The organism is Paenibacillus sp. ICGEB2008, from assembly GCF_000307675.1.
GTDB classification, from domain to species: domain Bacteria; phylum Bacillota; class Bacilli; order Paenibacillales; family Paenibacillaceae; genus Paenibacillus; species Paenibacillus polymyxa.
The window spans coordinates 1-57,671 of record NZ_AMQU01000016.1 but is presented as its reverse complement, the minus strand read 5'-3'; the positions used below and the strand labels follow the sequence as shown (position 1 = coordinate 57,671).

At 44.8% G+C, this 57,671-nt stretch carries 50 protein-coding genes and 6 pseudogenes (1 of these 56 running past the window's edge); 11 read left to right on the top strand and 45 right to left on the bottom strand.

The genetic code is table 11. The features are described from left to right. Positions 1-462, bottom strand: partial view of a bifunctional acetaldehyde-CoA/alcohol dehydrogenase gene (gene adhE / locus C400_RS0115095; RefSeq protein ID WP_017427486.1) — the start only. 2,151 nt of this gene lie to the left of the window's left edge; only the first 462 of its 2,613 coding nucleotides appear in the window; its start codon is at positions 460-462; the stop codon falls past the left edge of the window. A gap of 259 nt (positions 463-721) precedes the next feature. Between adhE and C400_RS0115090 the strand changes: the two genes are divergently transcribed. Next, positions 722-1,438 carry a Crp/Fnr family transcriptional regulator gene (locus C400_RS0115090; protein ID WP_014599995.1) on the top strand — a complete coding sequence of 239 codons (717 nt, stop codon included), beginning with the start codon at positions 722-724 and terminating at the stop codon, positions 1,436-1,438. Positions 1,439-1,581: 143 nt separating this feature from the next. Here C400_RS0115090 and C400_RS0115085 read toward each other — a convergent pair whose 3' ends face one another. The 7 genes from C400_RS0115085 to C400_RS0115055 form a co-directional block, all read right to left on the bottom strand. Next, entirely contained in the window at positions 1,582-2,349 is a 768-nt protein-coding gene (locus C400_RS0115085; protein WP_017427485.1) for a dioxygenase family protein, read from the bottom strand. A 705-nt stretch (positions 2,350-3,054) separates the two neighbouring features. Beyond that, positions 3,055-3,399, bottom strand: a complete 345-nt coding sequence (locus C400_RS0115080; RefSeq protein WP_013371810.1) for a winged helix-turn-helix transcriptional regulator — start codon at positions 3,397-3,399, stop codon at positions 3,055-3,057. A gap of 243 nt (positions 3,400-3,642) precedes the next feature. Next, complete coding sequence (locus C400_RS0115075) at positions 3,643-4,374, bottom strand: ThuA domain-containing protein (RefSeq protein WP_017427484.1); 732 nt, start codon at positions 4,372-4,374, stop codon at positions 3,643-3,645. A gap of 19 nt (positions 4,375-4,393) precedes the next feature. Beyond that, complete coding sequence (locus C400_RS0115070; protein WP_016822316.1) at positions 4,394-5,362, bottom strand: sugar phosphate isomerase/epimerase family protein; 969 nt, start codon at positions 5,360-5,362, stop codon at positions 4,394-4,396. Between the two features lie 77 nt (positions 5,363-5,439). Beyond that, positions 5,440-6,522: a Gfo/Idh/MocA family protein gene (locus C400_RS0115065; protein ID WP_016822317.1), complete on the bottom strand. Its 1,083-nt coding sequence runs from the start codon at positions 6,520-6,522 to the stop codon at positions 5,440-5,442. Next, entirely contained in the window at positions 6,515-7,282 is a 768-nt protein-coding gene (locus C400_RS0115060) for a sugar phosphate isomerase/epimerase family protein (protein ID WP_017427483.1), read from the bottom strand. Before C400_RS0115060 ends, C400_RS0115065 begins: the two co-directional genes overlap by 8 nt. 33 nt (positions 7,283-7,315) lie before the next feature. Further along, the gene (locus C400_RS0115055; RefSeq protein ID WP_143069143.1) at positions 7,316-7,642 is read right to left on the bottom strand and encodes a hypothetical protein; all 327 of its coding nucleotides are present in this window, start codon (positions 7,640-7,642) and stop codon (positions 7,316-7,318) included. Between the two features lie 127 nt (positions 7,643-7,769). On the opposite strand from C400_RS0115055, the gene C400_RS0115050 reads away from it, so the two are divergent. Beyond that, the gene (locus tag C400_RS0115050; protein ID WP_017427481.1) at positions 7,770-8,588 is read left to right on the top strand and encodes an AraC family transcriptional regulator; all 819 of its coding nucleotides are present in this window, start codon (positions 7,770-7,772) and stop codon (positions 8,586-8,588) included. Positions 8,589-8,669: 81 nt separating this feature from the next. Here C400_RS0115050 and C400_RS0115045 read toward each other — a convergent pair whose 3' ends face one another. The 5 genes from C400_RS0115045 to C400_RS0115025 form a co-directional block, all read right to left on the bottom strand. After that, complete coding sequence (locus C400_RS0115045; RefSeq protein ID WP_017427480.1) at positions 8,670-10,154, bottom strand: alpha-N-arabinofuranosidase; 1,485 nt, start codon at positions 10,152-10,154, stop codon at positions 8,670-8,672. 324 nt (positions 10,155-10,478) lie between these two features. After that, a complete protein-coding gene (locus C400_RS0115040) occupies positions 10,479-10,757 on the bottom strand; it encodes a hypothetical protein (protein ID WP_017427479.1) in 279 nt (92 codons plus the stop codon). A gap of 98 nt (positions 10,758-10,855) precedes the next feature. Further along, a complete protein-coding gene (locus tag C400_RS0115035; RefSeq protein WP_017427478.1) occupies positions 10,856-11,176 on the bottom strand; it encodes a hypothetical protein in 321 nt (106 codons plus the stop codon). A 55-nt stretch (positions 11,177-11,231) separates the two neighbouring features. Next, positions 11,232-12,176 (bottom strand): Gfo/Idh/MocA family protein, encoded by a 945-nt coding sequence (locus C400_RS0115030; RefSeq protein WP_017427477.1) that lies wholly within the window; start codon positions 12,174-12,176, stop codon positions 11,232-11,234. A 162-nt stretch (positions 12,177-12,338) separates the two neighbouring features. Continuing rightward, positions 12,339-13,028: a TerC family protein gene (locus tag C400_RS0115025; protein WP_017427476.1), complete on the bottom strand. Its 690-nt coding sequence runs from the start codon at positions 13,026-13,028 to the stop codon at positions 12,339-12,341. A 355-nt stretch (positions 13,029-13,383) separates the two neighbouring features. On the opposite strand from C400_RS0115025, the gene C400_RS0115020 reads away from it, so the two are divergent. Both C400_RS0115020 and msrA read left to right on the top strand, forming a co-directional pair. Beyond that, on the top strand, positions 13,384-14,001 hold the full coding sequence (locus C400_RS0115020) for a TVP38/TMEM64 family protein (RefSeq protein WP_017427475.1): 618 nt from the start codon (positions 13,384-13,386) through the stop codon (positions 13,999-14,001). A gap of 181 nt (positions 14,002-14,182) precedes the next feature. Continuing rightward, a pseudogene (msrA, locus tag C400_RS0115015) lies at positions 14,183-15,155 on the top strand (peptide-methionine (S)-S-oxide reductase MsrA). A gap of 94 nt (positions 15,156-15,249) precedes the next feature. Here msrA and C400_RS0115010 read toward each other — a convergent pair. Beyond that, positions 15,250-16,053 carry a lipid II flippase Amj family protein gene (locus C400_RS0115010; RefSeq protein ID WP_017427474.1) on the bottom strand — a complete coding sequence of 268 codons (804 nt, stop codon included), beginning with the start codon at positions 16,051-16,053 and terminating at the stop codon, positions 15,250-15,252. Between the two features lie 152 nt (positions 16,054-16,205). Here C400_RS0115010 and C400_RS0115005 point away from each other — a divergent pair, with 152 nt between their 5' ends. Continuing rightward, positions 16,206-16,394 (top strand): hypothetical protein, encoded by a 189-nt coding sequence (locus C400_RS0115005; protein WP_017427473.1) that lies wholly within the window; start codon positions 16,206-16,208, stop codon positions 16,392-16,394. A gap of 188 nt (positions 16,395-16,582) precedes the next feature. Here C400_RS0115005 and C400_RS0115000 read toward each other — a convergent pair whose 3' ends face one another. Continuing rightward, positions 16,583-17,287 (bottom strand): YitT family protein, encoded by a 705-nt coding sequence (locus C400_RS0115000; protein ID WP_017427472.1) that lies wholly within the window; start codon positions 17,285-17,287, stop codon positions 16,583-16,585. A 445-nt stretch (positions 17,288-17,732) separates the two neighbouring features. Then, on the bottom strand, positions 17,733-18,635 hold the full coding sequence (locus C400_RS0114995; protein ID WP_017427471.1) for a DMT family transporter: 903 nt from the start codon (positions 18,633-18,635) through the stop codon (positions 17,733-17,735). A gap of 304 nt (positions 18,636-18,939) precedes the next feature. Between C400_RS0114995 and C400_RS0114990 the strand changes: the two genes are divergently transcribed. Both C400_RS0114990 and C400_RS27910 read left to right on the top strand, forming a co-directional pair. Further along, entirely contained in the window at positions 18,940-19,353 is a 414-nt protein-coding gene (locus tag C400_RS0114990) for a hypothetical protein (RefSeq protein WP_017427470.1), read from the top strand. Then, positions 19,340-19,696 carry a hypothetical protein gene (locus C400_RS27910; RefSeq protein WP_026065457.1) on the top strand — a complete coding sequence of 119 codons (357 nt, stop codon included), beginning with the start codon at positions 19,340-19,342 and terminating at the stop codon, positions 19,694-19,696. Before C400_RS0114990 ends, C400_RS27910 begins: the two co-directional genes overlap by 14 nt. Positions 19,697-19,833: 137 nt before the next feature. Here the strand turns inward: C400_RS27910 and C400_RS0114980 are convergent. Further along, a pseudogene (locus tag C400_RS0114980) lies at positions 19,834-22,360 on the bottom strand (transglycosylase domain-containing protein). Between the two features lie 192 nt (positions 22,361-22,552). Between C400_RS0114980 and C400_RS26870 the strand changes: the two are divergent. Then, a pseudogene (locus tag C400_RS26870) lies at positions 22,553-23,007 on the top strand (Y-family DNA polymerase); the annotation flags it as partial. Between the two features lie 204 nt (positions 23,008-23,211). Here the strand turns inward: C400_RS26870 and C400_RS0114965 are convergent. The 4 genes and pseudogenes from C400_RS0114965 to C400_RS26860 form a co-directional block, all read right to left on the bottom strand. Further along, positions 23,212-24,481 (bottom strand): annotated as a pseudogene (locus C400_RS0114965) (DNA polymerase IV). A 794-nt stretch (positions 24,482-25,275) separates the two neighbouring features. Next, positions 25,276-26,316, bottom strand: coding sequence for an NAD(P)-dependent alcohol dehydrogenase (locus C400_RS0114960; protein ID WP_017427469.1), 1,041 nt, complete (start codon positions 26,314-26,316; stop codon positions 25,276-25,278). A gap of 495 nt (positions 26,317-26,811) precedes the next feature. Next, positions 26,812-27,156, bottom strand: coding sequence for a hypothetical protein (locus C400_RS28730; RefSeq protein WP_081338578.1), 345 nt, complete (start codon positions 27,154-27,156; stop codon positions 26,812-26,814). Then, the gene (locus C400_RS26860) at positions 27,147-27,302 is read right to left on the bottom strand and encodes an SDR family NAD(P)-dependent oxidoreductase (protein WP_017427467.1); all 156 of its coding nucleotides are present in this window, start codon (positions 27,300-27,302) and stop codon (positions 27,147-27,149) included. The genes C400_RS28730 and C400_RS26860 overlap by 10 nt, the downstream gene beginning before the upstream one ends. A 225-nt stretch (positions 27,303-27,527) precedes the next feature. Between C400_RS26860 and C400_RS0114945 the strand changes: the two genes are divergently transcribed. Beyond that, entirely contained in the window at positions 27,528-28,190 is a 663-nt protein-coding gene (locus tag C400_RS0114945; RefSeq protein ID WP_017427466.1) for a helix-turn-helix domain-containing protein, read from the top strand. 648 nt (positions 28,191-28,838) lie between these two features. Here C400_RS0114945 and C400_RS0114935 read toward each other — a convergent pair. Together C400_RS0114935 and C400_RS0114930 are read right to left on the bottom strand one after the other, a co-directional pair. Continuing rightward, positions 28,839-29,696: a GRP family sugar transporter gene (locus C400_RS0114935; protein ID WP_017427464.1), complete on the bottom strand. Its 858-nt coding sequence runs from the start codon at positions 29,694-29,696 to the stop codon at positions 28,839-28,841. 136 nt (positions 29,697-29,832) lie between these two features. Next, positions 29,833-30,672 carry an AraC family transcriptional regulator gene (locus tag C400_RS0114930; protein WP_017427463.1) on the bottom strand — a complete coding sequence of 280 codons (840 nt, stop codon included), beginning with the start codon at positions 30,670-30,672 and terminating at the stop codon, positions 29,833-29,835. Between the two features lie 280 nt (positions 30,673-30,952). On the opposite strand from C400_RS0114930, the gene C400_RS0114925 reads away from it, so the two are divergent. Beyond that, positions 30,953-32,317: an MFS transporter gene (locus C400_RS0114925; protein WP_017427462.1), complete on the top strand. Its 1,365-nt coding sequence runs from the start codon at positions 30,953-30,955 to the stop codon at positions 32,315-32,317. Positions 32,318-32,634: 317 nt separating this feature from the next. Here C400_RS0114925 and C400_RS0114920 read toward each other — a convergent pair whose 3' ends face one another. The 4 genes and pseudogenes from C400_RS0114920 to C400_RS0114905 all read right to left on the bottom strand — a co-directional run bounded on the left by C400_RS0114920 (position 32,635) and on the right by C400_RS0114905 (position 37,784). Beyond that, positions 32,635-32,922, bottom strand: a complete 288-nt coding sequence (locus C400_RS0114920; RefSeq protein ID WP_016822341.1) for a stage VI sporulation protein F — start codon at positions 32,920-32,922, stop codon at positions 32,635-32,637. A gap of 111 nt (positions 32,923-33,033) precedes the next feature. Next, a complete protein-coding gene (gene recG / locus C400_RS0114915) occupies positions 33,034-35,082 on the bottom strand; it encodes an ATP-dependent DNA helicase RecG (RefSeq protein WP_017427461.1) in 2,049 nt (682 codons plus the stop codon). 1 nt (position 35,083) lies between these two features. Beyond that, positions 35,084-35,950, bottom strand: a complete 867-nt coding sequence (locus C400_RS0114910; protein WP_016822343.1) for a DegV family protein — start codon at positions 35,948-35,950, stop codon at positions 35,084-35,086. Positions 35,951-35,998: 48 nt separating this feature from the next. Then, a pseudogene (locus C400_RS0114905) lies at positions 35,999-37,784 on the bottom strand (DAK2 domain-containing protein). A 498-nt stretch (positions 37,785-38,282) separates the two neighbouring features. On the opposite strand from C400_RS0114905, the gene rpmB reads away from it, so the two are divergent. Continuing rightward, positions 38,283-38,471: a 50S ribosomal protein L28 gene (gene rpmB / locus C400_RS0114900; RefSeq protein ID WP_013310881.1), complete on the top strand. Its 189-nt coding sequence runs from the start codon at positions 38,283-38,285 to the stop codon at positions 38,469-38,471. 223 nt (positions 38,472-38,694) lie between these two features. Here rpmB and spoVM read toward each other — a convergent pair whose 3' ends face one another. The 18 genes and pseudogenes from spoVM to C400_RS0114815 form a co-directional block, all read right to left on the bottom strand. Further along, positions 38,695-38,775 (bottom strand): stage V sporulation protein SpoVM, encoded by an 81-nt coding sequence (gene spoVM / locus C400_RS26235; protein ID WP_010345573.1) that lies wholly within the window; start codon positions 38,773-38,775, stop codon positions 38,695-38,697. Positions 38,776-39,165: 390 nt separating this feature from the next. Continuing rightward, positions 39,166-39,834, bottom strand: a complete 669-nt coding sequence (gene rpe / locus C400_RS0114890) for a ribulose-phosphate 3-epimerase (protein ID WP_016822345.1) — start codon at positions 39,832-39,834, stop codon at positions 39,166-39,168. Between the two features lie 4 nt (positions 39,835-39,838). After that, the gene (rsgA, locus tag C400_RS0114885; protein WP_017427460.1) at positions 39,839-40,756 is read right to left on the bottom strand and encodes a ribosome small subunit-dependent GTPase A; all 918 of its coding nucleotides are present in this window, start codon (positions 40,754-40,756) and stop codon (positions 39,839-39,841) included. Positions 40,757-40,829: 73 nt separating this feature from the next. Further along, positions 40,830-43,109 carry a Stk1 family PASTA domain-containing Ser/Thr kinase gene (gene pknB / locus C400_RS0114880; protein WP_017427459.1) on the bottom strand — a complete coding sequence of 760 codons (2,280 nt, stop codon included), beginning with the start codon at positions 43,107-43,109 and terminating at the stop codon, positions 40,830-40,832. Beyond that, the gene (locus C400_RS0114875; RefSeq protein ID WP_017427458.1) at positions 43,106-43,882 is read right to left on the bottom strand and encodes a Stp1/IreP family PP2C-type Ser/Thr phosphatase; all 777 of its coding nucleotides are present in this window, start codon (positions 43,880-43,882) and stop codon (positions 43,106-43,108) included. The genes pknB and C400_RS0114875 overlap by 4 nt, the downstream gene beginning before the upstream one ends. Positions 43,883-43,888: 6 nt before the next feature. Next, positions 43,889-44,929 (bottom strand): 23S rRNA (adenine(2503)-C(2))-methyltransferase RlmN, encoded by a 1,041-nt coding sequence (rlmN, locus tag C400_RS0114870; protein WP_025365198.1) that lies wholly within the window; start codon positions 44,927-44,929, stop codon positions 43,889-43,891. A gap of 186 nt (positions 44,930-45,115) precedes the next feature. Further along, positions 45,116-46,531, bottom strand: coding sequence for a 16S rRNA (cytosine(967)-C(5))-methyltransferase RsmB (gene rsmB, locus C400_RS0114865; protein ID WP_026065454.1), 1,416 nt, complete (start codon positions 46,529-46,531; stop codon positions 45,116-45,118). Next, a pseudogene (gene fmt, locus C400_RS0114860) lies at positions 46,528-47,488 on the bottom strand (methionyl-tRNA formyltransferase). The gene rsmB and the pseudogene fmt overlap by 4 nt, the downstream one beginning before the upstream one ends. Before the next feature lie 6 nt (positions 47,489-47,494). Next, positions 47,495-47,992: a peptide deformylase gene (def, locus tag C400_RS0114855; RefSeq protein WP_016822352.1), complete on the bottom strand. Its 498-nt coding sequence runs from the start codon at positions 47,990-47,992 to the stop codon at positions 47,495-47,497. Positions 47,993-48,124: 132 nt separating this feature from the next. Then, positions 48,125-48,913 (bottom strand): helicase-related protein, encoded by a 789-nt coding sequence (locus tag C400_RS27905; RefSeq protein WP_232795389.1) that lies wholly within the window; start codon positions 48,911-48,913, stop codon positions 48,125-48,127. Beyond that, the gene (priA, locus tag C400_RS0114850; protein WP_232795377.1) at positions 48,795-50,702 is read right to left on the bottom strand and encodes a replication restart helicase PriA; all 1,908 of its coding nucleotides are present in this window, start codon (positions 50,700-50,702) and stop codon (positions 48,795-48,797) included. The genes C400_RS27905 and priA overlap by 119 nt, the downstream gene beginning before the upstream one ends. Next, a complete protein-coding gene (gene coaBC / locus C400_RS0114845) occupies positions 50,702-52,006 on the bottom strand; it encodes a bifunctional phosphopantothenoylcysteine decarboxylase/phosphopantothenate--cysteine ligase CoaBC (protein WP_017427455.1) in 1,305 nt (434 codons plus the stop codon). The genes priA and coaBC overlap by 1 nt, the downstream gene beginning before the upstream one ends. 90 nt (positions 52,007-52,096) lie before the next feature. Beyond that, positions 52,097-52,300, bottom strand: coding sequence for a DNA-directed RNA polymerase subunit omega (rpoZ, locus tag C400_RS0114840; RefSeq protein ID WP_013371850.1), 204 nt, complete (start codon positions 52,298-52,300; stop codon positions 52,097-52,099). 121 nt (positions 52,301-52,421) lie between these two features. Next, positions 52,422-52,994 carry a guanylate kinase gene (gmk, locus tag C400_RS0114835; RefSeq protein ID WP_013371851.1) on the bottom strand — a complete coding sequence of 191 codons (573 nt, stop codon included), beginning with the start codon at positions 52,992-52,994 and terminating at the stop codon, positions 52,422-52,424. Positions 52,995-53,008: 14 nt separating this feature from the next. Further along, positions 53,009-53,269, bottom strand: coding sequence for an extracellular matrix/biofilm regulator RemA (gene remA / locus C400_RS0114830; protein WP_005548256.1), 261 nt, complete (start codon positions 53,267-53,269; stop codon positions 53,009-53,011). Positions 53,270-53,325: 56 nt separating this feature from the next. After that, positions 53,326-54,213 carry a YicC/YloC family endoribonuclease gene (locus tag C400_RS0114825; RefSeq protein WP_017427454.1) on the bottom strand — a complete coding sequence of 296 codons (888 nt, stop codon included), beginning with the start codon at positions 54,211-54,213 and terminating at the stop codon, positions 53,326-53,328. A gap of 35 nt (positions 54,214-54,248) precedes the next feature. After that, on the bottom strand, positions 54,249-56,135 hold the full coding sequence (locus C400_RS0114820) for a bifunctional homocysteine S-methyltransferase/methylenetetrahydrofolate reductase (protein ID WP_017427453.1): 1,887 nt from the start codon (positions 56,133-56,135) through the stop codon (positions 54,249-54,251). 157 nt (positions 56,136-56,292) lie between these two features. Continuing rightward, positions 56,293-57,318 carry a hypothetical protein gene (locus C400_RS0114815; RefSeq protein WP_017427452.1) on the bottom strand — a complete coding sequence of 342 codons (1,026 nt, stop codon included), beginning with the start codon at positions 57,316-57,318 and terminating at the stop codon, positions 56,293-56,295. Positions 57,319-57,671: the final 353 nt, after the last annotated feature.

Below are 57,671 nucleotides of genomic sequence, written 5' to 3'. Positions count from 1 at the left end.
ACACGATTGAGCAGATGGATGGAAGCCGAAAATGATTGGGTTACGTGTTTTAATGGCAATTAACGCTTTGAACATCGTAGTCGAAGTTGGGTTTGTTACTGGAGTAATCCCCATGATAATACCGACTGGTTCAGCTATCTTTTGAAAACTATCAAAGTCATTGTCTTCAATGACACCGACGGTTTTCTCATTTTTGATGCTATGGTAGACATATTCTGTTGCAAACATGTTTTTGGTGATTTTGTCCTCGTACACACCACGTCCTGTTTCTTCAACAGCCAACTTCGCGAGGTGCATGTGCTTATCCATCCCTGCGAGTGCCATAGCTTGTACGATTTCGTCAATCTGTTCCTGATTCATACTCATGAAAGCTTGCTGTGCCCGGTTCGCCCGGTCAATCAGCGTTTGAATATACTGCTCTGCGCTTTGCTCTTTTTGGATAACCTCGTTTTTAACAGCCATTTCCCTCATCCTCCTGTTATCTCGTGTACTATCTCTTGTTCACGCACTGATCGTAACACAGCTTTCTAAGATATTTTGTGATTTTTTTCACAATCTATTTAAAATTTTATTTTATGAAGTGAATTAAATCACAAAGTTTGGAATTCTGCCACTTTTACCCCCTCATCTTGCCCCAAAAACGCATTGCACAGGTATATAATGAATTTGAATTGATCAAGTTGCAGATAAAATAACATAGGATACAAAGGGGAAATGGACGATGAGAAACCCTACAAATGTAATGGAAGCCCGCGGCAACACCTGTTGCTTCTCGGAGGCCAGCTTCAACCGGCTGCAAGTGATGATGAAAGATCGAGTCATGCCAGAAAGTTCGCATCTGTTCTGGGAAGGAGATACAGCGGATAAGCTGTTTTATATTAAGCGCGGACGCGTAAAAGTGACCAAAACAACGGATGAGGGTAAGGAACTTATTCTATATATGTATCAAAGCGGCGATCTTGTTGGTCAAGCTGATCCTTTCTTCGGCACTAAGCATTCCTTTTCTGCTGAGGTTCTGGAGGACAGTGATATTGGCGTAATCGATCATACAGATTTGGAGTTGCTTATTTGTCAGCATTGTGATTTTGCGATTGACTTTATGAAATGGATGGGATCGCATCACCGCATTACCCAGACCAAGTTCCGCGATTTGATGATGTACGGCAAGCCTGGCGCTCTATGTTCCACACTCATCCGACTATGCAACACCTATGGTGAGCCTCACGGCGACTATATTCTGATTCATAAAAAGATTACTCATACTGACTTATCAAATATGATCGGTGCTACCCGGGAAAGTGTAAATCGGATGCTCAGTGATCTGCGTAAGAAAAATGCAGTCGAATACGATAATGGTATGATTGTTGTCAAGGATTTGGAAATGCTGCAAGGTGTATGTCATTGTGAATTGTGCCCACGTGAGATTTGCCGGATATAATAAATTTTTTTTAATGTAAAAGGGAGTGCTGTAAGCCATTATTAGCTTATAACACTCCCTAATTTTATTCCACTCCCCATTTTTTAGAGAACGGACGGGACAGTAACAAAGCACATAACTCGACCTTCTTCTGCCTACCCACTTTAAAACTGCAAACATAGATAACTTAAATTTCCCATCTCATAGCTTCTATGGATGACCTTAGCTTTGTTTGCAGGGTCGCCACTACCCATTGCAATAAACAACGGTACAAAGTGTTCTGCTCTAGGTACAGCCTGACGAGCATACGGCGCTTCGCTTTCATAGTGATCTAAAGCTTCTATATCTCCGCTTTGCACTTTTTCGATAATCCAGTCATCAAAATCAATTGCCCAACGTTCCGTTTTCGTTTCTCCCCATTTGACAATACGCAGATTATGGACAGTCACGCCACTGCCAATGACCAGAATATCTTGTTCTCCCAACTCACGCAGCACTTCACCAATGGCAAATTGTACTTTGGGCGAGAGGTACGGATTTACGGAAATCTGAACTACCGGAATGTCTGCCTCAGGATACATACGATGCAACAATGTCCAGGAACCATGATCCAGTCCTCTCACATGATCAGTTTGTACCTCGATGCCGTTTTGTTCATATAACTTTTTCAACTTATTAGCTAGTTCAACAGAACCATGTGCTGGATATTTCACTTCGTACAGTTCCGGTGGGAAACCTCCAAAATCATAAATTGTATCGTATATGTCATCCATTGAACTAAGCGTTAACATTTGTGTCTCCCAGTGAGCTGTAAAGATAACAATCGCCTTAGGGTGAACGCTTTTCCCCAACTGCTCTAAAAATGCAGTATAGTCCGTCTGTTCAATAGCAAGCATAGGTGATCCGTGGGCTAAAAATAAAGATGGTATCATTAAAATCTCCTTATCGCATACAGTTTATTTTATTCATATAGTAACTTTATGTAAGTTATACTACATAAGTAATAGAGTAATGTCAATCTCGATGCCAGCATATACTCAAAGATCAGCAATTTCTTTAAATAAAGATTGATATAGGTATAAAGTCATAGTAATATGTAACTAATAAATTTTAAAATACTACTATATTCCGATACAAAGGACTGGTTTCTATGGAGATACATACTTCGAATTGCCCAAAATGCGGTTCCATTTTCCGTCAAAATCTTAGAAACCTGTGTAGCACTTGTATTCAAGAAGAAAATATATTCTTTGACCGCTGTTCTAACTATCTATGGAGGCATCCTTCTACTCATACCCGCCAACTCAGTGATGTGACTGGCACACCTATGGATTTGCTCACAGATTGGGTAAGAGCAGGCAAATTTCCCTCCACATACAGTCAGCTTGATTATCCTTGCGAGTCTTGCCGTTCTCCCATTTATGCAGGAAGACTTTGCCACTCGTGCTTAGGCACATTTCGTACAGCCGCACTGGATATTCAATCCCGTGTCCCCCGCCGTACAACAGCCGGAGTATTCTCAGTAGCAGGCCGTGCTAAAAGCTATTAAGCCGTACTGCCTATCACAAAATAAAAAAACAGCCTTTTTCCTAGGAAAAGGCTGTTTTGCTATGAAAAACACTTAATGAGTTTGGTGATCATCTAATCCATTCCTCAGCCCAAAATTGAATCTGCTCCATAACTGGCTGAAGTGCACGACCTTTGGTGGTTAGCTCATATTCAATGCGGACAGGAGTTTCCGGATATACATGGCGTGTAAGAATCCCTTCATTTTCCAGATCCTTCATCCGCTCTGATAACATTTTGTCACTCATTGTGGGAATCAGATTGGAAATATCCTTAAACCGCTTGGGACCGCTCATCATGGATTGAATAATCAATCCATTCCAGCGCTTACCCAGACATGAAAAGGCGGTTTCAAAACGCGGACACATTTTTGTAAATTGCGGTTGACTCTCCAAATTTTTCACCTTCTTTTGCATTTCGGTTTGATAAAGCTTTCCTTTTGTTAGTATATATCATTTTAGCATACTTTATCCCGAAAGAAAACACTTTCTTAAATTTAATTACCTGTGATGATAAAGTTGCCATGACCAAAACTGATTATACAACAAACCAATGCGGCAGGTATATGTCTAATTCGTTAAATACAAAAAGGCGGAATCCCAGAGGTTCCGCCTGTAAATCTGTTCTTTATAGAATTTATCATAATGTGATAATTGTAACTATACCAACACTCCACCAAGAGGCCTTACTGGTTCATTCCTACCATATATTGGTTTTTTATTACTTGTCGGAGAAGCCCAACGGATGCTGTTAGCAATGACCTTCAAAATATCAGGTTGGTAATAAGTTGGATAGGTTTCATGCCCTGGTCTGAAATAAAATATTTTACCACTGCCTCGATGGAAGGTGCATCCAGTTCTAAATACTTCGCCGCCTTCAAAGTTACTGATAAAGACCAGTTCATCCGGCGCAGGAATATCAAAGAACTCTCCATACATCTCTTCATGCTCTAAGAGAATTTTGGCGTCTATCCCTTCTGCAATGGGATGTGACGGATTTACTGACCAAATAATCTCCTGCTCTCCTGCAACTCTCCATTTTAAATCACAACTGGTGCCCATCAGAGCTTTAAATGGCTTAGAAAAATGGCCTGAGTGCAGTACGATGAGGCCCATCCCTTCCTGCACACGCTTGACGACACGCGCTGTAACTTCATCGCTCACCTGATCGTGGGCTTTATGTCCCCACCACAGCAGCACATCTGTGGAATTGAGGATTTCTTCTCCCAAACCATGCTCGGCATTATCACGCAGAGTAGCTGTTCGAATGGCAAAACCTTCATCTGCCAAGCCGTCAGCCAATGCCTGGTGTATGCCGTTAGGATAAATCCGTTTGGCTTCTTCATTTAACTTCTCGTTCAGAAATTCATTCCAAATGGTGACGTTAATCATCACAGTTCCCCCTATTAGGTTAGACCCACCACATCTCGCTAAGCGGTTCTTCAATCAGGACCTGGCGAAGATTATGGACAGCCTTAGTAAAGCCTTCTTCTACAGACATCAGACCGTCTTCATGCTCAATACTCACTACATAATCGTATCCCACCAGACGCAGAGCACTGATAATATCTGCCCAGGTTTTTACATCATGACCATAGCCCACAGTACGGAACTGCCATGCACGATCTAACATATTCGTATACTCCTGCATATCAGTAAGTCCGTATTTATTAACATTGATCGGATCAATCGTCGTATCCTTGGCATGGAAATGGTGGATGGCTCCCTCTCGGCCCAAAATTTGAACCGCCTGTACGGGGTCAATTCCCTGCCACCACATATGGCTCGGGTCCAAATTAGCACCAATGACCTCTCCTGCCGCTTCACGCAAACGAAGTAAGGTTGCTGGTGTATGCACGGAGAAGCCCCCGTGTAACTCCAGCCCTATTTTAACATGGTGATCTGCTGCAAATTTACCTGTCTCGGTCCAGTAAGGAATAATTTTATTTTCCCATTGCCACTTCAATACTTCTTGAAAATCATTAGGCCACGGAGCCACGGGCCAGTTTGGATACTTCGCGTCCTCGTGATCCCCCGGACAGCCTGAGAAAGTGTTCACGACAGGAACTTCCAGCTTTTCCGCCAAGCGGACGGTTTTCAAAAATGCATCATGATCAGCCTGTGCCAAATGCTTTTGCGGGTGAAGCGGATTGCCATGACAGCTAAGCGCGCTAATCGTTAGTCCGCGAGATTCTACTGCCTTTTTAAAATTTTTGAGCGCCGTATCGTTCTCCAGCAGCTCATCAGGCTTGCAATGCTTATCTCCCGGGTTTCCACCTGTTCCGATTTCTACAGCATCCAATCCCTGAGAAGCCACATAATCCAGCGCCTCCTCTAGCGAACGTCCACCAAACAACACCATAAATACTCCAAGTTTCAAAAGAAATCCCTCCCTGTATCATATGTGAAAAAAGCTGCTTTCATTATAATGATTGTCTATTCCGGATAATTATAGGCTTAGTCAAAGTAAACTGCTTTTCCCGTGCGGGCCGATTCATAGATGGCTTCCAAAATTTCAGTAACAACCAGTGCCTGCTCCGGCTTCACAAGAAGTTCTTTGTCGTCCAGAATAGATTCGATCCACAGACGGGCTTCACGGTCTGCTTCATTTTCCGTTTCACCGGAGTAAAAGGCAACTCCTCCTGCATTCAGATCTATTTTTGTATCAAACAAACGGCTATTCTTTTCTCCGTTAATGCGCAATCCATCCTGCATATCTGCTCCGCCTTCGGTACCGCATAACAACGTCTTGGCTTCACCAAACTCTACAACATTTAATGCCCAGCTGGATTCCAATACAATTGTAGCTCCATTTTGCATGGTGATGAATCCAAAAGCTGAGTCCTCTACTTTAAATTCATCAGGATTCCACGGTCCAAAAGCGTTTGCTGCATTTTTTCGGTCTCCCAGCTTATGGAAGGTTGAACCTAGTACGCTTTTAGGCTTGTAATTATCCATCAGCCAAAGTGTCAGGTCGAGTGCGTGTGTGCCGATATCAATAAGCGGGCCACCCCCCTGTTTCTCTTCATCCAAGAACACTCCCCAGGTTGGAACCGCACGGCGGCGTAGAGCAATGGCTTTACCCAGATAAATCTCACCAAGCTCTCCTTGCTCGACCAATTGCTTCAGATACAGACTGTCATCACGATAACGATTTTGATAAGCAATGGACAGCTTTTTGCCTGTACGGTTGGCCGCATCAAGCATTTCCCGTGCCTGCTCAGCAGTTTTAGCCATCGGCTTTTCACATAGTACATGCTTACCTGCCTCCAGCGCCGCTACTGTAATTTCTGAGTGCGAGTCGTTAGGGGTACATACATGTACAACTTCAATGTCTTTATTTTCTAGCAACTGACGGTAATCGCTATAAACTTGCGATCCTTCTGCACCATACTTTTCAGCAGCCTCTTCAGCACGTTCTGGTATAATGTCACAGAAAGCAATGATTTCTGCTCTCTTTTGCTTGGCAAGACTCGGCAAGTGTTTGCCGTTGGCAATGCCCCCACAACCGATAATCCCGATCTTGAGTGTTTTAGACATGAATATTTCCTCCTTGAGCTGCGTATTGTTGGAGCCACTTCATACTGGTTTCAATGCTTTCGATTGGAGGATTTGAGCTGAAATCCTGTTCCACGACAACCCAATCCACACCTGCTTCAATAGCGGCGTCTGTAATAGCCTGAAGCTGCACTTCTCCTTTGCCTAACTCTACAGTAATTGCTTTCTGCTGCTCGTCACGTGCCATATCCTTTAAGTGAATGATAGGTAGGCGTCCACGATATCGTCCGATGTATTCCACTGGATCATAGCCTCCATAGTATACCCAACAAGTATCCATTTCGACCTGTAACAAATCATCGGGAACCGCATCATATAGAGCATCGAATACCGGGCGATCATTGATTTTCTCTGTTAGTTCAAAATCATGATTGTGATAGGCGAGTATCAACCCATGCTCCTTTACTTTTTCACCAATACGATTCAGATTAACAAAAAGGTCATCCCACTCCCGCTCTTCTTCGGTTAAATAAGGAACAATGAGGTATTTATTGCCTAATTCTTTGTGATATGCAATTTCCTCATCCAAATGATGCAGCAAGCGGCTGTATTGTATATGGGTTCCGACAACCTCCAGATTCAGCTCATCCAAAAGCGCTCTGACATCCTTGGCACTACGTCCGAAAAAGTTATGAAACTCAACCCCTTTGTAGCCCAGCTCAGCTACCTTGCGCAATGTACCTTCAAAATCCTGTTCAAGCTCTTCCCTAACTGTGTATAATTGCAATCCTACTTTAGTCATTCTCCTTCACCTCTTTGTCAAGATGAATTTCCGTTATATCTGTTCCATTACACCTGCTTGCCCGCCTCTGGTATCGCACATCTGCAGTGCCTGGCAGCCAGGTACCGGCAGATAAAATGCAAGCTCCATCTCAGGCCGAAGCATCGATCCATCCACTTTGTATACGTTTTCAACACTCAATTTATCGACCCTCTCCTTGGCCCTTCCATTCAATAGATCACCAAAGGTCACTACTTCAAAGGGCGGGTTGGTTTGGAGAATTTTAAGATATACCGAGCTAGTGTTACCACAGCTGATAATCCCGGCCTTGATTCGTTTTACGTCTTCACACTCCTTGGCCTCTAACATGTACTTTCTCATCTAACATGTAAGCTTTACAGTTCACATGGTATTCTATTTTGCTTTCGTTTAAAATGAATAATATGATTAAAACATGAACAATCTGGTCAATATTTGAAACAGCCATATGCCCAAAGGAGTCATCATCATGTCTATCATTGAGCCTTGCCAGGTTCTTACCGCAGGCTATTCCTTCCACCGTAAGCCCTTTTATTCGAACCAGCCTGATGGAATCAAAAATTATTTATTCCGTCTGCAAACAGATGGACGCTGTCAAGCACGCATTGACGGGAAAATGATACGGATTGAGGCAGGTGATCTGCTGCTGTTCAATCCAACCGAGCCTTATGAACTGGATATTCACAGTGAGTTGAATCTCATGGGAGAACAGGTTGTTGAAAGTGGGGATTATCACATTTTTTTCGGTGGTCCGTGGGTAGATGAGTGGTGGAATCATCACAAACGTCCCAACCGAATTAAGGTTCAACTCACAGAAGCCCTGCTTGGTCTATTTCGTCAGCTCGTGTTGGAGCAGCGACGTATTTCTAATCCTTACCCGGAAATATCAAGCTATTACATACGCATTTTATGTTTGGAGTTTGACCGTATACTATCTGAGCAACCCATTGCTACTCATCATAACTATCTTGCTTATCAGATAAAAAATTATATTGAAGAAAATGCATCATCTAATTTTAAGCTGGATGATGTCTCTTCACACGTTGGAATCAGCGTATCACGAGCGGTACACCTTTTTAAAGAAACGTTCGATACGAGCATTATGCAGTACACACTGGACATCAGGCTCAACATGGCAAGGGAGCGTATCATTTTCAGTCCCATGTCACTGGAACAAGCCGCCGAATCGTCAGGATTTGCGAACTACACATACTTTCATCGTGTATTTCGTTCCCGCTTTGGTATGTCGCCCAAGGAATTCAGGTTGATTCACCGCGAGCAATTGTAGGAAAAAGAGAGAGCGTTCAGGAGAACGCTCTCTCTTTTTTATAACAATATATCGATACTACTCACATACCACAATCTGTTTTTACGGAGCAATCGTCAGCATCACAACTGACATTGGTGGCAGCGTAACATCCAAATGCTGTTCTTGCAGTTGATAAGATGTAAAAGCTTCCTTTTTCACCCGCTCTGGCTGATCAAATGTATTATGTGCCTGCATATCGTCACTGGCTAAGACAACACCATTGATCTCCTTAACCTCTTCGAGCCCTCTTAGCTCAAGGCTCAAATTTGCCGATTCACCTGGATGGACGTTGCATAAGCTTATATGAATAAAGCCATCTTGTGCCTTAGAGGCGGACACACTTACTTGTGGGATGGAATCTCCATCATACTCATAGTTGCCTACCTTCGCATGAATTGCCAGTGCTTGTGCATCCTGATGCACTTTGAACATTTCAAATACATGGTATGTCGGCGTCAACAGCATAGCAGGGCCTTCTGTCAAAACCATCGCTTGCAAAACGTTGACCATTTGAGCAATGTTGGTCATTTGCACACGATCATGATGATTATGGAATATGTGCAGGTGTAGTCCGGCTACCAGCGCATCCCGCATCGTATTTTGCTGATAAAGGAAGCCAGGATTGGTACCCGGCTCGGTCAGGAACCAAGTTCCCCATTCATCGACGATCAGCCCGACCCGTTTGTCACGATCATATTGGTCCATAATGGCAGAGTGACGAGTAATCAGTTCATCCATATGCAATGATTTTTTCATCGTCTCAAACCATTCTGCTTCATCAAAACCAACTGCGTGTCGTTTCCCTTCCCAACTCCCCGGAATTGTGTAGTTGTGTAGACTCAAACCGTCCATCAGATGCCCGGCTTCGCGCATCAGCACTTCGGTCCAACGGTAATCATCCACATTCGCCCCACCAGCTATTCGATAAATGCGATTCTCTCCATAGTTACGGACATATGTCTGATAGCGGCGATACAAGTCGGCATAATATTCAGGGCGCATGTTACCGCCACAGCCCCAGTTTTCGTTACCTACTCCAAAATATTTGAGCTTCCAAGGTTTTTCACGACCGTTTTCCTGACGCCATGCAGCCATAGGGGACTCCCCGTCAAAGGTCATGTACTCTACCCACTCCGACATTTCCTGCACTGTACCACTGCCTACATTCCCACAAATATACGGCTCTGCATTCAATAGCTCACACAGCTGGAAAAACTCATGTGTACCAAAATGGTTATTTTCAACCACACCGCCCCAGTGCGTATTTACCATTCTTTTGCGGTTTTCTTTCGGTCCAATCCCATCTTTCCAATGATATTCATCCGCAAAACAGCCCCCAGGCCAGCGCAGCACAGGAATGTTCAGCTGTTTCAGCGCTTCCACCACATCATTTCGAATTCCGTCAGTGTTAGGGATTGGAGAGTCCTGTCCCACCCATAAGCCTTCATAAATGCATCGTCCAAGATGCTCAGCAAATTGCCCATAAATATTTTTATTAATTATGCCCTGTTCCCAATCGGTATTTACAATAACAGAACCCTTCACAACAAACCCTCCCAAAACATTAAGATTGTTGGAATACCACATAATGATTACGCTTTCATAACGGCATAAATTACACTCTCACTACCGTTACTTTTTGGACTCTAATGTTACACGTTGTTATGCCTAAAAACCTGTTGATTAATATAAATATTAATAATTAAATAAAAACATTTTACGTGTTTAATATATTTTATTGTCTACAATTTGTCAATTGCTAACAACAAAGTCCAAACAAACTAAAAAGGTCTGCCATTTTAGGCAGACCAAGGTATGGCTACTTTATCCTGTAAATATTAGGTTAAACTGGGGCTTGAATTGTATTTTTCAAGCTGTTCCCTGCCAACGTGAACCATGGTAGCTGGGACAATTTTGAGCTGCTGCCAGGGCACGTATACGAACAATACTTCCGCTAATGCCACATGTATGCCCCGACATTAACTCCTCGCATTGTGCGCAGGCCAACAGTCTGGCTTCGTACACTTCATCGTTTACACATTCCATTTTGGGTCTCATATTGTTTAGAATTCTGGCAATTTGCTCTTCCGATAAAGCGATATCTCTTTCACAGCCTTTACAAGTACTTGGCATAGGTATATCTTCCATTATCAGCGCATCCTCCCGATCAACAATATACTCTAATAAAAACGGTTATTTCCACGATGCCCTAAATGATTTTACCAGATGCTTTATTTTAGCTGGACTTATTTCCGTTCCGACGGGAGCTGAGCGGCCGCCTCAGATACGATCATCGCCAAGTCCTCATTTCCGAACATGGACAGGACGCCTAATACCGTATCCAGCGGAATATCACCTGCTTCTTCTCGCGATACAGTCAGCTTGCGTATTCGTAGCAGACGCTCGTTGCTATCCTGCTGTGGATAGGCTTTACGATATAGTTCCTCTGGCTCCAAGCCGTTATTAATGCACCATTGAGCAAACACAAGGATCATCATATCCTCTTCTTGCTTATAATTTTCAATGATGGCTTCTTCTAGCTGTTTACCGCGGTTGTCTTCTTCCATTGATACATTTCTCCTTCAACCTAATTCTTGATGTCTCCATCGTCATGGTTCCTTATTAATTACGCAAACAACTAATCAGTTCTTCTGCCAGCATATGGCTTTCCAGGACTTTTCCAGCTTGTATCGCACACTCCTCCGGACGATGAATATGCTCCAGAAAATGATTCACCACCCCGGTAAATCCCCGTCTTTCTAATATTGTATCCCAGCTTCCAAAGGTTTGCGTTCTTGATAAATTATTTTTTTGCATGAAAACAGCCTGTTCCATATTGGTTACTTCAACAGACCGTCCTGCCCCGTGAAGCTCCAGCTTCTCTATGTCAGCCCCTGCCTGTCTGCTCATACTGTATGTACCGGCAGCATTCCCCAAACGCAAAGTCCCAAATGCAGCGTCCATGTAACCTTCACTCGTTGTATCCAGACTACTATGCAGTAGCTCATAATTATCGCCACCCAGCCATAATAGCAAGTCAAGCATGTGAATTAAATCATCATAAACCGTCTGTGCCGCCGGTCTACGATCATATCCAGTTCGGTGTTTAATCGCCGCACATTGACTGAAACCACCCACTTCCTCTAGCCAAGCTTTTGCAGCCACATAGTGCGGAGCAAAACGCCGATTAAAACCTACCGCCAGCAGTACAGCCTGCGCTTCCGCGAAAGCAGTCATTTCCAAATTCTGACGAACATCATAGGACAATGGTTTATCCACGTACACCGCTATCCCTTTTTCAATACACGCCATAACTAGGTCAAAATGAGCTTCGGTGGCCGCATGTATAAATACAGCTTCCGGCTCCCATGCCAGCATTTCCTTCACGTCCGTCGTTCCTCTTGGTAGTCTATACTGCTCCATAGTAGAACTGACCGGCTCCTGTGAACGGTTCATCACTCCTACAATGTCTACGCCTTGGTGTGCAGCCAGTAACGGCAGATACACTTTACGAGCGATTCCACCTAATCCTGCAATAGCTATTCTTGTCTTGATTGGCTTGTCCATATCGTTCCACCTCTAATCACTCATTTCATCTGTTGTCTAGTTTACATGGAAGTCCGCTGACAAGCAAAGAAAAGAGACTGCTCCTGACCCAGATGGATCTGAGGAACAGCCTCTAAGACTTGAGTATCCAGCTTCAGCCAGATTACTTCAATATAAGTTAGCTTATGCGTGCAACGCTTCTTTTTTTGTTTTCTCACTTTTAACTTTTTTAACACGCATCCCGATGGCTACAACCAGAACTACAATCAAGACTTCAAAACCGTATTTAACGACTCCATTTGCGAACCAGTGTGCAATTAATGGCTCGGCCACCACCATTTTAGCAGCGGTATACGCTAATACTGCGGCTCCAATCGTGATCACTACTGGGTAACGTTCTGTCAGTTTCAGAATAATCGTGCTTCCCCACACCATGATCGGAACGGAGATTGCCAGACCTAGAATAACCAGTAGCATATTTCCATGAGCGGCTCCCGCAACAGCAAGCACATTATCGAGTCCCATCATGGTATCCGCAATAATAATGGTGCGAATCGCTGCCCACATCTGATTTGTAGCTGAAATTTCATGTTTTTTCTCTTCGACCAACAACTTATAGGCGATATAGATAAGGGCCAGCCCCCCAACCAACCGCAATCCATATATTTGCAGTAAGTATGTGACTAGCACGGTAGCAATCACACGAATGACGACTGCTCCGACCGTTCCCCAGATAATGACCTTCTTTTGATTGGCCTTATCAACATTCCGCGCTGCCAAGCCAATTACGATCGCATTGTCACCAGCTAGCACCAGATCAATGATAATAATGGACAATAATGCGGTTAAAAACTCAATTGACAAAAAATCCATACGTTTCTCCCACCTTCTTTGTTTATTTGTTATACTGTACATAGTTCAGCGCTTTATACTAAAAAAAAAAGCGCCATTTCGCGGAATCCGGAAACGGCGCTTGACCCAATTTTGGCATCAAAAAAAGACCATTTACCCGGATTCCTAAAATCCTGGCAAAGGTCTCGCTTACAACATTACGTTGCCAATAAAGCCGGGGATTAAGAATCCCGTAATGACGACTTTACTCGCTGAGCTACTCCCCTTTGGGAACTATTCTGTTAGTGGCAGTATAGCATACATTTTTGGGAATGTGAACCCTATTTTTTTCTGTATAAGCAAAAAGCCGAACAGGGATATTGAAAGAGGTATATAAATGAAAAAATGGTTACTCCCCGCGGCTTATGTTTCGCTGCTCTGCATTGCGTTTATCTACAGATATGATTGGCTAGCATGGGCGGACAAACAAACCTCCTTTCCGGTTCTGCTACTGCTCGCATTTTTATTTGCGTTAATTCCGTTTATCCCTTACAAGCTGATTATCGCTTCCATTGCTTATGCAGCAGGAGCCTGGCAAGGTGCTTTGATTTGCTGGCTTGGCACTACTCTCGCTGCGTTGGTCGTTTACAGTGCTGTACGTACCCTGTTCCGTGACAAAGGACGTGCATATTTGGAGCGTGTTCCCGCACTGGAGCGCTTCAATCAGGTCATGGAGAAAGATCCTTTTACTGCTGTGCTACTGGCTCGCCTGATTCCAGTCATTCCTCAGGCAGCTGTAAATGTATATGCCGGAGTAGCAGGGTTTCCATTTTGGAGCTTTATGCTAGGTACAGCGATCGGCAAACTTCCCGCAATTGCAGTGTATGCTTATGCAGGCGGTACCTTTGCGGAACATCCAATCACGGGTTTGCTTATTTTGCTGCTATATACTGCACTGGTAGGTGGAGGGTTTGTACTTTACAGAAAAAGAGTTAGGCGCGTCAACAAAACATAACACCAATGAGTTTGTGCCACTTCTGTAGAATGTTTGATTGCTTTTTTTGGGACACACTACAGCTACGCAGCTGAGTACTTTCTGATGTTTCGTTGGATTTTGCAAAAATCCCGTATATAATTTAATTGTAAGCTATTTAAATAACAACTAATTAAACATTCTCAGATTGGAGTGATAAAATATGAGCACCAACAATCCAAACACGGTAGAAAAGGCAACTTTTGCGGGCGGCTGCTTCTGGTGCATGGTCTCCCCTTTTGAGGAAATGCCCGGTATTTTGAAGGTTAGATCTGGATATACAGGGGGACATACCGAAAATCCTACCTATGAAGAGGTATGCTCTGAAACAACGGGACATGTGGAAGCCGTGCAGATTACATTCGACCCCCAAGTGTTCCCGTATGAAAAACTGTTGGAGTTATTTTGGCAACAGATTGATCCAACGGATGAAGGTGGACAATTTCACGATAGAGGTTCATCCTACCAAACGGCTATTTTCTATCATAATGATGAACAACGCATCAAGGCAGAGGCTTCCAAAGAAGCTCTTGCTCAAAGTGGCCGTTTTGACAAGCCCATTGCAACATCTATTCTGCCTGCCGCAACTTTTTATGAAGCAGAAGAATATCATCAGGACTATCATAAGAAAAACCCCGCTCACTACAAACGTTACCGCAAAGGGTCGGGACGTGAAGATTTTATTGAGCAAAATTGGGCTGCCAAGATTGATAAGTCCGGGCTCAAAGATCGGCTGACGCCTATTCAATACGAAGTAACACAAAAAAAACGCGACCGAGCGCCCATTTCAAAATGAGTTTTGGGATCATGAAGCTGAAGGCATTTACGTGGATATCGTATCAGGAGAGCCTTTGTTTAGTTCACTGGACAAATATGATGCGGGTTGCGGCTGGCCTAGCTTTACCCGTCCGTTGCGCAGTTACAATGTCAAAGAAAAGACCGATCTCAGCCATTTCATGATTCGTACCGAGGTGCGAAGTCGCGAAGCAGACTCCCATTTAGGGCACGTATTCGATGATGGTCCAGGTCCAGAGGGTTTGCGTTATTGTATCAATTCTGCCGCGCTCCGCTTTGTGCCTCAGGAAGACTTGGAGCGTGAAGGATATGGAGCATATAAGTCATTATTTGAAAAGTAAGCAGCCGTAAAATCATTAAGGCTGACCCGGAATCATCTTTATTAGATGGTCACGGGTCAGCCTTTTTTGGATATGGCAGCACATCTTTACTGATCTAGCTCATCACCCACCCAAGCCAAATGGCTAGCGGTACCAGCAATAGCTGAGCTAATAAAGTTCCTGCCAAACGCGAGATGATCATCCAACCGTACACACTATTCATCCGAATTAGGGGTAGCTCCCCTCGTAGCGTTTTTTCTGACAACACCGCCAATCTTGGATCAATTAACAAGGTCAACAATACCGTTGCGACGCCATTGATTAAGCCTGACGACATTGACATTGCCGTACCTTGGGCGGGCCATAGAAATGACGCATACAAGGCAGATACCACTCCAGTTGTATAAATTGCGGTAACGGCAATATTTAAAATAATTAGACGCTTGGGGATCACTCCACTGATCAGGGAGGTAAGCATGGACCAGCTAGGGCGCTTTATGTAGTAGCCTGCATGCTTCCAGCGATTTCGACTCATTAAATGACGTATTAAAGCTGGAATAGATCCAGTATGCTCCAAATGCACAATCCATCTGGCTGACATGCGCACCACTGTTGGATACAGTAATATAGCAAACATAGTTCCAACGGTGGCGGCCAGCAATACCCCGTGCATATACAGTTCCAGTCTCGTATCCGTTCCGCCCAATTGGGCTGACTCTTTAGCCTGATCGACCATCCCTCCAAGTAAAGGCCCCTGCGCCATATTGGAGGTGCGTGAAACCAACAGCAGCATTCCGGCCACGGTTAAGGCCAATCCAATCCGACGTGCTCGCAAACCACCAAGCCGAAGAGCATAAGACAAGCTATCGGTAGTATGAATGATGATGGTTAGTAAAAAAACGAAACCCCAGGCAAGCAAATGTTCCACTCCTTTTTCTGGTATTCTGCACACCATTATACGCCTTTTCTCAAGATATATTTTACAATACATTCATTACCTTAATTTTTGTTTGTCTAAGCCAACAACGGGTAATACATAATACAACATCTGCTAAAAAGGAGTGTGCAACAATGCCTTGGAACAAACATGATTACCCGCCATCCATGAAAAATCTGGAACCCCGGGTGCGAGAAAAAGCCGTTGATATCGCTAACGCTCTACTCCGCGAGGGCTATGAAGAAGGGCGTGCTATTGCGATTGCCACTGCTCAAGCTGAAGAATGGAACGATAATCATCCAGTAGAAGAAAATAAGAAGTAGAAAAAATATAAAAACAGCATTCAAGTTACAATGGGTATGACCAAAATTTTGCTTTTTCTAATTCTAAAGAGTCCTTCATGTGCTGCTGAACGTGAATTGCCGAGCGATCAAAGAAGAGGGAGATGAAGCTGAATACAGCGAAAGGGTGTTACGTAAGAAGATTTCTCTCCTGACGTAACACCCTTTCCTTATTGACGAAGGCTGTGGACGACCGGCACTGTTTTGGCAACTACCTTTTTAGCGGGATTAGCCGCTGGCAGTACCTTTTTCACAGGTCGGTGCAATTGGAACGTGGTCGTCCATGTAATTATTTTTCCGGCAAGCCACACAGCCAGTATAGTAAACATTGTTTCCTTTACAGGCAGATACAACAGCGATAATCCTAGCACGATGATGTCACTGACAATAAACACGTTGCCGATTTTCCATCCGCGCCACTCGCTCACCAGCAGAGACAAAATATCATCGCCCCCGGTTGCTCCACCGAATCGCAGTACGATTCCGGCTCCTAAACCTGTGAGCACCCCACAAAGTAGAGCTGCTATCAGCAGATTTCCATGCAGATCTATAACCAGAGTCGAGTATTTCTCAAATCCTGCATAAAACAGTGAAAAGGCGACGGCTCCGATTAATGCTAGCATCATAAATCTTTTGCCCTTCAGTACCCATGCCAGCAATATGACAGGAACATCAAGCATCAGCATACTCCATGCTGGAGATATGCCAAACGCATAATGCCCCAGCAGAGCTAAGCCTGCAAATCCGCCCTCTGACAAATGATTCTGGGCGTTAATGTGATAGTACGTAAAAGCTAAAATGCATGTTCCGAGCAACATGACAGCAATCTGTCTCAGTGCTCCATTGTTCACGATAGATTCGTAAGTTTTCCTCATACAGGCTCCCTCGGTTTCTCGTAAGTTTGATGTGGATGAACCCACTCTTACGGAAGCAACCTGGTAAGATGTGCCTGGAGGACTTGGTCCTTCGCATGTACAATCCCCTCTTCCGCAGAGTTGGCTTTCGCAACTTGACGTTACTCCGCGGAAAAGCTAAGTATAAGACAGATCAAATCGTTTCCAAATCGTCCTTTGGGGAAGTATCCTTCGGGGACACATGGTATCCTGATCCTTTCTTTTGTGGAATAAAACTCCGACATTTCTGTGGTGCATATAATTCTATAATTTATTATACCACACCTTGTCACCTGCTAAACAGCTTGCTTTTTTGCTGCACCATATTTTATTTTATGTGTGAGCATGCTTTATTGTATGTGCGAGTTGACGCATTATACCAAAGGTTTGGCGAGTACACACTCAATGACCTGAGTGTGTTTTATTTTCACTTTGGAGTTATTACCCTTAGTTTGGCTGTTCTGCGCTGATTGGCCATAAATACGCCCCCGAGTATAAGAACCAGACCGGTCAGCACGTTCCAGCCGATATGCTCATTCAGAAGTAAAAAGCCCCATACGATGGCACTCACTGGTACAAAATACGTTACCGAAGAAGCGAATTCCGCACTCCCCCGCAAAATCATATAGTTGAACAAGATATATGCTACCCCTGAACCCAAAACTCCTAGTCCTATTAGGGAACCTAATACTCCTGGAACAGAAACGATCGACAAATCTGGTCTCTCTACAATTACCATCATAATACCACCCCCTGCTGCCGCACCAAACAGTGTCGCAAAGGTAGCCTGATACATGGAAAGATTGGAGAGAAAACGTTTGGAGAGCTGTGTTCCAAATCCGTAGCAGAGAGTCGCAAGCAGCATACATCCAAAACCTACCGGATCAACAGAAATAATAGAGGCAGGATTAATACCCAATAAAATAATAATTCCTATAAAAGCGAGCCCCATTCCTAACCACTGCAGGCGATGAAATATAGCTCCGAAGAAGACAAGACCCACCAACATAGTCCATATTGGCGTGGTGGCATTCAATACAGAAGCCATGCTGCTAGCTATTCTGGTCTCACTAAAACCAATCAATGTCCATGGTAAAACCATGTTGACACATGCTACCAGAATAACCGATTTCCACGGAATGCTTTTGATTTTAAACGGCTTGCGTATAAGAAGCATTAATAAGATGATAAAAATAAGACCAAAACTGGATCGCAGAAATACAATGGTCCACGGTCCTACTTGATGTAGCAATAACACCTTAATAAACATAAAAGAACCGCCCCAAATAAGGCTCAACAATAATAAAGCTGCATATAACGAACGTGACAATATGTAACCCTTCTTTCTTGACTCTCTTATGTTAAATAGTAAAAAACGTCGTTATCAGAACGCTATCCCCTTCTATGTAAGTTTTTTATCCATTAGCTTAACATAAACTCTGTTTGGCTGTCATCGGCCCTATATGCAAGAATCTTTACATAATGGCACATGGAAGTAGCGCTCCCCGCACTTTTCCAATAATTGATGATTGCTTTAGCAACAGAAAAATTCCTATGATGAAGTATATTCAGAACATACGTTCTGAATATACTTATTATATATTGTACTTTCACTCCGCGTAAAGGAGATATTTATGACAAACAGAAAGGTACTTGATAACAAGCATAAAGCTCCTTTGCCTTCTGAAGAAGACGCAGGACTGATCAAGATGTGTGTACTTCTAACACTTGTACTGGATGTGCTGGAACGAGACATTCGCATTATGAATATCTCTCCTCTAAAAATGCCCGATTTGTATATTCGTAGCCTGACTGGAGTACAACAGCGCGTAACTGTTCAATTAGCAGACACAAAAGCACGAATGAAAAGACAGGGAGTGAAAATATACAGCGAAATCCGAAATCATGAAGGCGTAGAGGTTTTGTATGTATGCCGAGGTTACCAAAGACGATTTTTCATGCTTTCATCCTTTGCCCGCAGTGAGGTTCGGCGTAAACTCGGATACTACCTGGGAATTGATCTGACCCAAGACTATGACCCCTTATAATCTCGCCTTGCCTACTTGCCTGAACAAAGAGAAAATTTTAAAGCCCATTGGTTACATGCAAATAATTTGGCTCGTATTTTCAAAAAGGAGAAGTCTAAAATATGAAAAAAGAGCAGAGCCGCATAAAATGCTGGCTCTACTCATAATTACAACAGGCTGCTGGGATCAGGACAGCTTAAAGGATGCCAGATTGGCAAATGCATCGATTTATGATCTTACTCCTAAGGGCCTACTCCAGCAAACACTAGAAGTTGTAGATGAATCTCAAACCAATGAAGGTAAAGTACCAATGAAGTTTATTCAGGCACCGAGAATTCTGTCCGACAGATGTACCGGAGCCTGACTATCCAACTTCCCATTCAAGGTAGCCATTGTAATGGAATAGCGTTGGAATGAGGAGTATCCCCGTGTCCGTTTTCATCTGCAGGTCACTGTCAATATTGTTGGAAACGGTATTCTAAACTAGATCGTCCATGTTGCTTAGTTGTTGGATTGATCAGTCGTTGGTTCAGGATAGATAACCTCATCAGGCTGAGTTTTTGGAGCACCATTCTGGTTTTCTGATTCAGGTGGTGTCTCCGGCTCGTTTTCAACAGAAGGTTGCGAAGTATCCGTTGATGGCACATCGTTATTCTCATCAGGCGGTTCGATCTCTGCGTCTGTGTCAGGAACAGAAGGAACTGTTTCCTCTGGTGGAACCTCCTCTTGATCTGTTACTGGTACCTTAATCTCAGGGACATCTTCTTTCTTGATATCTGGTTTGGACGGAACCACTGGTCTAGCAGAACGTGGAAGCTGTTCTCTTCCGACTTCGGTCGGCACGTACTTTTGGTTAAACCAGTCAGTCACGAGGTGACCTGATTGGCGGGAATAGCGCCCTGGCAGCTTACCTGTAAGACTAGATACCGTAACTTTCACAACGCCTTCCGGCTGTATAAAATGCTTATTCTTAAAAAGCTCAGGCTGGTCCTTGACCGCCTCATTCATGATCAACGCCCACACCGACTGTGCTCTGGTGTGACCTTCTTGAGATAATGTATTAACCTGTTGACGATAACCAGCCCATACGCCTAGCGTAACGTCAGGTGTGTATCCCATAAACCACACATCACCAAAGTTCTGTGTCGTACCCGTTTTACCCGCAATATCAATGGTACCGTAGCTCTTAAAAGCTTTTTGCAGACGTTTGCCAGTTCCTCTTGGGTCTGATATAACGGTTCTGAGCATATCCGTCATCAAAAATGCGGTTTGCTGCGAATATACACGTTTCGTCTGTGGTTTAAATTCATATACAATCTTACCGTTGGCATCTGTAATTTTACTGATCAAGTGAGGGGCATTATACACGCCCATATTGGGAATTGTTCCATATGCTGCGGTCAGTTCCTCGACAGATACCCCCTTACTAAGTCCACCTAGAACTCCTGTTTGAGCATGTTCATCCTGCGGCTGAATCGTCGTAATTCCAAGAGAACGCACAAAATTCCAAGCGTTTGGAATTTTAACTTCATATAAAAACAGCCTCAGTGCAGGGATGTTAATTGACCGATTGAGTGCTTCACGGGCTGTCATAAGCCCCTCATACCTTCTGTTATAATTTTTAGGAATATGATAACCCTTTCGTCCGTCTTTCAATATGATTTGTGAATCATCAATAAGACCGGCGGGCTGAGTGTAGCCCTTCTCCAAAGCAGGTAAGTAAGCAGCAATAGGCTTCATGGCAGAACCGGGCTGACGTGTCATTTGAGTTGCATAGTTCATTTGCTCGGTATTAAAATCCCGGCCCTCGATCATACCGAGGATAGCCCCTGTTTTATGATCAATCATGATTGCCGCAATCTGTTCTAGTCCCTTCTTCTTACTGTATGGAGAAAAATTTTGTGGATTAGCTGCAATCTGTCGCATATTGCTATAAATTTTTTTTATTTATCGTTGTATAAATTCGATAGCCGGACCGTTGCAACTCTTCTCGCGTATTTTGAAGAAGTTCAGCATGCTCAGGCTTAGAAATCTCGGCTGCTGTGAGATTCGGATTTTGCTGGAGTGCTAACAGCTGTGCGGCCTCCCGCTCTGTTTCCAGCATCAAATAAGGGAATGTGTTATAGCTTTTTTCGCGATGGGGTGCAAGAGTCGCTCTCACATCAAATTGAAGCGCATCATTATATTCGGACAGTGTGAGCTTGCCTGTTTCCAGCATTCTTCCCAACACAACACGTTGGCGCTCCATCGCTTTGTTGAAACCTTCTTCATCAAAATTCCCTTTACCATCAAAAGCGGAATAAACAGATGGCAGCTGTGGAAGACCTGCCAAATAAGCCGCTTGAGCAATATGAAGCTTATGTAGATCACTTACATTAAAAATTCCTAACGAAGCAGACTTGATTCCATACAAATTGTAACCAGCGGAACCATTACCAAAAGGCATTTTATTTAAGTAAGCCGTTAATATTTTGTCTTTGCCCATAAAACGCTCCATACGTAGTGCCAGCAGCATTTCCTTCACCTTTCGGCTGTCCGTTTTATCCAGACTGAGGAAAACTCTTCGGGCTACCTGCTGCGTCAGTGTACTGCCGCCAGTTTGGCGGTTTTCATTCAAAAGTTTCTGTTTGACAGCACGAGCCGTCCCCTTTAAATCTACACCATGGTGCTCATAAAATTGGCTATCTTCTGTTGAAATGAGGGCATCCACAATGGACTGAGGGACATCCTTCAAGTCAACGAGCTGTCGGTCCTCTTCCATGCGCATTCTTCCAACCGGAGTTACCTGATCATTAAAAAATACAAAACTGGTCAGAGCATTCTCATTTACCTTTTCATATATCAATTGACGTGATCGTACAGGTTCATCATGAACCAGTGCCGCCACATAACCGGAAATAAGACCTCCGGCAAACAGCACTCCAAGTACACCCGCAAGCGAGAACCACTTGATATTAATCAGCAAAACTCTGCCAAAAATGCGCCACCTACTGCGTTTTTGAGATGATGGTCGACGTTTTGGGTTCATAAAAATGGTTTTCTCCCCTCAATATTCATTCATTTCCACTTGTTTTTGTTCAAGATAATATGATACGCCATGCTAGGTTTCCCGTAAACTGTAATGTTCCAAAAAATACATTTGTATTAGGAACACTTGTTCTATATATAATACTACTATAAGGGTATATGTTCAAGAATATTCTGGAATATGATTAATCACATGCCAGGAGAGGAGGTCAACATTGTGAAGGAGCGTGGAAGTAGAACCATATTTCTATTAGATTGCCAAAGCTTTTACACCAGCGTCGAAAAAGCGGATAATCCCGCATACCAACATAAGTCGCTCGTTGTGGCCGGTGACCCTGCACTTCGTTCAGGCATTATTTTAGCCACGTGTCCGCTGGCCAAAAAACATGGTATATCCACTGCAGTACGTCTGGGGGAAGCTGTAAAAAATGTCCTGACCTTATCATTGTACGCCTGCGCATGCAGCATTATATCGATGTCTCATTAAAAATAACAGAAATCTATAATGAGTATACGGATTTGGTTGAGGTTTTCAGCATTGATGAACAATTTCTGGATATGAGCGGAAGTCTCTCCCTGTTCGGAGATCCGTTGAGTATTGCAAGTGAAATTCAGCGGAAAGTGCTGGGACAAACAGGAGTATGGATCGAACCGAAGGAAAAGTATAAAACACAGCTAAAATACCAAATAGCATTGTAGTATTAACAAAGCCCAGCAATAATTTTCTAGACTTTAATTCAAAGATTAACAGTTTTTTAGTTTTACCTGTTTCCCAAGAACTCTTCAGACCAATATGTAGTGGGATCTGACCTTGCTCTAGTAATTCTAAATTACATCAGTATATCCCTTCATTTATTTATAATGCCCCCCGATTTTTAGGGATCTCTCCAGTGCCTGACCAGCTTGGGTCAAAGAGGACGCTCTTACGATAGCTGCGCTACCATAGCGTTCTTTAATTTTATCTGTTGCTTCTTCCAAGGAGCGGATACGCTCATGATCCTCAAAGAAGGAAAGTTGATAAGTTTGGTCGTCAACCAACCCACTTAAAGTGACACCTAAGCGTCGTATCGGCATACCGTTCCAAAAATTATAAAATATTTTTTTTTGCTGCGTTGTACACTTTATTCGTATTGTTAGTCGGATCTGTAAGCTTCATTTGCCTGGAAAATCCGGTGGGAGCCTCATATGGGCTACATATACAACTAACGGTCACGACAGAGCCCATGCACCCCTTACGACGACTGTCTCGACAAACTTCTTCCGAGAGTTCAAGCAGGATGGTCTCTACTTCATTTGGTTCCAGATAATCTTGGGGTAGGGTCATCATATGGCTTACCGACTTTTGTGGAGAACTGAAGGTATACGGAGCTACAGGACTCTCATCTAGACCATTGGCTGTTTTCCACATGACCTCCGCCTGTATATCCGACTGTTTTCCAAAACGAGCGCGAAATTTAGACTTAAGATCTGGTAGAGAGGTTCTAGCGATATCTCCAATGGTTGTCATACCAAGCCGCTCAAAATGGGACGACATCCGCGAACCTACCCCAAACATTTTATTAACTGGCTGTGGCCAGAGCAGCTGCTCTAATTCTGTCTTGGGCAACGTGAATATACCGCTTTTAATTTTTTTAGCCCAAATATCGGTTGCGCTTTTGGCAAGAACCTTATTGGAACTGATTCCTATTCGTACCCAAACCCCGGTTTGTAAAAGAACCTTCTTTTGAATTTCTCTTGCAACGGTTAAAGAATCTCCAAAAATTTTAAAACTACCCGAAATGTCCAGAAACTGCTCATCGATACTAAACACCTCTACCAGGTCAGTGTATTCCTTGTATATATCCGTAATTGCTAAAGAGACATCGATATAGTGTTTCATACGGGGACGGACGATCACAAGCTCAGGACACTTCTTGAGGGCTTCACCGAGCCGTTCTGCTGTAGACACCCCGAAACTTTTGGCCATAGGACATGCTGCTAAAATAATTCCAGACCTGCGTGCAGGATCGCCTGCTACCGCAAGCGGTTTATTTTTATACTCTGGGTAGGAAGCTTTTTCTACACTCGCATAAAAACTCTGGCAATCCGCCAAAAGAATTGTCCGCTCAGTTGTTTTAGTCATGCTGCACCCTCCAAAAAAACGATCATATACATACGAACATGTATTCTTATTTATTATAAAGCCAAACATTAGTTCTGTATTCAGGTAATTTATAGGATTATGTAAATTAATCATCAATGATTGGGTATCTGGTACGAGCGTGAATCATCACATTATTTCTGTGATCATAAAGGCCAAGAAAGCTTAATGTGCTCGTGGGGGATGAGGATCGGAACGGAATTCTGGTTGGCTGGGCTTCATCTTTTAAATGTCAACAAAAATAAAGAACCAATGTATAACATTTTATCTTGTCTTGAAAAAGCGGAAACTTGGTATACACATTTGAATTCAATTAAAAAAAGGCTTTCTTCAACGATGTCGTAGGTACATTTCCGCTGTATGGACTGAATTCCATGACATTTATAGTTCCCAATGTACTTTTAATTTCTTGAAAAGCTCTAGTAAGCTGTGCTTTGTTAGTAACATCCGCAGCAAAACCTTGAGCCTCAATTTAGTTAATTGCTCAGTATACTGGTCTAGTTTCTCTTATGTTCTTGAAATCATAGCGATACGAAATCCGTGTTTACCAAACGTCTTAGCCAGTGAAAAGTCCAATCCGGGATCTGCTCCAACTATGACCAATGTTATCAATGCAAATTCACTTCTTCTCTATTCTTATGAGCTAATTTACTAGCGTATTAATAAATTAGAAAAGCGGACGAGCAGCAATTCGTCCGCTCTATTGTAAGTCCTGTCTTTCAGATAAGTGCTTTTGATGATGTTTGTGTCTATTGAGTTATCCTCGAAAATACGACTTAAAAGGTAGATGTATCAATAACAAATCGATATCGTACATCATTTCGGATAAGTCGCTCAAAAGCTTCGTTGATTTGATTGGTGTGAATTACCTCAATTTCAGGGACAATACCATGCTCTGCGGAGAAATCAAGCATTTCTTGGGTTTCAAGAAGATCGCCTCCAGGCGTTGCTGCAATTCTGCGACGACCCATAAGCAAACTGAGCGTATTAAATTGGTTCGGCTTACCGGAATCACCGATGATAACAAACGTACCATTTATATTAAGCATGGATACGTAAGCATCTAAATTAAGACTTGCAGAGGTCGTGTTGAAAATCACATCAAATTGACTAGCTAGCGTCGAGAATGTGTCAGGATCGTTCGTTGCATAGTAATGATCGGCGCCAAAACTTAGCGCATCGCTTTTCTTATCCATTGTCTGACTCAAGGCCGTAACTTCAGCTCCTAATGCATGGGCATATTTGATAGCTAGGTGGCCGATACCTCCAATACCGACGATAGCGACTTTTTTGCCTGGACCTACTCCCCAATGTTTCAAAGGATAGTAAGCCGTAGCTCCTGCACAGAGTAGTGGACTGGCAACATCTAAGCCCAAACTATCTGGGATCTGAAGTACGTAATTTTGCTTCACTACAATTTTTTGACTGTAACTACCGTAAGTAATATTTCCATCGTAGTCTACGGAATTATACATCATGACCATGCCCTTTTTACAGAACATATTCTCACCACGTAGGCAATTCTCGCACTCTCCACAAGAGTTCACGAGAGGCCCTACTCCAACCCGGTCACCCACTACAAACTTAGTTACTTCCGTTCCAACCGCTTCTACAATTCCTGTCATTTCATGACCGGGAACCATTGGGAATTGAGAGTAACCTCCATCATTATGGACCATATGAACATCGGTGTGGCATACACCACTATACTTAATATCGATTAGAACATCATCTGGGCGCAATACCCTCCGTTCAATCATCGTCCGTTCAAATGGCGCATTCGCACTGGGAACACTCAATGCATGAACTTTACACATACTTGTTATACCCCTTTCATTTTTTCATATTATATATTTCAGATATCAGCTAAATTGTTGTATTTGAATTGTATTCGTATCCCTATCTCATCCCCCTTCATACACTATTTCCAGCCTACACTTAGGTACAGCGTGATAACGCATCTAAGGTTGTCTTAATGGATACTTATAGTTTAAAACTCCAGATCTATGGTTAACATAGCCTGATTACAGACAAAGTTGTCCCTATTACTGATTATTAGGAAAGAAAATGAATACAAAAAGCCCCTCAACTTCAGGAAAGCAGAGGGGCCATCGTTAAACCTTATTATTGCTCCGTACTTATTTATTCATATAAGGGCTAATAACCTTTTGGCAATAATCCCAAACTTTTATTTCGTTTTCTACAGAATAATATCGATCCCTTGGTTTTTCCTCCTTCATGTTACCAAAGAATTTCCCATTAACCTTTTCTACTTCTTGTGATGTGGCCAAATATACGGTTGTAGCTCCTTTTTATGGCGTATTCATGAATGGAAGTGCCAACTTAAACACTATATTATTAATAAAACCTTTATCGTTGTCTTGTCCAAATCTAGTCGCAACAGCACCAGGATGTAACACGTTCGCAGTTATATTTTTCAGTCCCCTTCTCATTAGTTCAGCTGACCAGTGTCTTGTGATCCAAATCGTATACAATTTGGAGGATGCATACGCACCGGACCAGGTGTAGTCCTTTTCCAACTGTAAATCGCTGAAATCTGGTTTTTTGGCAATCCTATGTGTTGCGGAAGAGGTATTAATGATCCTTGCTGAGGGGCTTTTTGAAAGAACATCTAATAATAACTCTGTTAAGAGCAATGGTGAAAATACATTAAGGGTCTCTGTGCTTTGTTTTGATTCCGTCCATGAATGATCACAGTGTGTCCCTGCTTTGCCATGGTTTTCGCCGCAACTTTTCCGATTCCATCAGTAACTCCAGTAATAAGGATGATTTTTGTAATCATCGTAATTCTTCTCCTTTTCATTTAAGTAATATATTTATACTGCAACCCATTCGATTAGGTACGTATCCAGGTTACTGATGATATTGTCCAGATTACTGATAAATAGTTCTGTAATTCAAACAAGTTTATCGTGGATTAGACTATGTCTTACTTGAAATTCAAAGGATATGATAAGAAGAGCTTTCTATTTGCGAGGAATTGTTTTGTTCATAAGGAGGGCAAATCATGTTAACGGTTGAATCAATATCTGACTTACATGAATTACTCGGATACAATAAACCTAAACATCCATTAATTACTGCGATGAATTTTGAAAATGCTAATCCATCGGAAACCATGTTTTTTGAATACGAAGCAAATGAAGCCTTGCAGCTCTCTGAACAAGAGAGAGAGACGATTGAACGTATAGTGAAGAACATTGAGAATGAATACAGTAAAAATATAGACCTTTACACGAAAGAACTCGTTGTGTCCAATTTGGAATTACTCTTAAACTACGCTAAACGCTTTTATGGCAGGCAATTTATCACTAGAGCAGTGGTTTATAAAGACGCCGTCACCAAGTTCGAAGAGCTTTTAAATGAACAGTGTACAGTGGATATTATTGAAAGATCAGGTACACCAAGTGTAAAAGGCCTTGCTCAAGCAATGGGGTATTCACCTAATTATCTTTCGGACATGCTAAAAAAAGAAACCGGTAGAACAGCTCAGGATTTTATCAAATCCAGGGTGCTGGAACTTGCAGAAAACTTGCTTTTAACGACTAAAGAGCCTATTCATCAAATTGCTGAGAAGCTTGGATTTGAACAGCCTTCTAGCTTCACAAAATTTATAAAAACGCACTTAGGTTTGAGTCCAATGGATTTCAGAAGACAGCATTTGGTATGAATAAAATTAAAAAAGGGGTTGTCTCTATGTTTATTTTGAGACAAGCCTTTTTCCTAATGTTCATCCTATCCATCGAAATAGAATAAAAACATTATATTGACACTTTTTGAGCCTCTCAAAACTGTAAAACATCATTGCATTTATTAATTATTATAAAATATAACTAAATAAGCTTGTCCGAATAACACACCTATCTTAAACACCTGTAATCAGGAAGTATGCGCAACGAAATTTCTGCCATGTACAAAGCTGTCTGTCACATATATTAATGCACCACATTTATGACTGTAGTAAAGTACAGCAAACGGATAATCTTTCTATTATTTATAAAAATGCTTTTACAGCGGGAGATGTTATTTCAATCTCAAAAGCTACTCACCTGAAAACTACTTCCTTTGACAGTGATTGCGCGTCCTATGACCGCTGTTAAACACAAAATTCCAAAAAAACCCTATGCAATGGTTAAACCATTCACATAGAGTTTTCTCATTATCCGTTTACTTGCGAAAGCTAATATTTTTAATATTTCCGCCTCGGTCAGCCGCAATCTGTAGCTTGCAGCGCTGGACGAGAACGGTACGCTACAAGCTATCTCAAAAGGTACGGGTTTGTAATCAGCGCATTCCGCTAATATTCAATTGCTAAATCTCAGAGCTTGACCAGGCTAATCAATCCCACTCCGACCATGATTACCGTAATGCCGGCCAGTAGACGAAGCCATTCGCCGGGACTCTTCTTTTCCCTGAAAATCAGAATACTGCCAACACAGGAGATGGCGATACTCGCCTGAGAGATCGGAAAACTGGCAGCGACTCCAATAAGCCCATTCGAAATGAATAGCGCCAAATTTGCCACGCTCCACGACAAACCCGTAGACAAATTGCGCAGCACCTGAACCAGATGAAGCTTCTGCCCTCCCTTACAGTTCATTAAAAGCGCAGAACACAGCATGCCAAGTGATTGCGGTAAGATGACCGACAGACCGGAAACATGAAAGATTTGATTAATAATAACATACAAGGTTAAGGCTATACCCGAACAAACCAACATGACAAGAATTTGAAGGGGCAAAGGCTTGGACAAACCACTTGATTTGCCCTGATAGCTCGTCAGCAAGATGCCAGACAAAATAAATATAAGCGCTGCTAATCCAATACCAATTTGGTACCCGGTCGTCCATTCGCCCAAGATTAGTGCTGCAAAAAGCGTCGTTCCCATGAGTTGCAGCCCGCAAATAATAGGAATGGCCGTTGAAACGCTTACTTTCTGGAAAGCTTGAAATTGAAGCAACTGTCCTACGGACCAAAACACACCAGAGACAAAGCTCACAATAAATGGTGTGACTTGAAAGTTAACAGGTGAGTACGAATACAGGCACAGTGCGAACAATACGGCACCGATGACCGTCCCCGTCAGTTGCTCGCGAGGACTGGCTTTTGTCAGTTGCGCCAGTATTGGCATGAATCCCCAGCCTATGGCTGGAATAAAGGCAATGAGTGTATCCACATGCAGTTCCCCTCTCGTAAAGTGAGTTCTTCCGCGCAATCCTTTAAAATACCATGCAGGAAAAACCAACAGCTTTACGATATCAAAACAACCCTACCTCAAGCACCAGTATTTTTAGAAGATATATATAGTAAAATCAAAGAATTTTCTCACGATAAGCGCTGGGGGAAATGCCCATCATATTTTTAAATGCCCGCGAAAAGGTCAGTTGATCCGAGTAACCGACAGAATTGGAGATTACTTGAATAGAGTAACTGGTATCCTGTAACAGCTCGCATGCCTTTTTAATCCGAATGTTCATTAAATACTGCTTCGGTGTTTCACCTATTTCCTGCTTAAAAACAGAGGTCAAGTAATTGGGGTGAAGTCCGAGATACTCTGCCACCTCACTGATTTGAATGCCACCGTTGTAGTTTTTCTCCATATAGTTGATAGCTTGAACTGAATAGGGAAGCTCTTCTTTCACAGGCATCGTTTCACCTGATTCATGCACCAACTTGGCGAGAATATGGCATAAATAGCCCTGAATAGCCAAGGATGAAGAAAGTGTATTATTCCCTATACGAAGCATTTCAAGAATAGTCGAATGAAAAAAAGTGATGTCTCCGATACTTACCACATACGGATTATCCTGAACAAGAGAGATATTCTGCAAGTACATTTCGGACTTGATCCCCATAAACCCTACCCAGCTGTACTCCCATGGCTCGTACTCATCAGCTTGATAATAAGCGGCCTTATTGGCAGGGATTAAAAAAGCCTGTCCCTTCTCTATGTTATATGTTTCCTTATCTAATACCAGATTGCCTCTACCCTTTAATACAAAGTGAATAAGATTGAAATCCCTGGCGATAGGTCCGAAATCCTGGTTGGGAGAACAAGGCTCCGAGCCACAATTATACAGAATTAAATCTGTAATATTTTTATGCTTTGAACTGGTACGTGTATCTACAAATTGAATCATATTGTCACCCATCCCTAACCTCCATGCTTCAGAATTTTATAGTTAACCAAAGGGCGGTGTCCTCGTAACAAATATAGCATAAATTAAGAAGCATATCCTAAGACCTAAAATGAAACCTTAATCCGTAAATGTATGCAATAATCTTTGTTTTTACTATCTTCTACTTTAGAAAAATCATGTACTCCTTCCACAGCTTTTGTTATTCTGTATCTCAAGATAACGCTTACAAGTTCTCATAACAAAATATCATAACAGGCTGTTATGATCGTCAATTTTTGAAAGGGGTTAAAATATGCTTACTTCTGCAGCTGCAAAAAATAACGACAAAGTCAGTTTAAAAACACTGATCTCTTACTCACTGAGTAGTTATGGGATGAATGTTATTTACAATTTAACCGCCGTTTATCTCATGTTCTTCTATACTGACAGCTTCGGATTAAATGCGCTTGCAGTCGGAACATTGCTGATGGTGGCACGGGTGATTGACGCGGTCGTTGACATCTTTATTGGCATTGCAGTCGACAACACGAATACGCGTTGGGGGAAATTTAGACCTTACATGTTCATCGGGGCTTTCTTGGTAACACTCACCACCTTGGCGCTTTTCCTCAGTCCGGACCTTTCTTCCGCCGGGAAGCTGGTTTATGCCTATGTTACCTATATCGCTTGGAGCATTAGCTATTCCATATTGGACATTCCATATTGGTCACTGTCCGCCGCTATAACCAAAGAAGCTGCAGAACGAACCAAGGTCGTGACTGTTCCTCGTACGGTTGCAAGTGCCGGCTTGTGGACGGTCAATGTCGTAGCGCTTCCCCTCGTCCATTTCTTCAACGGGTGGGCTGGAGCGGTTGCTGTACTTTGTGGCCTGTTCTTCGTCTGCATGATGTTTACGGTGTTTGGCGTAAAAGAAAAACACGTAGTGCCTCGCCATGAAAAACAAACGTTAAAAGGAGTACTCCGCCTATTCTTCATTGAAAACCGACCTTTGCGGCTGTTGATCATCTCGTTTTTTATTATCGAAATGACTGCCAACATTCGTAATGCCTTTACTTTGTATTATTTCAAATACAACCTAGGTGCCGAAGCATTCATTCCACTGTTTATGGGACTAACCGTGGGATTTCAAATCGCAGGTAACGTCGCAGTTCCGTTCATTGCCAAGTGGATCGGCAAAAAAGGCACTAGCATAGCAGGGGTGCTAATCACCTCCATATCCATGATAGCTCTTTTCTTCTGCGGCAACTCTATTGTACTTGTCTTTATTCTCAGCTGTATCATTTCTTTCGGTGTGGGGCTGAACTATGTTGTCATGTCCACAATGCTAGCAGATTGCGTCGATTATGGAGAGTGGAAAACTGGAAACAGATCAGAGGGGATGGTTTTCTCAGCTAACGTTTTCCGGGCCAAATTGGCGGCCGCAATCGGCAGCGCCGTGGGTGGTTATGCGCTGGCGTTAGCGGGTTATCAGCCTAATATCGTCCAAACAAATACAACCCTTATATGGCTCACACTACTATTTACAATTATTCCGGGGGTTCTGACATTTCTCTCCGTATTTCCAATGAAGAATTATGAGCTGACGGAAACAATGAACAGAAAAATTGTCCAGGAGGTTCGGGCAAGACGGGAACAAGGTGAACCATCCGTACAGTAACCGGATTCTGGTCCTTCGCGTGATGCGCTTACTGGAGCAGTCACCGTGCTAACCTTTACAATTTTCTGGGCTAGGGAGCGTTCTCTGCACCGAACAACGGTACGTCCAGGTGTACAGGCCATGGAACGGTCTATCAAGATTGGTGGTTATTACAAATAGAATTTCACACTAAAAGACTACTGCCTATTGCCCGGGGAATGAAATACAAAAGCCTTAAATAAAGCCAAAAAGGATCGCCTAACATCAGGCAATCCTTTTTTTTATCTATGCTTCACATAAAACATGGAAAGTGCTTTGAAGCACCCGTTCGAACAGCATCAACGGAACATTCCCCATAGCTTGATCAGATGGAACGTATTAGACGGGTCAATTTTTTGTGCCAATACGAAGGCAGTCAGTTGCTCCTCCTGTGTAGCCGTCAATCGCTCGTTTAAAATAGCAGAAGTGGTCTTCACAAGATGACGCACCTTAGCTTTGTTTTGCAGATCTGCTTTGGTCACGCCCTCGATCTGCTGCTTAACCCGCTCCTTGAGCGCACGATTTTTCATTTTTAACTTAATCCGCTCCACCAATTGCGGACTAATTCCATATTGCTGATAGCTCAATGTTGCCACACCTCCCATATCATTCGGTCATTCCCAAATATATGACGGTCAGCCTGTCCATTGTACCTATCTGTTAGAAACGTTTAGAACATCCTCACCATTCATGGTGGGTCAGTCGATAAGATCCCCTTGGAAAATCTGCTCTTTTTGCAAATAACCGCGAAGTGCTTCATACTGCGGAGATGTCCAAAAAGAGGAGTCCTTGATTAGATCAGTTGCATCCTCACGTGCCTTTTCCAGCACCTCAAAGTCCGCTACCATATCTGCTAACCGAAACTCGGGCAACCCGCTCTGCTTGGTGCCAAAGAAATCCCCCGGCCCTCTCAAATCCAGATCGCGTCTAGCAACCTCAAAACCATCGTCCGTATCGGTCATTACCTTCATCCGCTCTTGACCAACCTCCGACTTAGGATCAGCGATCAGTACACAGTATGAGGCATGTGCGCCCCTTCCGACACGTCCACGTAACTGATGTAGCTGGGACAATCCAAAGCGATCTGCATCCATAATAATCATTAGCGTCGCATTGGGCACATCTACCCCCACCTCTACAACCGTGGTTGAAACGAGTAGCTGAACCTCATTTGCATAGAAGGAACGCATAACTTCTTCCTTTTCTGCAGGAGTCATTCGTCCGTGCAACAGCCCAACGCGATAATGTGGAAAAGCCTGCTGCATTTGGATATGCAGATCGATGGCATTCTGTACATCCAGCTTCTCTGACTCTTCAATCAACGGGCAGATTAGATAAGCCTGCCGTCCCTGATCTACCTCACGAGAAATAAAACCGAGCACTCGATCCATCAGTTCGTGCTTCACCCAATACGTAGAAATTGGAATACGTCCTTTGGGCCGCTCTGATATCGTTGAAACATCCATATCACCAAAAGCAGTAATCGCCAGCGTACGCGGGATCGGTGTGGCGGTCATGGTCAGCACATCGGGGTTGTAGCCCTTGCGGCGCAGTACACTACGCTGGTTGACTCCGAACCTGTGTTGCTCATCCGTTACAACTAGTCCAAGCTGGCGGAAATACACATCCTCCTGAATAAGGGCATGCGTGCCCACCACAATATCCAGCAGACCCATTTGAAGAGCGGCAAGCAACTCCTTACGCTTCTTCCCAGTTGTACTTCCTGTCAGTAACCCCACGCTGATTCCAAAGGGTTCAAACAGCTTGTGAAGCGACCGCATATGCTGCTCGGCCAATATTTCGGTTGGCACCATCAGTGCTCCCTGAAAACCGGAACGTACTGTTGCGAATAAACCGATGGCGGCAACCACAGTTTTCCCCGACCCAACATCCCCTTGGAGCAGACGGTTCATACAATAAGGTGAGCGTAGATCATACAGTATTTCAAGCTCAACCTTCTTCTGTGCATCCGTTAATTCAAAAGGCAAAGCCCTCACAAATTCACGGATCGTGGCGTTATCCACCGTATGCACCACCCCGTCCGCTCGACCACGATTTAACGCTCGGAATGCCTGCATTTTCAGCTGGAATAAAAAGAGTTCCTCATACACCATCCGTCGCCGAGCCTCTTGTCCCTCTCGATTGTCCTGAGGTTGGTGTATACCTGCAATGGCCTGCTTGCGCGGCATCATACTATACTTGCGTACCAGCAGATCTGGCAATATCTCGGGAATCATTTCACCAAACTGCTGGAGCGTCTGATTCATTATTTTTCGCATCCAGCTCTGCGTAATCTTGCCACCTATAGAGTACACCGGTTGAAGTGTCCCCGAACGAGCCACTCCTTTATCAGGGAACTCAGAGTCTGCAACAGTCATCTGCATTCGCTTAAGATCCCATTTCCCAGTCACCACAATTTCACGACCTAATGTTAGCTGATCCTTCAAAAAATGCCGATTAAACCATGTTGCAGTAAACATCCAATCCTCAGCCATCAATTTACAAGTTAACCTTGATTTGCGTCCGTAACGCTGAAGCACCGGAATGCCCATAATTTTCGCCTGTACTGTAATCTTATCTCCGTCCTTCACTTCGCTTAGCGATCGCAGTCGGTAATCTTCATACCGAAACGGATAATATTCCAGCATATCTTGCACGTTAGAAATGCCAAAAGCGTGAAGCTCTCCTTCTTTGAGAGCACTCACGCCGTGTATTTGTTTTAATGGTATTTGATCCAATTGCAGCATATTACCTCTCATCTCCGGCCGGCCATGCAAAAATACCAATCGTTCCTGGTCCCACATGAGTTCCGATCACAGCGCCAAGTTCAGTATATATTTGATCGCCCAGTTCAAAATGCTCTGCCAGCTGAGCCACAAACGCTTCTGCCGCCGAGCGATCTGCCGTATGACCCACAGCAATATTAATTTTTTGGCCTTTTAAATCCCGCTCCAACAGTTCAATAATTCGTGCTGTCGCTTTTTTATGCCCTCTCGCCTTATCAGCCGAATAAATAATACCTTCTTTGTCAATCGAAAGAATTGGCTTAATGTTAAGCAACGTACCAACCATAGCCGCTGCCTTGCCAATTCGTCCGCCTTTTTGCAAGTATTCCAGTGTATCCACCAGGAAATACAAACAACGACGTTCTCCAAGACGTTCCACACCCTGAATAATTTCAGCCGGGGATTGCCCGGCAGCTGCCAGCTCTGCGGCGTAAACCACGAGCATACCGTATCCGTACGAGGCCGACTTGGAATCCATAACGGTCACTCTATCTTCATGCTTCTCCAACATGGATTTACCCAGCAGAGCGGACTGGTACGTTCCGCTCACACCGGAGGATAAATGGATAGAGATAACCTGGCTCTCGGGGTATTGCTCCAACAGCTCCGTGTACGTCTCCAAAAAACGGGCTGGTGATGGCTGTGACGTTGTAGGTAGTTCATCAGCCCGTACCAGTTCGCTGTAAAACTGTGCAGCTGACATCTCAATACCGTCCAGGTAAGCTGTGCTGCCGAACATCACCGTCAATGGTACAATGACTATGCCGAGACGATCTGCTATTTCCTGTGGAATATCAGCCGTGCTATCTGTCAAAATGATAGTTCTCATCAGTCAGACCTCCTTTGTAGTGGACTACCATGGGTGTGCCAAAGCACATCAGGTTTCCACTGAGAACAGATAAGGATAAATCGGCTGACCACCTTCATGAACTTCCACTTCAACATCCGAATAATTTTCTTCAAGCCACGCAACAAGCTGATCTGTCTCTTCTTGTTTTGCGTCCGAACCTGTAAGAATCGTAACAATTTCATCGCCATTCACCAGCATTTTCGCCAGCAAAAGACGGGATGTTGCCATTAATTGCTCCTCAGTCGCCACGATCTTAGAATCCTGAATACCAATGTAGTGGCCCGCTGTAATATGCAGATCATCAAGTGTCGTATCCCGAACCGCATAGGTCACTTGTCCAGACTTCACACGGGTAACTGCGTCCCGCATATTATCTTGGTTTACCTCAAAGGCTTCTTCCTCTTGGTAAGCAAATGCTGCTGCAATGCCCTGAGGAATTGTTTTGCTTGGAATCACCGACACCAAACGTTCCACCTCTAGCAATTCACGCGCTTGTTCAGCAGCCAAGATTATATTGGAATTATTCGGCAGAATAAAAATATGTTGAGCCGCAATCGAGCGAGCCGCATTCACGAAGTCTTCTGTGCTCGGATTCATCGTCTGACCACCCGAAAGGACAACATCAACACCCAAGCTTCTGAAAATATCAGCAATCCCTTCACCAGAAGCCACAGCTATAAAGCCAAAAGGTGCTAGCTCATGAGCTGGAGGCTCAGATGGCTCCTCCTCACGTGCAGGCTCTGTTGGTATTTCTGCAAACCATTCAGGCTCAGGAGCACCATCCATACCTGCTGACAGCAAATCACGATGCTGCTCGCGCATATTCAAAATTCGAATCTGTGTAATTTCCCCGTAACGCAGCGCAAGATTCAAGACTTCACCTGGAGCCTTCGAATGCACATGAACCTTGATGACATCATCATCCGAAATAACGATAATCGAATCACCATCTACTGACAACGCTTTCCGGAAAGCTTCCTCATCAAAATTTGTACCTTGCGCTTCGCCCAATTGTCGATTAATAAAAAAACTCCATATCATACAAAAATTCAATATTCTCCGTTTCGAGCTTCGCCTGCGCAGAAATCGGCGCATCTGGGGAAGGAGCAACAGGCGCAGCTGTAGGTCTCTCCGATACATAAGGAGCAAAAACCGGGCGTACACTATCGCCTTTTGAAGTTGGAGATGTCACCAATCCGCTTCCAAGATGCTGCATAAATCCTTCATAAATATACACAAGTCCTTGTCCACCCGAGTCTACAACCCCTACTTGCTTCAGTACAGGGAGCATGTCCTGCGTCATGGCAAGCGTTTCCTTTGCTTTGGCAAGCACTTCTTCCATCAGTTCTGTGATGTCGTTCGTCCGGCGCGAGAAAAACACAGCATGTCTGGCCGCTTCCTTCGCCACGGTAAGAATTGTACCCTCCACCGGCTTAACCACCGCCTTGTAGGCCGCATCCACCCCGCTCTGCAATGCCGATGCGAACTGAAGGGTATTCAATTCCTCGTATGGGGCAGCGTAACGGCTGAAGCCACGGAACAACTGAGACAGGATAACCCCTGAATTGCCGCGGGCCCCCATCAGCAAGCCTTTGGATAAGATGCCGGACATGACACCGATGGAGGAAGAATCTCCCCTCTTCAATTCCATTACGCCCGCGCTCATCGTCAGATTCATATTGGTTCCCGTATCACCATCTGGCACCGGGAATACATTTAGTGAATTGACATGCTCCGCATGCTGCTGTAATTGTTCCGCCCCGGCTAAAACCATCGCGGTAAAGTCTGTTCCATTCAAAGAACGATTACTCAAGAGAATTCCCCTTCCTAGCTTAATACAATTGTTTTACAATCCATCTTCACAACACATGTTCAAGGTTCAATTGAATTATACTAAAGCCAGACGACGAATACGAATGTCACCCTTTCGTAAGCTTCCGTAACCATCCTCTGGTTTCTTTCCACAGCTCATATAATATGAAAAACCAGTCAACTGCCCAACAAAAAATCATTGGCCGGAATGATGATTATGGTCCCGCCTCTGAACTGCCCGGCATGACTGGAATAAGAATTCACATTCCATTAAAAAACAAAATAGTCGCAGCAATAGCTATCCCATATTGTACTATAATGCGAAAGAGAAATAAATAAAGTTTTTGAATCAGTTGACGGAGCTTTTTTGACTATGATATTATATTTAAGTATTGTTTTGTTCAGGTTAGTGACTTATAAAGTCCGGCTGACCCAGTCGGCCTGAAGAGCGACCCATTCCATATGGAGTTTGGTTATTTTCAGAATAGGAGGTGGAATCATGTCTCGTAAATGTTCTGTAACAGGCAAAAAGCCTGGCAGCGGTAACCACGTATCTCACGCTAACAACCGTAATCGCCGTACTTGGGGCGTCAACGTACAAAAAGTTCGCATTCTCGTTAACGGTAAACCGAAACGCGTTTATGTCAGCACTCGTGCATTGAAAGCCGGTAAAGTGACTCGCGTGTAGTCGTAAAAAAATATCGTTATAAACAAAAGGCACCTCGTTTTAAACGGGTGCTTTTTTGATTATTCGAATAATATCCCACTGATTCAGGAGGACAAAATGTCAGGCAACTTCCCGCGCATTCTTGTCTTTTATTGCCGAGCTATCAATCTGCTGTGCCCGGGAAGCGTGCCTCCTGTGTACCTTTCGCCTTCATCCTACATCCTGTGTCAACGTTACTTTGATTTCAGTTCTTCTGGAATGTATTCAAAATGGCTTTGACGAATCCACCCAGAAATTTTGGCAGCTTGATTGTGTAAAACTTCATGCCTCACCCTCCCCATCATCCTCCTGCATCCGTTCTCTGTAGTTTATGCAACCTGTCAAGGGTTGTTGCCCCACAAAAAAAGGCTACATGAGAATCCCGCTCATGTAACCATATTTATGCACAACCATCCCAGGCTATACCATCAGACAAGTCCGCGAACATAGAGATATGCTGAGAGTATAAAAATAAACAGAATATAATAAAGCACACTGCAGACCACAAAACCGATACGCAAACCACGCCGTTCATTTTTACGAAAATAAAACAGGACAATAAGAACAGCCAAAAGTGAAAGTATAGCATTCCAAGGCGTCTTCACTAGCGAGAAACAACTGAGTGTCAAACCGGTCAGCATGCTCGCTAAGGTCATCCACAGTGCTTCAGTTAGCTTCACTTGGACAAATGAGCGACACTATCCCGAATAGCAGCAATAGCCGCTGCACGGTCTGCTCTGCCGTACACTGCACTGCCTGCCACTAACACGTTAGCACCCGCTTCAAATACGGCTGGTGCCGTCTCCTCCGCAATACCTCCGTCCACCTCGATATGTACGTCTGGACGACCCAATTCGTTCAACCAAGCACGGATTTGTCTGATTTTATTCAACGTCTCTGGAATGAAGGACTGGCCCCCAAAACCAGGGTTAACCGTCATCACAAGAATCATATCTACATTGGGCAGCACTTCCTTGATCGCGTATGGTGAAGTCCCCGGATTGAGAGCCACTCCCGCCAGAGCGCCTTGCTGCTTGATCATGTGAAGGACACCATGTAAATGAACACAAGCCTCCGCATGAACCGTGATGATATTGGCTCCTGCCTTTACGAAATCACTAATATAACGTTCAGGCTGCTCAATCATCAGATGAACGTCCAGTGGGAGAGTTGTATGCGGCCGAATAGCCTGAACGATAGGGGGACCCAGTGTAATATTGGATACAAAATGACCATCCATAACATCCACATGAATCCAGTCTGCCCCCGCTGCTTGGACTTCCGCGACTTCACTGCCCAAACGAGCAAAATCAGCGGATAAAATCGACGGTGCTATTTTTAACATATGCTCAATACCTCCGTTTTTTTTCTTTTAATTCCTGATAAAATTGCAGATAGCTATCATAGCGTCCCTGTGAAATATGTCCCTCTTCCAAGGCCTCTCTTACTTTACAGCCAGGTTCGTGAATATGCGTACAACCCCGAAATTTGCATCCTTCCGCATATTGTTGGAATTCTCGAAAACAAGGCGATAACTCATCCACACCCAGCTCTAAAAAATCCAGTTGGCTAAACCCCGGCGTATCTGCTACAAACCCACCGTTGTCTAAAGGAATTAGCTCCACATGGCGAGTCGTATGTCTTCCTCGTCCCAGCTTATTGCTTATGGCGCTCGTCTCCAGCGTTAAGCCAGGCTCCAAAGCATTAAGCATGGAGGACTTCCCTACACCTGACTGGCCGGAAAACACGCTGATTTGGCCGGCCAACAGCTTCTTGAGCTCAGCCGTACCCTCTCCAGTACGGGCGCTGGTTACCAGCACCTCGTAACCAATCTTCCGATACATTTCCTGAACCATCAGCACCTTATCATCCTCTGAAGGGCTGCCTTCATACAAATCGCGCTTGGTCAGACAGATAATCGTATCCAGCCCAGCGTGCTCAATATGGACTAAAAATTTGTCCAGTAAAGGCAGGTTTAAATCCGGCTCACGCAGGGAAAACAGCAGCACGGCCAGCGTGGTATTAGCTACTGGAGGGCGAATTAGCTCCGTCGTACGCTTTCTAATCTCCTTGACCATACCTTCCCCGTTTTCAGTTAGTTCGTAAAGGACCCGATCACCAACAAGGGGCGTAATCTCTTTTTTCTTGAAAAGGCCACGTGCTCTGCATTGTACCGTAGCTTCGCCGGATACCGGACGCCCATCCTGATCCAGGCTGGAGACATAATAATATCCGCTAAGCGCCTTGACGATCAGACCTTCAGGCATGTGTAAGATGTCCTCCTTCATAATGTTCAAGTTTCATAGTGTGGAACAGGTTAAGCTTCTTTCTCTAGTAAGTTTACTGATGCTGCACAGCCTCGATCACTTTGTCCTTCTTTTTGTGGGAACCGTGACCGGGGTTGTTTTTTTTGCTAACCGCCAACTCACTGCGCGTAACTCCTGAGGAATCGGTTCCTGGGGCAAAAGCAGAAGGATCACCATCGCCTTCTGTCCCCTCCTGGTTGTTAGAGTCGCCTCCACCATTACCACTATCGTTAGAAGATTCCCCGCTGTTTCCTTCCTCACCGTTTCCACTTCCATTCGGTGAGGAAGTACCACCAGATGTATCAGTCGGTGATGTTCCTGCAGGTGGAGCAATTTGAGGCATCGTCACCGTTCCATTTTTTGCATCAATATAAGAAACAGGATACGTGTCAACAAAAGCACCATCTCTAAATACGGAGACGACACTGTCTTTGTTAGGGGCCATCAGCAGGTTGATCGTAAACACCTGTGTCGTATTAATCGTACGGCTGCCCCACTCCTGATTTTCTCCACGTGCATCTGTATAAGTGATACGAATTTTACTGTTTTTGCCCTCTTCCTTCGGCGCCACAGGTACATTAAACGGTAACGTAATCGCTTCTGGCGGGTAACCCGTACTTACATAAAACGTAATTTCCGTATTTGGGGGCAGATCACTGCCCGCCTCTGAAGGCCATTGTTTGGTTACTTTTCCTTTATCCTGCTCATAGCTAAATTCCTCTTTAATTGAGCCAACCTTCAGCCCCGCCTTTTTGACCTCATTTTCCGCCTGGCTCTGCGTCATCCCTACAAGATTCGGCATTTTAACAGTGGCAGCGCCTTTGCTGACGGTGAGCACTACCTGAACCGAATCCTTATCAAATGGCTCATTTGCAGCAGGTGTCTGACTAATGACGGTTCCTTCAGCCTGATCACTGAACTGCTCATTTTGCTGAATCTGCGTTTCCTTAATCTGCTGGGCGGTCAGTAGCTTGACAGCATTCTCGTAGCTTTGCCCTTTGACATCTGGCATCGGGGTGAGCGGCTTGGCAATCCCGACTTTCAGACTAATCTCCGTTCCTTCCTTGACTAAAGATCCTTCAGGGTAGCTTTGATAAAAAACGACTCCCGGTGCAATCCCCTCTTTATATTCATGCTGGATTGGATCGTCAATGACTAGTCCTGCTTTACTTAGAGTGACCTTCGCTTGGTCTTCTGTTTGTGTCAGTACACTTGGTACTTTCACCTCAGGCACGACAAGCACACTTTGCACATAGTACACCACGCCGCCCATGCACAAAAGTAGCACCAACACTAGTGTTACCCAGAAGATCGTTTTTTTTCTATTTTTCTTGGACGATTGCTTGCTCGGGAGCTGTTCAGACTCCCGAGGTTGGACAGGCACATCGTCACCACTGGAAGACACACCTAGTTGTTGAGGCTTAATAGCTGGGATAACCCGCGTTTGGTCCTCATCATCCAAATGTGTAAACTCCAGCTTGGATTCATTGCGCCGCCCCGGTAGCAGACAAGTCTCCAAATCCCTTAGCATTTCGTCTGCTGATTGGTAACGTTCCTCCGGATTTTTACGCATCGATTTTAGAATGACATTTTCTACACTTTGCGGAATCAACGGATTAATTTTACGCGGTTCCTCAAATTCCTCTTGCAAATGCTTGAGTGCCACACTAATTGGGCTTTCTCCCAGAAAAGGAAGCTGTGCCGTTAGCATTTGATATAAGACAATACCTAGAGAATATAAGTCCGATTTTTCGCCGGTAATGACACCCTTTGCATGCTCAGGTGAAAAATAATGAACAGAACCCACAACAGAACCTGTCTGAGTAATTGTCGTTGACGTAACAGCTCGAGCAATCCCAAAATCGGTTACCTTAACCCGTCCATTACGTCCAATTAAGATATTATGAGGCTTAATGTCCCGGTGAATAATCTGATTTTGGTGGGCATGTTCCAGCGCATCACAAATCTGGGAAGCAATCCGCACTGCTTCATCCACTTGTAATGGCGCACGTTCTTTAATAATCTCATTCAAATTTTTGCCTTCAACGCACTCCATTACAATATAATGGATTTCATCCTCTTGGCCGACATCATAAATACTGACCACGTTCGAATGAGAAAGCGAGGCCGCTGACTGTGCCTCACGCCGAAACCGGCGAATAAATTCCTCATCATGAACAAATTGCTGACGCAACACTTTTACCGCGACATTGCGATTCAGCAAAATGTCTTGAGCCTTATACACCAGCGCCATACCGCCGCCACCGATGCGCTCAATAATTTCGTACCTTCCCCCAAGCAGGTGCCCGATCATGCTTCACACCCCTTTTCACTCAATGAAACCGTGTTGTCGGGCAATTCAAACAAAGCTACAGTAATGTTATCGTCTCCACCGGCAAGCAGCGCCAGATGTAGCAGACGATCCGCACGTTCCTCCAAAGGATTTTCTGCGGCACCTACTACCTTACTGATCTGTTCTTCTGTTACCAAATTGCTTAATCCGTCACTGCATAATAATAGTACATCGCCTTTTTCCAGCGTAATGGTGTCAATGTCCACCTTCACCTCGGAATCAGTGCCCAATGCCCGTGTCAGCACATTGCGACGGGGATGGTTCTCCCGCTCTTCCTTACTGATCTGACCGTTTTTGAACAACTCATTAACCAAAGTATGGTCTTCTGTAAGCTGACGTACCGTTCCTTTGGATACGACATAGGCGCGACTGTCACCAATATGTCCGATAATTCCAGATGCATCATTGAGCAACACGGCAACAACCGTCGTTCCCATATTATGATACTGATCATCGCGCGCAGCCGTTTGGAAGATGACTTCATTGGCATGCAAAATAGCGTCGCTGAGCGCCGCCGTCAAAGAATGTGCGGATAATCCGCTCTCTAGCGTCGCCAAATCAGCGGCAAGTGTCTCTACCGCAAGGCGGCTGGCCGTATCACCGGCCAGATGTCCTCCCATACCATCGGCAACAATTCCAAGAATATAGCCTTGCTCCAAGTGCCTGATCCAGGCAGAATCCTCATTTACCGAACGCACACGTCCGACATGGCTGACATGAACTGTTTTGATCAAATGGTTTCACCCCAACTCCATATGCTTTGCACGCAACTGACCGCAGGCAGCGGCAATATCGTGACCCTGTTCACGCCGGATCGTCACATTGACGCCTTTTTCGGCAAGAATACGTTGAAAATTAAAAATATCGCTGCGCGATGTACGCACATACTTGCGCTCAGGCACATGGTTGACTGGAATCAAATTGACGTGACACAGCATGTCCTTCAACACATCCGCAAGCTCTTCAGCATGTTCTGCCTGGTCGTTTACTCCACCGATCAAGGCATATTCGAACGAAATTCTCCGCCCCGTCTTAGCAAGATAATAACGAAGAGAATCCATAACATCCTTAAAAGGATAACGGCGATTTACAGGCATCAGCTTCGAACGCAACGCATCATTGGGCGCATGGATGGATATTGCCAGATTAATCTGTGTATCCTCGTCAGCAAATTTATAAATATTGGGCACAATGCCACTGGTTGACACAGTAATATGACGTTGACCAATATTCAGGCCCTTTTCATGAATCATTGTACGCAAAAACGTCATTGTCGCTTCATAGTTCTCAAAAGGCTCACCCGAGCCCATAATCACAATACTGCTCACTCGTTCATTCGTTTTATCCAGAATTTTCTGAGCCTGCACCACCTGTGCCGTAATTTCGCCAGCCGTCAGGTTTCTTTTGAGACCCCCAAGCGTCGAGGCACAAAAGGTACAGCCAATCCGGCAACCCACTTGAGTCGTTACACAAATACTGTTTCCGTAATTATGTCTCATGATAACCGTCTCAATAGCATGGTCATCGTGTAAACCAAACAGAAATTTAACAGTCCCATCTTTCGATTCCAACTTTGTAATTTCGTGAAGCGTCACAAAACTGAATTGCTCCTCCAGCTTTTCTCTCAGCCCCTTGGACAAATTCGTCATCTCACTGAAATTATTGACCCGCTTTACATACAGCCAGTCAAAAATTTGTCCTCCCCGAAAGGCAGGCTCACCGTTGTTTTTGGCCCAGTCCTGAAGCTCTTCCAGTGTTAAATCATATATAAAAGGTTTCATCAATATTTGCACCCGTTCCTTCTTCATTAAGTTCTGTTTAATCGCAGACAGTGTTTTTCATTCTTCCTATTTTAGCACAAATCCCTGAGGGGGTAAAAATTTTTCATCTTCATGCAAAAAACCGCCGGAAGTGTCCGGCGGATTGTGGAAATACTGGTGGGCAGCTACCTGGAATTCTCTTCCGAGCTACTTTACCCGGCGCAGACGCGCAATATAAAATCCGTCACTGTGAAAATGCTGCGGTAACAGCTGTACCGAACCTTTCTGTATACCATCCATTTCATGACTCACGGCTGGAAAAGAATGATCCTTTGCCAACTCATACTCTGGATGTTCGCTTAAAAACCGAGCCAATTGTCCTTCATTTTCGTCAGGCTCAATCGTGCAAGTACTGTATACCAGAATACCACCCGGCTTTAACAGTCCGGCCACACTATCCAGCAACTCGTGCTGCAGTTGAGTAATGTCGCGAACATCCTGCGCAGTTTTGCTCCAACGCAGATCTGGTTTACGGCGAATCACTCCAAAACCGGAGCATGGCGCATCTAGCAAAATACGGTCAAAAGAAGCCGGAGCATATCGTTCCTTTAGATCCAACGCATCACCGGTAACCGTCTCAACAGCGTCTAGACCAAGCCGATTCGCTTGCTCACGGATTAGCTGATGCTTATGGGCATGCAGATCGTTTGCAACGATCCGGCCGCGATCCTTCATCAACTCAGCCATATGAGCTGTTTTGCCGCCTGGAGCTGCGCAGCAATCCAGCACCGCCATGCCAGGCTCAGGAGCGACCGCTTCAGCAACAAGCATGGAGCTTTCATCCTGTACAGACAACAATCCGTCCGTATACCACGAGGTAAGCGCCATATTTCCGCCGCTACGAACAACAATCCCATAGGGGCTAACGGCCGAAGGAACGGCATCAATCCCTTTTGCAATCATCTCGTCCAGCAGCTGATCACGACTGGTCATCGTCGTATTCACTCGCACGCTGACTGCAGGGGGCTCGTTATTAGCCTTGCAGATAGCCTCAGCTGTATCGGTACCGTATTGCTTGATCCAGCGCTTAACTAGCCACTGTGGATGGGAATGTTCTAACGAAATCCGTTCCTCTGCTGACAAACCGTCAGGAATACGCAGCTTGTCCGACTCACGCAGCATGCTGCGAAGCACACCATTGACCATACCGGAAATCCCCTGATGCCCGCGCCGCTTGGCAATGGTCACTGCTTCACTAACAACTGCATGATCCGGAACTCGATCCAGATACACCAGCTGATATACGCTCATCCGCAGCAACGAACGTACCCAAGGCTGAAGCTTGGCCGTTCCTTTTTGAACAAATTTATTCAAAAAATAATCCAGTGTATTTCGGCGTGCCACTGTACCGTATACAAGTTCCGTCGTCAAACCAACATCACTTGCAGATAAACCTGCCTGCTGAAGTCGGCGATTGAGCTCAAGATTGCTATACGCGCCCTCTTGCTCCACACCGGTCAGCACGTCAAGTGCAACTTCCCGCGCCGTCTGTTTGCGAGTTTTGTCGGATCTGGTCCCCACTCCCTTGCGTTGGTCTCCCTGACGGGAGTGTCCCCCGCTCATCCGAGCACCGTGCCGGGCTTCATCTGTCCGCCGCGTGCAAAGGTTCCGGCTTCCATAACCTTCTTACCTGCCGGTTGAACCTGGGTCAGCCAGAGAGTGCCTTCGCCTGTCTGCACCTCAATGCCACGGGCGGTTAATTGAAGAACCGTGCCGGGTGCTGGAGCATTTGAGCCACTCGCTTCATTATTTATGGAAGGCTGCTCCGCAGCCCATATTTTAAAAACATTGTTCTCCCAAAGTGTAAACGCGCCAGAAAAAGGAACCAGACCGCGAATCCGGTTGTATATTTGCTGTGCATTATCACTCCATGTAATGCGCTCATCATCACGGTTCAGGTTCGGGGCATAGGTCGCCTCGTCCTCATTTTGCGGCGTGCGGTCTGATTGCCCTGCCAGCAACTTGGGCAGCTCGTCCTGCAAAAGTCTAGCTCCGGCTACACTTAGCTTTTCAAAAATTGTGCCCGATGTATCCTCCGGCTCTATAGCCACCTCAACCCGCGATATCATATCGCCGGTGTCCAGCCCTTCCGCCATATACATTAGCGTCACACCTGTCACAGTTTCACCGTTAATAATCGCACGCTGGATCGGTGCACCTCCCCGATATCGGGGAAGTAACGAACCATGCACATTCAGACAGCCGAAACGAGGCAAGTCTAATACGGACTTAGGCAAAATTTGACCGTAAGCTGCGGTGACGATCAGGTCGGGACGCAACTCTGCCACCTGAGCCACTGCTTCCGGCTGCCGTAGGCGGGTCGGTTGCAGCACAGGTAATCCGCGCTTTTCAGCCGCTTCCTTGACTGGTGTTGGCGTCAATATTTTTTTTTCGTCCCTGTGGTTTATCTGGCTGAGTAATTACACCGACCACGTTATATCCGTTGTCCAGCAACATGTTCAGCGATGGGACTGCAAATTCAGGTGTACCCATAAAGATAATACGAATGTCTTGGCTCATCGAACCTCACTCCCCTGTCTGACGGTTCGGTCCTGGCTGTTCCAGAGCAACCTCATATACTTTTTCTGCAATATCCGTGAACAATACTCCATTTAGATGATCAATTTCATGCTGAAAAGCACGAGAAAGCAACCCTGTCGCTGTAACGGTAATAGCCTTGCCCTCGCGATCCAGTCCCTTGACTGTAACCTTCTCGGCACGACGTACATCCCCGTTCAACCCTGGAATACTTAGGCAGCCTTCAGGTCCCAGTTGCTCTCCTTCTTCGGCCACAATTTCTGGATTGATCATTTTTATCAAGCCATGCTCATCTCCAGCATCTACGACGATGAGCCGCTTCAAAATACCTACTTGTGGAGCAGCTAGACCTACTCCTTCCGCTTCATACATCGTATCTGCCATATCGTCCAGCAGCTTTTGCACATTAGGCGTAACTTTAGTAACTTCCTTCGCTACTTTGTGCAATACGTCATCCGGCTCCAACACTATAATTCTAATTGACATGACAACAGAACACCTTCCTCTTTTTCCTTCATTTAGGCTTTACTGTATTCATCACAAAAGCGACTGCTACATTATCCTATGTACGGACGGCTTGTCCGCATCAATTGTGCGAATAACTTTAGTGTTAACACTCTACATTAGCATCTGCGGATCAACATCCAGACTAATCAGCAACTTTTGTGCCTGTGCAGATTCGGCCATTTCATCAGCCACTTGCTGAGCCAAACCAATCGCGTCGATATTTCCACGCCATTTTATCATACATTGAAATCGGTATCTATTCTTGATTCTCGAAATGGGTGAAGCTACTGGCCCCAAAATGTCCAATACATCCGATGTAAGCCGGTCCATATTCCCGAACCAGCCCCGTTGTCTGGCTCGTCCCTGTAGTGTCGCTGAATAATTTTCAGCCAATCGGACTAGCACTGGAAGCTGTTCATGAGAAAAGGTCACCAAAATAAGTCGGCAATATGGCGGGTAGTGCAAATTACGGCGGTGTTTCAACTCTTCCCTCACAAAAGATGAATAATCATGACGGCTTGCATGAACCACCGAATAATGATCTGGAGTGTAGGATTGTACGAATACTTCCCCCGGCAATTGATGCCTTCCAGCACGCCCGGCTACTTGTGTTAACAGCTGAAATGTCTTTTCCGCAGCCCGAAAATCAGGTAAATTAAGAGCGGAATCCGCAGTAATGACACCTACCAGCGTTACATCGGGAAAGTCCAGCCCTTTGGCTACCATTTGAGTACCCAGCAGTACGTCTGCTTTTTTATCACGAAATTGCTTGAGAAGCTTTTCATGAGCGTTTTTTTTCAGTTGTGGTATCGACATCCATTCGGACAACACGTATACCAGGGAATAGCTTAGCCAACTCTTCTTCCACTCGCTGAGTACCTGTACCGAAGTAACGAATATGCTCACTACCGCATTCCGGGCAAGTCTGAGGTACAGGCTCGGAATATCCGCAATAATGACAACGTAAATTGTTCGACCGCTGATGATAGGTAAGCGAAATATCACAATCCGGACATCCCGCCACATAGCCGCAGCTCCGGCACATGACGAACGTGGAGTGACCACGCCGGTTCAACAGTAATACCGTCTGCTCCTTACGCTCTAATCGCTCTGCGATTCCTTTATGCAACGCGCGGCTGAACATGGAGCGGTTGCCGGCCCGTAGCTCCTCACGCATGTCCATGATATGGACTTCGGGTAACGTGTTCCCCAATGCGCGGGTCGGCATTTCAAGCAGTAGCGGCGCAAACTCGTCGTTGCTTTGGGAGCGAGCAGCATAATAGCTTTCCAGTGATGGTGTAGCTGAACCGAGTATAACGACAGCCCCGTGCTGGTGTGCTCTGCGAATGGCTACATCACGCGCATGGTATTTGGGCGTCTCTTCCTGCTTATAGGACGTTTCGTGCTCTTCATCCATAATAATGAGCCCTAGCTCACGAAAAGGGGCAAATACCGCTGAACGAGCGCCAATCGCTACTTTTACACGGCCTTCGCGTATTTTGCGCCACTCATCGTACCGTTCTCCCCCGGACAATCTACTGTGCATCACTGCGACCTGGTCGCCAAAACGTCCTTTGAAACGTTCGACCATTTGCGGAGTTAATGATATTTCGGGTACGAGCACAATCGCCTGGCGATTCTGCTCGATACAGCGCTGAATGGTCTGTAGATAGATTTCCGTCTTACCGCTTCCTGTGACTCCATGCAGCAAATAAGCTCCTTGCTCACGCATGTCCAGCTGACGAACAATCCGTTCATACACCGACTGCTGCTCTGCCGTAAGAGGGAGTGGGTCTGTAGGCTTGAAGTTTCTGCCCCGGTAGGGATCGCGGAACACTTCAACATCTTCCTGTAACACATAGCCCTTATCTTCCAGTGCCTTAACCGTCGCAGCTGATACACCTAACGAGGTCATAACTTCCTTCAGCGGCAGAGGCAGAAACTCGCTACGTTCCAGCAAAAAAGCAAGTACCTCCCGCTGACGCTGCGCCTTGGCAGAAAATTGCTCCAGTGCCATGGATGCTTCATCTATGCTGATAGCCAGATCAACAGCTTTCATCGTCTTTTTGCCAAGCTTGTCTTTAATAACCTGGCTTTCCTGAAGCACTCCGCGGCGTAACAGCGATTTAATAACCTCCGCCTCCTCGGGGAAACGTCTACTAAGTTGCTGCAACGGGACTTGCTCCTTATTCTGAATGAAGCTGACAATCTGACGCTCCGCCGGGTCGCTCATACCGTCGTCAGTCAGAAGGGCCCATTCGATCTCATCCCCCTGATTAGACAGCATAGATCGCTGTGGATTCGTAGACTCTTGCTGTTCGGCAATGGAGATATAACGTTCCGCCTTGCCCTTAAGCGCGGTAGGAATCATCACTTGCAGTGCCATAATTTGATTACAAGCATAACGCTCGCTCATCCATTTGCCCAGTTCAACCAAATCGGGAGATAAGGGCGGTACCAGATCCAGCAACTCCTGAATCGCCCTCATCCTATATTTCGGCGGCTCTTCAGCTGGAACCACCGAGATAACAAAAGCCTGCACCGTCCGTTTGCCAAATGGCACAGCTACCCGACTACCTGGCTCAATCCAAGGTCTCATGGAATCTGGGATCAGATAATCGAAGGTACGATCTGTATCCTTGGCAGGTACATCGACAATGACCTTGGCAACTAAATTGCCTGTCTCCATTAATGCAGCACCCCACCCATACGTCCCGCGGCTAGAGTAAGCAATTTACGCGCAACTTCTTCCTTTGACTGTACAGGAATATGCTCTACCATCCCGCTTCGGTCATATATTTGAACAGCATTTGTATCGACGCCAAAACCAGCACCATCCACAGTTACATCGTTTGCCGCAAGCAAATCACAATTTTTACGTTCTAATTTATCTATTGCATACGTCTCCAAATTTCCCGTTTCTGCTGCAAAGCCAATTAAAAATTGATGTTTCTTGCTGCGTCCGAGTGATTCCAAAATATCGACGTTCTTCACTAACTCCAATGTAAATACACTATCTTTTTTCTTGATCTTGGTCTGTGCCACCTCACGTGGTCGATAATCTGCCACAGCAGCAGCCATAACGACCATGTCACTCGTTTCCCATTGTTTTAGCACAGCCTGGTACATGTCTTCAGCTGACTGGACTCTTTCAAGCGAAATACCTGAAGGCGGTTCCGCACTGGTATTGGCAGCAATCAAATGCACCTCTGCCCCCATCTCCTGAGCCACTTTCGCAATGGCAAAGCCCATTTTACCAGATGAATCATTCGTAATATAACGGACAGGATCAATTCGCTCAATCGTGCCTCCAGCCGTGACAATGACTTTTTTTCCCGAAAGCGCTAATTCATTCTTATCTACAAGTCGCTCGGTTACTTGTTTCTCCGTAGATTCTTCTCCAAACCACCGTGCTTCAGACTTGATTGTGGCTTCAGGCTCCTGAGCTTGCTGATCAAAAAAGCGCTCTATCGTTTGCACAATAGTTTCTGGCTCTTCCAAACGTCCTTTGCCAACATAACCACAAGCCAGTAATCCTTCACCAGGCTCAATCATCTTCACACCACGGGATACCAGTGTCTCCATATTTTGCATGACTGCAGGATGAGTGTACATATGTACATTCATCGCAGGGGCCACCATAATAGGCGCTGTCGTAGCCAGCAACGTTGTCGATAACATATCATCAGCAAGACCATGCGCCATTTTCCCGATGATATTCGCCGTTGCAGGAGCAACTAGCACCAGATCAGCCGCATCCGCCAGATGAATATGGGATACGATAGACGGCTCTCTTTCATCAAATGTATCACTGTACACCGGATTGCGAGAGAGTGACTGCAGCGTAAGTTCGGTAATAAACTCCTTGGCAGAAGCCGTCATAATCACATGTACATCGGCTCCCTTTTGCGTCAACTTACTGCAGAGCGCAGCCCCTTTATAGGCAGCAATTCCGCCGGTTATACCAAGAATAATAACTTTCCCCTTCAACATCGTTAACTCCCCCTGACCGAAAAAAATAACAACCTTGCGGTTGTCAAAGGAATTGGCATTGCGCCTGGTTATAATGATTGTCTATAATTCTTATTCTTCTTCGCCGCTTTCAAGCAAAAGATGATCTGCATAGATCTCTTCCAGAGCTACTCCAACCTGTTTGTGAGATTTAGGACTCTTCAAGCTCGTCTTCTCGCCTTCACGCAACTGTCTAGCACGGCGTGATGCCGCTACAACCAGCGAATATTTACTATCTACCTTTTTCATCATTTCATCAATGGAAGGATACAGCACGAATAGACACCTCTTCATGTAGTTTTAAGCTGTATAAGCTGAACTCCAGTGTACACCTTCAAGCTCAGCTTATACAGTATTATTTCTCTTTTGGTACGCTTGGCATATGTAAAGCCCTCGCTTAAGGTCGAACCTTACAATGTTCGGCGATAATAATGGATTCTATTCGTTTACAAGCGAAATCAATCTCATCATTGACAACCGCATAATCATAATGACGCAACAGGTTCATCTCGTCCACAGCTACCGACATACGGTGATCAATGGTTGCTTGAGTTTCTGTGCCACGTCCCCGAATTCTATCCTTCAACTCATCCAGCGAAGGTGGAAGCAAGAATATAAATATGCCTTCTGGAAATTTTTCTTTAACCTTTAGCGCGCCCTGAACTTCAATTTCCAGAAAGATATCTTTACCCTGCGCAAGCGTCTGGTCTACAAAATCACGTGGAGTGCCATAGTAGTTACCTACATATTCTGCGTACTCCAGCAATTCATCCCGTTCAATCATCCCTAAAAATTCTTCACGCGTTTTGAAAAAATAGGTCACTCCATCTTGCTCGCCCGAACGAGGTGTTCGAGTTGTAGCAGAAACAGAATACGTTATCTCAGGTAGCTTTTCGCGCAATGCATTGCCTACCGTTCCTTTACCGACCCCCGAAGGTCCGGATATTACAAATAATAATCCCTTAGCCATAGTACACTCCATTTTTATTCGTCATTGTCATCATCTTTAGTGGATAGGCGATGAGCGACCGTCTCCGGCTGCACCGCAGACAGGATTACATGATCACTGTCTGTAATAATAACAGCCCGTGTCCGGCGGCCATAGGTAGCATCAATTAACATATGACGGTCCCTGGCTTCCTGTATAATCCGCTTGATCGGAGCAGACTCCGGACTGACGATGGAGATTATTCGGTTGGCCGACACGATATTGCCAAAGCCAATATTGATCAATTTGATTGCCATATTCAGGTCTTTCCCCCTATACATGTGACTATTGCAGCCGTGCCGCTACCAGGTAGCTACTCAATATTTGCAGCCTGCTCACGAATTTTTTCGAGCTCTGCTTTCATCTCAACGACCAAATTAACTAATGTGAGATGATTAGCCTTAGAGCCGATCGTGTTGACTTCCCTGTTCATTTCCTGGATTAAAAAATCTAATTTGCGACCGGCCGGCTCGTCCGACAGCAGCAACCTTTTGCACTGTCCAAAATGACTTTGAAGCCGGGTAAGCTCCTCATCAATATTGCTGCGATCCGCGAATAACGCAATCTCCATTCCGTACTTATGTTCATCAAGCGTAAATGAACCGTCCTGAAGCTCTTTAAGCCTATGCTTCAGCCTGTTACGGTAGTCGCTCACAACATGAGGAGCCAACACCGTCATTTCCTGATGAAGGGATTCCAGACGTAAAATACGGGATTCCACATCCTGCGCCAAATGCCCGCCTTCTCGTCTTCTCATCTCCAGCAAACCTTGCATAGCCTCGTTCAAAGCTCGCTGTAGCTGCTCTTCCCAGTCCTCTTCGTCTCCATTGCAAGCCTCTCCAGGCTCACCCAGAACATCCGGCAAAGCAAGGATATCACTTATACCTAACGTTCCTTTCACGCCATAACGATCCGCCAGCTGCTCCGCTGCACGCAGGTAAGCCTGCACGACAGTGTCATTCAACCGTGCGGCGGGTATCTGTTCTTCATCACGTTCCCTGTGGATGAAAACATCGATACGACCGCGTTTAATCTGCTGTTGAACCGTTCTTCTCAAGCCATCTTCATAACGAGTCCATTCACGTGGAATTCTCATCATCACTTCGCAATAGCGGTGATTGACCGATTTCAATTCCAAGCGCACTTTATACCCCTCATGATGAAGGATGGCTTGACCGTATCCGGTCATACTCAATGACATCGGCATCACATCCATTATACTATTGTAATTGATTATTATAGTCGAAACAAGGGGGCCTGTGCTCGGCCTGATTTTTCCCATACATATGAAGTCAGCTCAGCTGTCATTTCATAGAACATAAAAGGAGTCATGAAATAGATCCCATTAAAATGTTCCATGGCCGTATCAAGCAGCTCCTTGGCAATAGACACGCCCATTGCTCGTCCTTCCGGGCCCTCTAGTCCCGACATACGTGCACGCACCTCATCGGATAACTGAATGCCTGGCACTTCATTGTGCAAATATTCTGCATTGCGGCCACTAGCCAGCGGCATAATACCGATAAAAATCGGTATTTCCAAATGCCGTGTCTCTTCTGCAATGGCTATAATCAGCTCAGGATCGTAAACAGGCTGGGTCATAATATAATCGGCCCCGGAGGCAATTTTCTTTTCCAACCGCTGTACGGCTTTACCCAAATGCTTAACATTCGGATTAAAAGCAGCTCCCACCACAAAATTAGCTTTCTGCTTGAGTGGTTTACCGGAAAATGCGACGCCATCATTTAACTGCTTGATCATGCGTATGATTTCAAAAGATGTCATATCATACACCGAACTGGCGCCTGGTAAATCACCGAACCGCGCTGGATCTCCAGTAACCGCCAGTACATGGTCAATACCCAGTGCGTCAAAACCCATCATATGGGATTGCGTACCAATCAGATTACGGTCACGACATGCGATATGAATTAATGGACGCAAGCCTGTTTCAATACTAACCAGATGCCCAAGCGCCATATTGCTCATACGAGTGACTGCAAGCGAATTGTCAGCAAGTGTAAGTGCATCGGCTCCGGCTTTCTTCAAGGCATGTGCACCTTGCATAAACCGGGTAATGTCGAGATCTCGCGGAGGGTCCAGCTCTACAATAACCGTATGCCGTTCCTTAACCAGATCCACAATGTTGGGTTCGCTGGTATGTCTGCCATTTCCTCGTCCCCCTTCATCTGCTGTCTGCTCCACCACATGAATGACTTCCGTCGAAAAGGTTTCTTTTGGAGCCAACGGGGGCGGTTTCAAATTGTTTAAAGCTTTGGAAATAGCAGCAATATGGTCTGGTGTCGTTCCGCAGCAACCACCAATCAGTCTCGTACCGAGATCTACAAAGGACGTAGCACATTCTCCGAAATATTCAGGTGATGCACCGTATACATAGTGACCGTCCACATAATCTGCCAATCCCGCATTCGGATATACAGACAGTGGTACAGACAAGGGACCGTCCAGTTGCTCCATTACACTCATAATTCCCTGTGGACCGGAGTGACAGTTAAACCCGAGGATGTCAGCTCCTTCACTACGCAGTGTTGAAAAGGCTTGTGCCATTAAAAACCCATCTTGGGTACGACCAACTTGGTCAACCGCAAATTGACAAATTACCGGAATGTCACTGTATTTACGTACACTGTGAAGCGCAATGCGCATTTCGTCCAGTGAATAAAACGTTTCGCATAAAATGCCGTCAACCCCTTCGGACAGAAGAGCATCAATCTGCTGTTCGTAGTTTCTTGACAGCTCTAGCTTGGATATGCTGAGACGTTTGCCTCCGCATATGGAACCGACCGCACCTACTACATAATGTTCGGGTCCAGCCGCAGCCCTGGCAATCCTCACACCAGCTCGATTGATTTCTTCTACCTTAGATTCCAACCCAAAGCGGGCTAATTTATAATCATTTGCAGAGAATGTATTCGTCTCCAGCAATCGTGCTCCTGCATTTAAATACTGACCATGCACGTCTGATATGACGCCAGGCGAAGTAATGTTCAGTTCTTCGTAAGACGTATTTACTGGAAATCCTAGCTGGGACAAAAAAGTCCCCATAGCGCCGTCTCCGACAATAATTTCACGATTCAGCACAGTACGCAAATCCGGTTTCATGTCCTCTGCTCCACCCCGCTCTTTATTTTCATACTAATGTAACATAAAGAGACTACAAACATAAGCCAAAAACAAAAAAAGCCACCTCACGTCCCGACAATATGATATCAGGACTAGAAGCAACTTGATTGATCATTTTCTATTTACCACTACATTTTCATTGCATTTTCCCATCAGAAGAATGGAGAGAAAACTCGTAAAAAGTCCCTTTTTTATTTACTTTAGCCACAATAGAATCCGCCCCCTTTTGCTGCTTGGAGAACGTATATTGATTTCCTTGAACTTTCACTTTATAGCCGGACACATTGATATTAAACAACAGCTGAACCTTAGGCTTGACCAGCTTCAATGCTTCGGCGGCAGTATATTTTGGACTTGCAAAGGATTTTTTGAAATCTGCGTCATCATTCCAGTCCATCCCTGATGTGGATACAGCCAGCACTTTACCGGTTACCGCACCAATTTTGACTTCATTCGCCTCGCTTGCATCCTCGAACGACCAATAAGAAAGCCCCTTTTTCTCATCCTTGTACCGTGAGACATGCTGCACTGTGATTCGCTGTCCACTCACTCGCTTAAACGTGTTCATTGCACGGTTCAGTAACACAGGATCCACCTGCTTCAGTGCATAGTCCGCATTGACGGTAATAGCATTACCTTGATCCACATCAACATACAATGAGGAAGCTTTTTCTCCTGCCCCCCAGAATACCCAGTAATTTGAAGGCTTGTTGGACTGATAAGGGGATTTGACTCGCCAGAATGCTTCAAATTGTAAGGGGCGCTTGCTGTCAAACGCTTTGGCGCTGTTTAATACTTTTGCCTTGAGTGGCGCGTTCATCGCCTTTCCCAAACTACTTATTTTATATCGTATAGTTGTAGAATCTACTCTGTTTTTCTCTTTATTATATTCTGTCTGCAACGTAGCTGTTCCGTCTTCCAATTCACCCTCGACAATCCAGGTTTTCCCCATATCCGTTACATCGTCAAATTGAAATGCAGCTTTTGAACCGATAAGTTCTTGTACTGCTTTTTCTAAACGGCTTACGACTGTCGGAGTTAGCGAGCCCACCTGCTTGTCCGTCGTTCCCGTGGCAGCAGGAATAGTCGCCGCTTGAACCGGAAGCGCGGTGGCTACAAGTATGAGGACTGCAACTGCTGAAATCCAACGAAATTTCCGCACTATGAACGGCCTCCTTATCGTTTTCTCATTTTCTATATTATACATTGTTCAGACGTCAAAAAAAGACAGAATATCGCTTGGTTCACCATTTCCCCAGTAAACAGCGGCATAAAAGGGCAAAAAAAGAAGACCTGCTAAGGTCTTCAGGCTGTCGAGAAAGTTTCGACAGCCTATTTTTATGTTAAATTTGTTTAAGACGACACCGCGTTAATGTTATATAATATAGGCAACTATTGTATAGAAACGGACGGTGTTGGTATGCTGCGATCTCATCGAGACAAACAACAATCCTTTGAATTGGTTTCCTTGGAAGAACTGGTGCCCAAGATCATTTGCTTCGCAAAGTGGATACC

Coding starts and splice junctions, on each gene's coding strand:
- C400_RS0115090 (WP_014599995.1), top strand. CDS start 722: ATGAGAAACCCTACAAATGTAATGGAAGCCCGCGGCAACACCTGTTGC.
- C400_RS0115085 (WP_017427485.1), bottom strand. CDS start 2,349: ATGATACCATCTTTATTTTTAGCCCACGGATCACCTATGCTTGCTATT.
- C400_RS0115080 (WP_013371810.1), bottom strand. CDS start 3,399: ATGCAAAAGAAGGTGAAAAATTTGGAGAGTCAACCGCAATTTACAAAA.
- C400_RS0115075 (WP_017427484.1), bottom strand. CDS start 4,374: ATGATTAACGTCACCATTTGGAATGAATTTCTGAACGAGAAGTTAAAT.
- C400_RS0115065 (WP_016822317.1), bottom strand. CDS start 6,522: ATGTCTAAAACACTCAAGATCGGGATTATCGGTTGTGGGGGCATTGCC.
- C400_RS0115060 (WP_017427483.1), bottom strand. CDS start 7,282: ATGACTAAAGTAGGATTGCAATTATACACAGTTAGGGAAGAGCTTGAA.
- C400_RS0115055 (WP_143069143.1), bottom strand. CDS start 7,642: ATGAGAAAGTACATGTTAGAGGCCAAGGAGTGTGAAGACGTAAAACGA.
- C400_RS0115050 (WP_017427481.1), top strand. CDS start 7,770: ATGTCTATCATTGAGCCTTGCCAGGTTCTTACCGCAGGCTATTCCTTC.
- C400_RS0115040 (WP_017427479.1), bottom strand. CDS start 10,757: ATGGAAGATATACCTATGCCAAGTACTTGTAAAGGCTGTGAAAGAGAT.
- C400_RS0115035 (WP_017427478.1), bottom strand. CDS start 11,176: ATGGAAGAAGACAACCGCGGTAAACAGCTAGAAGAAGCCATCATTGAA.
- C400_RS0115030 (WP_017427477.1), bottom strand. CDS start 12,176: ATGGACAAGCCAATCAAGACAAGAATAGCTATTGCAGGATTAGGTGGA.
- C400_RS0115025 (WP_017427476.1), bottom strand. CDS start 13,028: ATGGATTTTTTGTCAATTGAGTTTTTAACCGCATTATTGTCCATTATT.
- C400_RS0115020 (WP_017427475.1), top strand. CDS start 13,384: ATGAAAAAATGGTTACTCCCCGCGGCTTATGTTTCGCTGCTCTGCATT.
- C400_RS0115005 (WP_017427473.1), top strand. CDS start 16,206: ATGCCTTGGAACAAACATGATTACCCGCCATCCATGAAAAATCTGGAA.
- C400_RS0115000 (WP_017427472.1), bottom strand. CDS start 17,287: ATGAGGAAAACTTACGAATCTATCGTGAACAATGGAGCACTGAGACAG.
- C400_RS0114990 (WP_017427470.1), top strand. CDS start 18,940: ATGACAAACAGAAAGGTACTTGATAACAAGCATAAAGCTCCTTTGCCT.
- C400_RS27910 (WP_026065457.1), top strand. CDS start 19,340: ATGACCCCTTATAATCTCGCCTTGCCTACTTGCCTGAACAAAGAGAAA.
- C400_RS0114960 (WP_017427469.1), bottom strand. CDS start 26,316: ATGTGTAAAGTTCATGCATTGAGTGTTCCCAGTGCGAATGCGCCATTT.
- C400_RS26860 (WP_017427467.1), bottom strand. CDS start 27,302: ATGATTACAAAAATCATCCTTATTACTGGAGTTACTGATGGAATCGGA.
- C400_RS0114945 (WP_017427466.1), top strand. CDS start 27,528: ATGTTAACGGTTGAATCAATATCTGACTTACATGAATTACTCGGATAC.
- C400_RS0114930 (WP_017427463.1), bottom strand. CDS start 30,672: ATGGGTGACAATATGATTCAATTTGTAGATACACGTACCAGTTCAAAG.
- C400_RS0114925 (WP_017427462.1), top strand. CDS start 30,953: ATGCTTACTTCTGCAGCTGCAAAAAATAACGACAAAGTCAGTTTAAAA.
- recG (WP_017427461.1), bottom strand. CDS start 35,082: ATGCTGCAATTGGATCAAATACCATTAAAACAAATACACGGCGTGAGT.
- C400_RS0114910 (WP_016822343.1), bottom strand. CDS start 35,950: ATGAGAACTATCATTTTGACAGATAGCACGGCTGATATTCCACAGGAA.
- rpmB (WP_013310881.1), top strand. CDS start 38,283: ATGTCTCGTAAATGTTCTGTAACAGGCAAAAAGCCTGGCAGCGGTAAC.
- spoVM (WP_010345573.1), bottom strand. CDS start 38,775: ATGAAGTTTTACACAATCAAGCTGCCAAAATTTCTGGGTGGATTCGTC.
- rpe (WP_016822345.1), bottom strand. CDS start 39,834: ATGTTAAAAATAGCACCGTCGATTTTATCCGCTGATTTTGCTCGTTTG.
- rsgA (WP_017427460.1), bottom strand. CDS start 40,756: ATGCCTGAAGGTCTGATCGTCAAGGCGCTTAGCGGATATTATTATGTC.
- pknB (WP_017427459.1), bottom strand. CDS start 43,109: ATGATCGGGCACCTGCTTGGGGGAAGGTACGAAATTATTGAGCGCATC.
- rlmN (WP_025365198.1), bottom strand. CDS start 44,929: ATGAAACCTTTTATATATGATTTAACACTGGAAGAGCTTCAGGACTGG.
- rsmB (WP_026065454.1), bottom strand. CDS start 46,531: ATGAGCGGGGGACACTCCCGTCAGGGAGACCAACGCAAGGGAGTGGGG.
- def (WP_016822352.1), bottom strand. CDS start 47,992: ATGTCAATTAGAATTATAGTGTTGGAGCCGGATGACGTATTGCACAAA.
- priA (WP_232795377.1), bottom strand. CDS start 50,702: ATGGAGACAGGCAATTTAGTTGCCAAGGTCATTGTCGATGTACCTGCC.
- coaBC (WP_017427455.1), bottom strand. CDS start 52,006: ATGTTGAAGGGGAAAGTTATTATTCTTGGTATAACCGGCGGAATTGCT.
- gmk (WP_013371851.1), bottom strand. CDS start 52,994: ATGGCTAAGGGATTATTATTTGTAATATCCGGACCTTCGGGGGTCGGT.
- remA (WP_005548256.1), bottom strand. CDS start 53,269: ATGGCAATCAAATTGATCAATATTGGCTTTGGCAATATCGTGTCGGCC.
- C400_RS0114825 (WP_017427454.1), bottom strand. CDS start 54,213: ATGTCATTGAGTATGACCGGATACGGTCAAGCCATCCTTCATCATGAG.
- C400_RS0114820 (WP_017427453.1), bottom strand. CDS start 56,135: ATGAAACCGGATTTGCGTACTGTGCTGAATCGTGAAATTATTGTCGGA.